Annotated in this window: 44 protein-coding genes and 3 tRNA genes (2 of these 47 only partly in view); 21 read left to right on the forward strand and 26 right to left on the reverse strand. The window is 39.5% G+C overall.

Annotated features, from left to right (window positions below):
* Nucleotides 1-596, reverse strand: the 5' portion of a protein-coding gene (locus tag AACZ87_RS05760; protein WP_339865715.1) for a PPK2 family polyphosphate kinase. 289 nt of this gene lie to the left of the window's left edge; 596 of the gene's 885 nt are visible here — the first part of the coding sequence; it begins with the start codon at nt 594-596; its stop codon lies beyond the left edge, outside the window.
* Between the two features lie 113 nt (nt 597-709).
* On the opposite strand from AACZ87_RS05760, the gene AACZ87_RS05765 reads away from it, so the two are divergent.
* The 5 genes from AACZ87_RS05765 to AACZ87_RS05785 all read left to right on the forward strand — a co-directional run bounded on the left by AACZ87_RS05765 (nt 710) and on the right by AACZ87_RS05785 (nt 6,276).
* The gene (locus tag AACZ87_RS05765; protein ID WP_339865717.1) at nt 710-1,831 is read left to right on the forward strand and encodes a DUF5009 domain-containing protein; all 1,122 of its coding nucleotides are present in this window, start codon (nt 710-712) and stop codon (nt 1,829-1,831) included.
* Nucleotides 1,832-1,909: 78 nt separating this feature from the next.
* Nucleotides 1,910-2,911: a hypothetical protein gene (locus AACZ87_RS05770; protein WP_339865719.1), complete on the forward strand. Its 1,002-nt coding sequence runs from the start codon at nt 1,910-1,912 to the stop codon at nt 2,909-2,911.
* A 6-nt stretch (nt 2,912-2,917) separates the two neighbouring features.
* Nucleotides 2,918-3,472, forward strand: coding sequence for a DUF5655 domain-containing protein (locus AACZ87_RS05775; protein ID WP_339865721.1), 555 nt, complete (start codon nt 2,918-2,920; stop codon nt 3,470-3,472).
* A gap of 2 nt (nt 3,473-3,474) precedes the next feature.
* Nucleotides 3,475-3,966 (forward strand): hypothetical protein, encoded by a 492-nt coding sequence (locus AACZ87_RS05780; protein ID WP_339865723.1) that lies wholly within the window; start codon nt 3,475-3,477, stop codon nt 3,964-3,966.
* A gap of 36 nt (nt 3,967-4,002) precedes the next feature.
* Nucleotides 4,003-6,276, forward strand: coding sequence for a prolyl oligopeptidase family serine peptidase (locus AACZ87_RS05785; RefSeq protein ID WP_339865724.1), 2,274 nt, complete (start codon nt 4,003-4,005; stop codon nt 6,274-6,276).
* A 142-nt stretch (nt 6,277-6,418) separates the two neighbouring features.
* Here the strand turns inward: AACZ87_RS05785 and AACZ87_RS05790 are convergent, their stop codons facing one another.
* From AACZ87_RS05790 to AACZ87_RS05800, 3 genes are all read right to left on the reverse strand, one after another.
* The gene (locus AACZ87_RS05790; RefSeq protein ID WP_339865726.1) at nt 6,419-8,527 is read right to left on the reverse strand and encodes a plastocyanin/azurin family copper-binding protein; all 2,109 of its coding nucleotides are present in this window, start codon (nt 8,525-8,527) and stop codon (nt 6,419-6,421) included.
* Nucleotides 8,528-8,542: 15 nt separating this feature from the next.
* Nucleotides 8,543-10,420 (reverse strand): family 16 glycoside hydrolase, encoded by a 1,878-nt coding sequence (locus AACZ87_RS05795; protein WP_339865727.1) that lies wholly within the window; start codon nt 10,418-10,420, stop codon nt 8,543-8,545.
* A 230-nt stretch (nt 10,421-10,650) separates the two neighbouring features.
* Nucleotides 10,651-11,550, reverse strand: a complete 900-nt coding sequence (locus AACZ87_RS05800; RefSeq protein ID WP_339865729.1) for a DUF3078 domain-containing protein — start codon at nt 11,548-11,550, stop codon at nt 10,651-10,653.
* 48 nt (nt 11,551-11,598) lie between these two features.
* Between AACZ87_RS05800 and AACZ87_RS05805 the strand changes: the two genes are divergently transcribed.
* Complete coding sequence (locus AACZ87_RS05805; protein WP_339865731.1) at nt 11,599-11,874, forward strand: DUF202 domain-containing protein; 276 nt, start codon at nt 11,599-11,601, stop codon at nt 11,872-11,874.
* 3 nt (nt 11,875-11,877) lie between these two features.
* The gene (locus AACZ87_RS05810; RefSeq protein WP_339865733.1) at nt 11,878-13,659 is read left to right on the forward strand and encodes an SLC13 family permease; all 1,782 of its coding nucleotides are present in this window, start codon (nt 11,878-11,880) and stop codon (nt 13,657-13,659) included.
* A 128-nt stretch (nt 13,660-13,787) separates the two neighbouring features.
* Here the strand turns inward: AACZ87_RS05810 and ppk1 are convergent, their stop codons facing one another.
* From ppk1 to AACZ87_RS05835, 5 genes are all read right to left on the reverse strand, one after another.
* Nucleotides 13,788-15,911 carry a polyphosphate kinase 1 gene (gene ppk1, locus AACZ87_RS05815; protein ID WP_339865735.1) on the reverse strand — a complete coding sequence of 708 codons (2,124 nt, stop codon included), beginning with the start codon at nt 15,909-15,911 and terminating at the stop codon, nt 13,788-13,790.
* Nucleotides 15,912-16,019: 108 nt separating this feature from the next.
* Complete coding sequence (gyrB, locus tag AACZ87_RS05820; protein WP_339865737.1) at nt 16,020-17,978, reverse strand: DNA topoisomerase (ATP-hydrolyzing) subunit B; 1,959 nt, start codon at nt 17,976-17,978, stop codon at nt 16,020-16,022.
* A gap of 168 nt (nt 17,979-18,146) precedes the next feature.
* The gene (locus AACZ87_RS05825) at nt 18,147-18,518 is read right to left on the reverse strand and encodes a CoA-binding protein (protein WP_339865845.1); all 372 of its coding nucleotides are present in this window, start codon (nt 18,516-18,518) and stop codon (nt 18,147-18,149) included.
* A 1-nt stretch (nt 18,519) separates the two neighbouring features.
* Nucleotides 18,520-19,479: a GNAT family N-acetyltransferase gene (locus AACZ87_RS05830; protein WP_339865739.1), complete on the reverse strand. Its 960-nt coding sequence runs from the start codon at nt 19,477-19,479 to the stop codon at nt 18,520-18,522.
* Nucleotides 19,472-20,293, reverse strand: a complete 822-nt coding sequence (locus AACZ87_RS05835; protein ID WP_339865741.1) for a 1-acyl-sn-glycerol-3-phosphate acyltransferase — start codon at nt 20,291-20,293, stop codon at nt 19,472-19,474. The genes AACZ87_RS05830 and AACZ87_RS05835 overlap by 8 nt, the downstream gene beginning before the upstream one ends.
* Before the next feature lie 331 nt (nt 20,294-20,624).
* Here AACZ87_RS05835 and AACZ87_RS05840 point away from each other — a divergent pair, with 331 nt between their 5' ends.
* The 3 genes from AACZ87_RS05840 (at nt 20,625) to msrB (ending at nt 23,214) form a co-directional block, all read left to right on the forward strand.
* Nucleotides 20,625-21,521, forward strand: a complete 897-nt coding sequence (locus AACZ87_RS05840; protein ID WP_339865743.1) for a class I SAM-dependent methyltransferase — start codon at nt 20,625-20,627, stop codon at nt 21,519-21,521.
* A 13-nt stretch (nt 21,522-21,534) separates the two neighbouring features.
* Nucleotides 21,535-22,725, forward strand: coding sequence for an aspartate aminotransferase family protein (locus tag AACZ87_RS05845; RefSeq protein WP_339865745.1), 1,191 nt, complete (start codon nt 21,535-21,537; stop codon nt 22,723-22,725).
* Between the two features lie 69 nt (nt 22,726-22,794).
* Complete coding sequence (msrB, locus tag AACZ87_RS05850; RefSeq protein WP_339865747.1) at nt 22,795-23,214, forward strand: peptide-methionine (R)-S-oxide reductase MsrB; 420 nt, start codon at nt 22,795-22,797, stop codon at nt 23,212-23,214.
* Between the two features lie 145 nt (nt 23,215-23,359).
* Here the strand turns inward: msrB and AACZ87_RS05855 are convergent, their stop codons facing one another.
* From AACZ87_RS05855 to AACZ87_RS05875, 5 genes are all read right to left on the reverse strand, one after another.
* Nucleotides 23,360-24,508 carry a DUF4221 family protein gene (locus AACZ87_RS05855; RefSeq protein ID WP_339865748.1) on the reverse strand — a complete coding sequence of 383 codons (1,149 nt, stop codon included), beginning with the start codon at nt 24,506-24,508 and terminating at the stop codon, nt 23,360-23,362.
* A 139-nt stretch (nt 24,509-24,647) separates the two neighbouring features.
* The gene (locus tag AACZ87_RS05860; protein ID WP_339865750.1) at nt 24,648-25,208 is read right to left on the reverse strand and encodes a 1-acyl-sn-glycerol-3-phosphate acyltransferase; all 561 of its coding nucleotides are present in this window, start codon (nt 25,206-25,208) and stop codon (nt 24,648-24,650) included.
* A complete protein-coding gene (locus AACZ87_RS05865; protein WP_339865752.1) occupies nt 25,205-26,008 on the reverse strand; it encodes a patatin-like phospholipase family protein in 804 nt (267 codons plus the stop codon). Before AACZ87_RS05865 ends, AACZ87_RS05860 begins: the two co-directional genes overlap by 4 nt.
* Complete coding sequence (locus AACZ87_RS05870; RefSeq protein WP_339865753.1) at nt 25,998-26,837, reverse strand: MBL fold metallo-hydrolase; 840 nt, start codon at nt 26,835-26,837, stop codon at nt 25,998-26,000. Before AACZ87_RS05870 ends, AACZ87_RS05865 begins: the two co-directional genes overlap by 11 nt.
* Before the next feature lie 51 nt (nt 26,838-26,888).
* Nucleotides 26,889-27,836 (reverse strand): acetyl-CoA carboxylase carboxyltransferase subunit alpha, encoded by a 948-nt coding sequence (locus AACZ87_RS05875; protein ID WP_339865755.1) that lies wholly within the window; start codon nt 27,834-27,836, stop codon nt 26,889-26,891.
* A gap of 330 nt (nt 27,837-28,166) precedes the next feature.
* On the opposite strand from AACZ87_RS05875, the gene AACZ87_RS05880 reads away from it, so the two are divergent.
* The 4 genes from AACZ87_RS05880 (at nt 28,167) to AACZ87_RS05895 (ending at nt 28,716) form a co-directional block, all read left to right on the forward strand.
* A tRNA-Asp gene (locus AACZ87_RS05880) sits at nt 28,167-28,240 on the forward strand.
* Between the two features lie 48 nt (nt 28,241-28,288).
* A tRNA-Asp gene (locus AACZ87_RS05885) sits at nt 28,289-28,362 on the forward strand.
* Between the two features lie 45 nt (nt 28,363-28,407).
* On the forward strand, nt 28,408-28,665 hold the full coding sequence (locus AACZ87_RS05890; protein ID WP_339865756.1) for a GIY-YIG nuclease family protein: 258 nt from the start codon (nt 28,408-28,410) through the stop codon (nt 28,663-28,665).
* Nucleotides 28,651-28,716: transfer RNA gene (locus tag AACZ87_RS05895), tRNA-OTHER, on the forward strand. The genes AACZ87_RS05890 and AACZ87_RS05895 overlap by 15 nt, the downstream gene beginning before the upstream one ends.
* A 297-nt stretch (nt 28,717-29,013) precedes the next feature.
* On the opposite strand, the gene AACZ87_RS05900 is transcribed toward AACZ87_RS05895, so the two are convergent.
* The 3 genes from AACZ87_RS05900 to AACZ87_RS05910 form a co-directional block, all read right to left on the reverse strand.
* Entirely contained in the window at nt 29,014-33,357 is a 4,344-nt protein-coding gene (locus AACZ87_RS05900) for a PAS domain S-box protein (protein WP_339865758.1), read from the reverse strand.
* A gap of 515 nt (nt 33,358-33,872) precedes the next feature.
* Nucleotides 33,873-34,880: a UDP-glucose 4-epimerase GalE gene (gene galE / locus AACZ87_RS05905; RefSeq protein ID WP_339865759.1), complete on the reverse strand. Its 1,008-nt coding sequence runs from the start codon at nt 34,878-34,880 to the stop codon at nt 33,873-33,875.
* A 139-nt stretch (nt 34,881-35,019) separates the two neighbouring features.
* A complete protein-coding gene (locus AACZ87_RS05910; RefSeq protein WP_339865761.1) occupies nt 35,020-38,019 on the reverse strand; it encodes a PKD domain-containing protein in 3,000 nt (999 codons plus the stop codon).
* A gap of 273 nt (nt 38,020-38,292) precedes the next feature.
* On the opposite strand from AACZ87_RS05910, the gene AACZ87_RS05915 reads away from it, so the two are divergent.
* From AACZ87_RS05915 to AACZ87_RS05930, 4 genes are read left to right on the forward strand one after another with little or no spacing between them, the layout of a single operon-like run.
* The gene (locus AACZ87_RS05915) at nt 38,293-39,912 is read left to right on the forward strand and encodes an ATP-binding cassette domain-containing protein (protein WP_339865763.1); all 1,620 of its coding nucleotides are present in this window, start codon (nt 38,293-38,295) and stop codon (nt 39,910-39,912) included.
* A 10-nt stretch (nt 39,913-39,922) separates the two neighbouring features.
* Entirely contained in the window at nt 39,923-41,320 is a 1,398-nt protein-coding gene (locus AACZ87_RS05920) for a sodium:solute symporter family protein (RefSeq protein WP_339865764.1), read from the forward strand.
* A complete protein-coding gene (locus AACZ87_RS05925) occupies nt 41,307-42,488 on the forward strand; it encodes a class I SAM-dependent rRNA methyltransferase (RefSeq protein WP_339865766.1) in 1,182 nt (393 codons plus the stop codon). Before AACZ87_RS05920 ends, AACZ87_RS05925 begins: the two co-directional genes overlap by 14 nt.
* A gap of 54 nt (nt 42,489-42,542) precedes the next feature.
* A complete protein-coding gene (locus AACZ87_RS05930) occupies nt 42,543-42,977 on the forward strand; it encodes a hypothetical protein (RefSeq protein WP_339865768.1) in 435 nt (144 codons plus the stop codon).
* 277 nt (nt 42,978-43,254) lie between these two features.
* On the opposite strand, the gene AACZ87_RS05935 is transcribed toward AACZ87_RS05930, so the two are convergent.
* From AACZ87_RS05935 to AACZ87_RS05955, 5 genes are all read right to left on the reverse strand, one after another.
* Nucleotides 43,255-44,832, reverse strand: a complete 1,578-nt coding sequence (locus AACZ87_RS05935; protein ID WP_339865770.1) for an FAD-dependent protein — start codon at nt 44,830-44,832, stop codon at nt 43,255-43,257.
* 348 nt (nt 44,833-45,180) lie between these two features.
* Nucleotides 45,181-47,091, reverse strand: a complete 1,911-nt coding sequence (locus tag AACZ87_RS05940) for a nucleoside-diphosphate sugar epimerase/dehydratase (protein WP_339865772.1) — start codon at nt 47,089-47,091, stop codon at nt 45,181-45,183.
* Between the two features lie 517 nt (nt 47,092-47,608).
* Nucleotides 47,609-48,235, reverse strand: a complete 627-nt coding sequence (locus AACZ87_RS05945; protein WP_339865774.1) for a sugar transferase — start codon at nt 48,233-48,235, stop codon at nt 47,609-47,611.
* Nucleotides 48,236-49,375 (reverse strand): aminotransferase class I/II-fold pyridoxal phosphate-dependent enzyme, encoded by a 1,140-nt coding sequence (locus AACZ87_RS05950; protein WP_339865776.1) that lies wholly within the window; start codon nt 49,373-49,375, stop codon nt 48,236-48,238.
* 617 nt (nt 49,376-49,992) lie between these two features.
* Complete coding sequence (locus tag AACZ87_RS05955) at nt 49,993-51,150, reverse strand: MraY family glycosyltransferase (RefSeq protein WP_339865778.1); 1,158 nt, start codon at nt 51,148-51,150, stop codon at nt 49,993-49,995.
* A gap of 274 nt (nt 51,151-51,424) precedes the next feature.
* Here AACZ87_RS05955 and AACZ87_RS05960 point away from each other — a divergent pair, with 274 nt between their 5' ends.
* Nucleotides 51,425-52,126, forward strand: coding sequence for a sugar transferase (locus tag AACZ87_RS05960; protein WP_339865780.1), 702 nt, complete (start codon nt 51,425-51,427; stop codon nt 52,124-52,126).
* A gap of 142 nt (nt 52,127-52,268) precedes the next feature.
* Nucleotides 52,269-52,472 carry a hypothetical protein gene (locus AACZ87_RS05965; protein ID WP_339865781.1) on the forward strand — a complete coding sequence of 68 codons (204 nt, stop codon included), beginning with the start codon at nt 52,269-52,271 and terminating at the stop codon, nt 52,470-52,472.
* Nucleotides 52,473-53,862: 1,390 nt separating this feature from the next.
* Here the strand turns inward: AACZ87_RS05965 and AACZ87_RS05970 are convergent.
* Nucleotides 53,863-54,630, reverse strand: a complete 768-nt coding sequence (locus AACZ87_RS05970; RefSeq protein ID WP_339865782.1) for an undecaprenyl-diphosphate phosphatase — start codon at nt 54,628-54,630, stop codon at nt 53,863-53,865.
* A gap of 553 nt (nt 54,631-55,183) precedes the next feature.
* Here AACZ87_RS05970 and AACZ87_RS05975 point away from each other — a divergent pair.
* The gene (locus tag AACZ87_RS05975) at nt 55,184-55,885 is read left to right on the forward strand and encodes a sugar transferase (RefSeq protein WP_339865783.1); all 702 of its coding nucleotides are present in this window, start codon (nt 55,184-55,186) and stop codon (nt 55,883-55,885) included.
* Nucleotides 55,886-56,146: 261 nt separating this feature from the next.
* Here the strand turns inward: AACZ87_RS05975 and AACZ87_RS05980 are convergent, their stop codons facing one another.
* From AACZ87_RS05980 to AACZ87_RS05990, 3 genes are all read right to left on the reverse strand, one after another.
* The gene (locus tag AACZ87_RS05980) at nt 56,147-56,602 is read right to left on the reverse strand and encodes a phosphoheptose isomerase (protein WP_339865784.1); all 456 of its coding nucleotides are present in this window, start codon (nt 56,600-56,602) and stop codon (nt 56,147-56,149) included.
* 599 nt (nt 56,603-57,201) lie between these two features.
* Nucleotides 57,202-57,438, reverse strand: a complete 237-nt coding sequence (locus AACZ87_RS05985) for a hypothetical protein (protein WP_339865785.1) — start codon at nt 57,436-57,438, stop codon at nt 57,202-57,204.
* A protein-coding gene (locus AACZ87_RS05990; protein ID WP_339865786.1) for a hypothetical protein crosses the window boundary here: on the reverse strand, nt 57,414-57,671 show its 3' portion. The gene runs 237 nt beyond the window's last position; the window shows 258 of its 495 coding nt (coding positions 238-495); its start codon lies off the right edge, out of view; its stop codon occupies nt 57,414-57,416. The genes AACZ87_RS05985 and AACZ87_RS05990 overlap by 25 nt, the downstream gene beginning before the upstream one ends.

The following is a 57,671-nucleotide window of genomic DNA, read 5'->3' on the forward strand; positions in this document are numbered from 1 at the left end:
AGGCGTCTTAGCAATCGCTGCCGCTGTTCCTCTTTCCCCAGATGCAGAAAAAACTTTAAGACAATCGTACCATTATCACTGATTTGCTTTTCGAAGTTATTGATCTGCTCAAATCTCTTTTCCCAAAACTCCTCAGTGATATCATCCACAGAATCGATCCCTGGAATATTTTCCCCCAAGATATAGACTGGATGAACTCGCGTCACCAGTACATTCTCGTAATGTGTCCTATTGAAAACCCCATATTTGCCACGTTTAGGGAGTGCTACGATATGTCTCCAGAGATAATCATGCTGAAGCTCTAGAGTCGATGGAGTCTTGAAGCTATGTACCACTACTCCGCGTGGATTAAATTCTTTGAAAACCTCCCGAATCAAACTGTCTTTCCCCGCTGTATCCATTCCTTGCAGGCAGATGAGGACAGCGTATTTATTATGGGCATACATCGTGTCTTGATGATTGCTTAATTTTTCCCTCAGCTTATTGAGTTCCTTCTCCTTCTTTTTTTCAGAAGCTTCCAAGTCTATGGATGTTGGAACATCTTTGAGGGAAATAGTTTTGGTCACTTTAAAGTCGTCAATGGAAATATCTTTCATCTGATTTATATTTTTGGATATATAAAAAGTCTGTTTTCAAGTAAAGAACAAGATAATATTTTATCTTAACCCTACAGAAAAACCCCATCTTTTATCCCTTATCCTACACTTAAATGACCCAAAATTCTATCTCTCATGGCGTGAACAATAGATACCTGGCCTTGGATGTCCTACGCGGGTTGACTATTGCATTCATGATTATTGCCAATACAGCTGGGGACTGGAGTAATTTATTTGCACCGCTTGCTCACGCCAAGTGGCACGGTTTCACTCCTACTGACCTGGTTTTCCCCACATTTCTATTTGTTGTGGGTAATGCGATGAGTTTCTCTATGAGAAAACTTCAGCAAATGTCAAGCACTGATTTCTTCAAAAAAGTAGGTAAAAGGACTGCATTGATTTTTATGATTGGGTGGCTCTTGAGCGCATTCCCATTTTATGATGTGACAAATATTCTTGAAGTGAGACTTTTCGGAGTTTTGCAGAGAATCGCTTTATGCTATTTCTTTGGTGCAGTTGTTTTGTATTATGGAGGAATCAGAGGAGCATGGATATTTAGCGCCATTGCGCTACTTAGCTATTGGGCAATCATGTATTTCTTTGGTGATCCAGGAGCCCCTTATTCCCTTACAGGTAATGCGGCCATCAAACTTGACCTAGCACTCATGGGACCAGAAAGAATGTATGGTGGCGAAGGAATTCCATTTGATCCAGAAGGGATCTTAAGTACGCTACCTGCAATTGTGAATGTTCTTGCCGGTTATTTGGCTGGAAAAATGATTCAAAAACTGGGCAATACAATGCCAGCCATCAAGAGATTGCTCGCTATAGGAGTAGTTCTGATTATCGTAAGCTACGTTTGGGATATCTTTTTTCCTATCAATAAAAAAATCTGGACGAGCTCTTACGTACTTCTGACTGTGGGAATTGACATGCTTTTATTGGCAATTCTAGTGGGAGTTATCGAAATTAAAAACTGGAAAGGTTGGACTTATTTCTTCGAAGTTTTTGGGAGAAATCCATTGATTCTTTATGTACTATCTGGTCTGTTAGTAACTATTTTGTCTCTCATTCCTATAGGCGACACTACGTTGAAAGGGTTTATTTATCAGAATTTTTATACGAGTTGGCTTTCACCCAAAATGGCTTCCTTCCTTTTCGCATTCAGCTACATGCTGGTCATTTGGCTGATTGGATTAGGGATGGACAAAAGAAAAATCTACATAAAAGTATAAATACAATAATTTTACTATCAGATAAATACCTATAAAAATGTAACTTAAGGGTGATTTTTCACCTTAAGTTGCATTTTTATGATACTGAGAATCGGAGTTTACAATGTGGAATGGATGCGGGATCTTTTTGACACCGACGGAAATCCAAAAATGACTGGGAAGGAACTGGCGAGAAGTCAACAATTGGCCGAAGTTATCCAAACAATGAATCCTGATTTTCTCGGAATTGTAGAAGGACCAAATACCTTAGTCGACGGTTCAAAAACAGCATCCTTGCAAATGGAAGTCTGGACCCAAACCTTTATTCCGGGATCTAATTACAAAGGAATTCATGGATTCCCTTCCGCAGGACAGCAGGAACTCTGCGCCATTTACAAACCTGACAAAATCAATGTTCTATTCACACCAGAGACAAAAGCTGGAAAGCGGTTTGATGAGCCATTTCTTCAAGACACTACTAACAGATTGATCAAAGAGCAATACAAACACTATCGTCCACCACTTGAACTCAGTATTTTAGGGTTGGATGATTCACTGATCACAAAAGTGGTTATTGCCCACACAAAGTCGAAAGGCATTTTCGATATGGTAGATTATGCGAGATTCGAACAGATTTCAGCACGTGATCGGCTGAAGCTCTTTGCAGAATGCATGTCGATCCGGGAGCGCTGTGATGAATATTTGGAAAAAGACCAACAAGTCATGGTGATGGGAGATATCAACGACGGATTTGAGTTGGATTTCTATGAAAATAAATTCTCCAAAAGTGCCGTAGAAATATTGCTCGGTGATCTTTGGAAGCCGGAATTTGTACTCAAATCTGTTCTGCCAAAACCTAAATTGAATAGCTATGGATATACCCCAAATTCCAGTCGTTATAGAGATCGGATCACGGGAGATGAGGTAAATGTATTGATTGATCATATCCTCGCAAGCCAAAAAATAAAAGTTATCAATGGAACTGTCTGGAATCCATACCTAGAAAAAGATAATCCATCAATACAGTCTATCAGTAATTCCCTGAAAAAAGCTTCAGATCACTTCCCAATACTTTGTGAAATCGAAACAATAAACCCCTAAAAAACTATGGATCAAGCTGCACAAACAATGATCGACAACTTAGCGAAAAACTCAGGCAAAAGCCTAGATCAATGGGTTGCAATCGTTCAAAAAGAAGATTTAAAAAAGCATGGAGAAATCGTCAAATTTCTAAAGACAGAACATGAATTTACTCATGGGTTTGCGAATTTAGTAGCACACAAAACCTTGAAATCAGATGCAGGATCAGCGTCAGACACGGATGAATTGATCACCAAGCAATACAAAGGCAAAGAACACTTTTTACCTATTTTTGAAAAGCTGAGTGCTGAAATTAAGGCTCTTGGCTCTGATGTGGAATTCGCTCCAAAAAACTCCTACGTGAGTATCAAGCGCAAAAAACAATTTGCTATGCTAATCCCTGCCACAAAAACCAGATACGAAATTGGTATTAATCTAAAAGGTCACCCGGCGGAAGGAATTTTGGAAATTGATACAAAAACCAATGGAATGTGTAGCCACAAAATTCACTTGGCTAATGAATCAGAAGTATCAAATGAAGTGATGAAATGGATAAAAAAGGCATATGAAAATGCCGGATAACAATGGGAGATTTCAATCTAATCCAAGCCTTAGCATTTTGTGTCGCCGCTTTTGCAGCTTGGCTGGGCTACAAAAAATATATCCTTGATAAGAAAAAGGACGAAAATGCTAACAAAATCGGCATACTCGTAAATCTGAAAATAAGAGATTATTACGATGACTTTGTTTTGGGAGATAAACCTCTTTTAGGCAAAAAATTACAGTTCTCTTTTGTAAATACCGAGACTAAAAGTATCTATTTTCATAAAGTAAAAGTCGATTTTTACAAAAATCTTAAATCCTTGAATGAAAGCTGGGAGCATGAATTCAAGTCTACTGTTCGATTGATTGAAATTAAAACGGGCAAGGAATTGCCGGAACAATGGGCTCTCACTTTCGAAAATAACCAACACTACATCGATCTTTTCTTGAGCAATTCCATAAAGATTTACGTGACCATTTCGACCGGTCAAGTAATACACTCAAAGATTTTTAAGCCTGAAATTATTCCTTAGACTTCATTTTTGCATTTTGTAGTTCTAAACTACCACATGATGAAACAAAGGATTTATAAAGCCTCAGTCTTACTGTTCACTGTCTTTGCACTTACTAATTCCAGTTATGCCCAAATCACAGAAGACACCTACCACAAAGCCGAATATTTCCTGAGTGGAAACATTCAAAAAAAAGTTTATCACTTAGATGTGATTCCAAATTGGCTGGATGATAAAAAGAGTTTTTGGCATCAAACCTATACGAAGGAGGGGAAACGTTTTTTTATAACGAACATAGAAAAAGGGGAAACCAAAGTAGCCTTTGACCATGCAGCGCTGGCTAAACTTCTCTCCGAGAGTAGTGGTGATTTTATCGATAGCAGCAACCTTCCTTTTAGTCGAATTCAGCTCAAAGAAGATAGGTCTATTTCTTTCGAATGGAAGAATAAAAACTGGACCTATATCGATGGGGATTTGGAGTCAAAGAAAGTTGCCCAGGATTCTAGGGACAGATCAGTGTCGATTTCTCCAGATGGGAATTGGAAGGCATATGTGAAAAACTTCAATCTTTTCGTAGAAAATCTAGAAACTGGAGAGGAATCCCAATTGAGCTATGATGGAAAAAAAGACTATGAATACGCTTCATTCTGGGGCTGGTCAGATATGGTTTTGGGCGAAAACGGAACACGGCCAGAGCACTTAAGTATCAATTGGTCTCCTGATTCGAAGAAGATCCAAACCCAGATAGTAGATTTGAGATTGGCAGAAAAGATGCTGCTTCTAGACAATAGTCAGGATGATAAATTTCGTCCTCAGCTCATGGGATATTACAGAGCGTCGCCAGGGGACACTACTGTAGTGATGTATACGCCGGTTTTAATTGATATTGAAAGCCAAGAAGCCACAAAATTCCCAGGGCTTTCACTCCCTCATTTTATGGGGATGTATTTCAATTGGGATGCCGATAGTAAGCACATGTTCGGAACTTACTTGGAAAGAGGTTTCAAAAGCTTTGACCTACTTGAGATCAATACGGACTCCAAAGAAATCCGGAAAGTCTATTCCGAATCTTCGCCCACTCACATCAATAACAATAATATTTTCAGAAGACTGGATAATGGGCAATTTATCCTTGGAACAGAGAAATCAGGCTGGAATCAGCTGTATCTGATGGATTGGGCATCTGGAAAATTGGTTAATCGAATTACTAATGGAGATTATGTAGTCAAGAATCTACTCAAAGTCGATGAGGAAAATAGCATTATTTATTTTGAAGCAGCGGGGAAGGAAAAGGATGTAAATCCGTATTATTCCTTTGTTTACAAAGTGAATTTTGATGGAACTGGACTGGAATTATTGACTCCGGAAAAAGCTTTTCACGACATCAGTTATGGTCGAGGGGAAGATTATTTTGTGGACAATTATTCAACTGTTGATCAACCAACAACTTCAGTAGTAAGAGAATTAAAGACAGGTAGAATCGTCCATGAAATTTCTAAAGCTGATATTTCCAATCTGTTGAAGAAAGGCTACCAAAGCCCTAAAAAGTTCACTGCAACAGCTAAGGATGGCAAAACCACGATCTATGGCATTTATTATCTACCCACAGATTTTAATTCCAAAAAGAAACACCCAATCATTGACTATACTTATTCTGGTCCTCACATAGATATTACTCCAAAGACATTTCGGGCTGGCCTCGTTGGTTTACAACAGCCAATGTCCGAATTGGGATTTGTAGTTGTGACGGTTGACGGCCTAGGCACAAGCGGAAGAGGCAAAGCATTCAATGACGTATCTTACAATAACCTAGGCGATGGAACTACAGATCATGTACTTGCCATCAAAGAATTGGCATCTAAAAACAAGTTCATGGATGTGGAAAAAGTAGGGATATTTGGACATTCTGCAGGTGGATATGATGCCGGCAGAGCAATGCTTTTACATCCGGATTTCTATAAAGTTGGAGTAGCTTCCGCTGGGGATCATGATCATCGTATGGAAAAAGCCTGGTGGCCTGAGATGTATATGGGCTATCCTATTGGCGATTTCTATCATGAGCAATCCAACATCACCAATGCATCCAAACTCAAAGGTCATCTTCTTTTAGCCCATGGAGGGATAGATGAAAACGTAAACCCTTCGGCAACTTTCAAATTCGCTGAAGCGCTAATCAAAGCAGGTAAAGACTTTGACTTATTTATCTGGCCAAGCAGAAACCACAGCTTTGGAAGAACCGACGGCGATTATTTTACCAAAAAGCGCTGGGATTATTTCATTGAGCATCTATTGGGCGAAGAACCGATTAGGCATTATCAGATTCAGAAGTGAGAGGAATTTGAGGTTTGAAATTTGAAATCAAAAAAAGCGCAGACCTCACAATCTGCGCTTTTTTTATTGAAAGGCTGAAGCAACCTAGGATTAGTTTATCTACAAAAATCAGGATACTTCGATCTTCTGTCTTCCAGCCAAATCACTTCACCACCTTGAGCGTTCCTTGCATGGTATAGAAATGTCCAGGAACAGTACACACATAAGTATATTCGCCAGGCTCGGTTGGAGCGATGAAATATATCGTAGCCGATTCACTTGGCTGAAGCAATTTTGTATTAACCAGTACCTTACTTGTATTCGGGATGTAGTCTTTTTGCTGACCTTCCAGTCCAAGCTTCATCGCTGCTTCACCTACTTCTATGGCAGTTCCAGGCATCACGATCACAAAATTGTGTAGCATATCATCCACATTTTGGAAAACTAGCTTCACCTTGCTTCCAGCTTTCACTTGAACTTGGGCTGGGTCAAACTTCAGACCTGGCTTAGTTCCCATATTTATCGTAACATCAGCTTTTCCATCCCATGCTGCTGGCATAGTTGTGGTATTTTTTGCCAATTTTGGAGCGGTTGGAGTAGTTGCAGCCGCCTGCTTTTTCGCTTCGGCAGCTTTGGCTTTTGCTTCTGCATCTGCCTGAGCTTTTGCTGCACTATCTGCCACAGCTTTCATCAACATCTCATGCTCATGACGCGCTGCCAAAAAGGGAGATTGATCTATTTTTTCCCCTGCACCAAAATTGTTCAGCGTGTAATATCCTACATTATGCAAAAGAGGTTTTCCTTCAGTAGACTTCACTCCTTCAGCTTTGATCTCATGGATGTAGCCTAAGCGTAGATTATCGACCAGCAATCTAGCCTTCATTCCATCCTCAGAAACTACCACACCAATAATATCACAAGGCTCATTATTGATCACTGGACTACCGTATTGCGCTTGATATTTATAGGTGAAACCAGTTACTTGATAGTTTGCCGGGTCTTTTGCCAGCTCCTTATCTACCGGCTCCGTGAACTCAATCTCAAAACCATCAGGTTTTGATTTGATCGTCTTCATTTCGAAAGGCATTCTACCAGTCCACACCAATCGCTGTAAACTAAATAACTCTTTGCCAGTGGAAGACCAACCACGGCTTGTCATACCTACAAACATGGAAGCATCATTTCCCCAGACCATTCTCAGAATTCCTGAGGAAAAACCTTCCCTAAATGGAAATACTACCCCTTGGTAAACACCATTAATTTTCTCAAAATCAACACGAGCTATATTACTCTGCCCTTGATCTCCAACAAATACCTGATTGGCAAATGGCCCGAATTTTCCTTCTGTATTATCATTTAAGAATCCTGAAGTAGAAATCCCCAAAATCCCATGAGGCAACCAAATCGCCGGCGCTTTCAGTCCTGATACTCGCTGTGCTACGTCATACATTGGTTCACCTGTATTTGGAATATCCTCCTTCTTCAGTGTCACCGGAGAACCTGACAAGTCAGACCATTCTAAACTTTCCGCATTTCCCAAGAAATCTCCTTTTTCGACATGAGAAATTCTGCCTGAACCAACCCAGTCACCTTGGTTTTCGGTATAGAAGAAATCACCCTCAGCATTCATTCCGTATCCAGCTGGAGACCGCATTCCCGCAGCAAAAGGGATCATTTCACCATCAGGTGTGATTTCCAACGCCCAACCTCTCCAAGGAACCAAACTAACTCCATGTCCAAGGCTATTACTCCAGCCTACATTGAGCGTCACCAGCATATTGCCATTAGGAAGAAAAGTAGGTCCATAAGAGTACTCGTGGTAATTCCCAGAAAGAGGCCAGGAGTATATTTTGTCATACACATCTGCCTGACCATCTCCATCGGTGTCACTCAGCCTAGTCAATTCACTTCTCTGCGTCACATAGATATCGCCATCCTTATATGCTAATCCCAAGGGTTCGTGTAATCCAGAAGCAAATTTCTTATATACGGGCTTTTCACTTCCGGAAATACTCGGACTGGAAACTATCCACACTTCACCTCTTCGCGTACAAATAGCCAAGCTCCCATCCGGTAACGTAGCCATTCCGCCCACTTCCAAAATCACATCTTCAGGAACTGGAAGCGAGATCATTTTATAAAAATCATCCTCAGTTTCTGGCACCATCATCAAGGCTTTATCCTGCGCTTTTAATTCAACTTGTCCGATAACTAGGCAAGCTAAGGCAAAAGCAAATCCTTTAGTATTTTTAAAATTCATTAGATTTTTCATGCTGCTTCCTATTTATTACCAAACAATTGAATAAGTAACCACTCCAGATTTGCCTATCAATTTGATAGGTAAAATCAATTCTTGTAAACCATCAGCAGAATCTCTGATAATCGGTGATTGCTTACCCGTTAATTCTATATAATAGGATTTATCGTCAATAGCATAAAGTCCATTTGGCAACTTCTCAATAGTAGTCCCTTGAGCGATCAAGCTATAAATTTCCAGATCTTCATTCTCGACAACTACTTTTAGGGTATGTGCTAATTTCTTACCAGACTCCTTGGTATCAAAAGTCTCTTGTATACTTACGCCTGGAATCCGGTAGCTAATTATAGGAGCACCATTGGTCTTCAGTTTATAACCTTCGTAGCTAAATCCATCGATTCCACTAGGCCAAGCTTCATCCTTTGAATCCAGCACTGCTAAGCTTGGCTTTCCTGCCAACTCAATCACATTTCCCATTGGCAACATCAGTTGAGTTTCTCCACGGCCATACCACATCGGAGTAGTTTCTACAAAATCCCCTCTCCACACACTCAATAATTCACCTTTACTTAAATCAATGGCATAATTTGCACCACCAGGTTCACCGACTGCTACTGTGTGGGTGCGCTTTTCCCCATCGTACATGATAAATCCGCGTTGCATTTCAGCCCTGTCATTTACTTTCACTGCTATCTGTCCCACAGGATCATCAGCTCTTAAGGGAACATTTAATGCTGTTTTTGCTACTCCATTTCCTTCGACAGTCAGTGTGATGTCATTACTTGGGGCATACCAGTGACCGTATTTTTTGAAGTAGTTCAGTTTGATTTTATGAGTTCCAGCTGTCAATTCTGTGGATCCGTTCGCTTTTCCTGTTACACCATCCACATAGACCACTTCCTTATCATCTATAAAAAGCTTACCTGCACCATTAATGTTGCCTGGCGGGGTATCATCAGGAACCCATGCTAAATTTAGGTGGAAGAAATATTCCCCATCACTTGGAATCTCTAAGGACCCTTCGACAGTTCCTGAAAACTCATTCCTTGTAGCTGGTGCCAAATGAGCCAATACATCGATAGGCATTTCTCCCTTTGGCTTTGCTTTCGCAAAATCGTTGATGGATCTGATGCTATCATAATAAGTGAGCTTCATATCCTTCAAAGTCACCTTTCCTGATCCATAAGTTTTGTACTTGATGTTTCGAATAGCTACTCCACCATGATCTCCTTGAATCACTAGAGGGCCTAAGGCTTGCTCATCTTCAAAAAAAGCGGCCTGGGTTGGACCTGTTACTTCAATATTCTTTTGAACCAAAACATCGTTTTGGTAAACGGAAACAAATTTGGCGTTAGCCACCTTTTTCCCATTAGAATCAAAGCGGGGAGCTTGAAAGACAATTCGAAGAGATTGCCAAAGGCCCGGTGCTCTGCTGACATTTACAAGAGGTGGATGCCCTTCAAAACCTTCTCTACCTGCTCCCCTACCAGCATCCCATCGTTGATAGATTGCTCCGGCGTCGGAGTATTTAGGATCTTTCTCTGCCCAAGAATCAAATAATTGGACTTCATACCTACCTTGAAGATAAACACCTGAATTACTTCCCTTTGGCATCATAAAATCAAGTGAGAGTTCAATATCCCCATGCTCAAAGGAAGTTTTTAACGCTTCGTTATCACCTTTTTGCAAAGTATTCAATAGTACGCCTACACCACTTGTGGTTTTAGATTTACCTCCATCTAGGTCATAATAGATATCTCCGACGATCTGCCAGTTGTTACCTGTTGTTTGAAATTCACTTAAACTTTGAAGAGGTAGCACCTCAAATGGAATTGGGCTGTCCTGTGCTACAGATGTTATCGCCTTGATAAACAGGCAACAACAAATCAGAATTAATTTTTTATTCATTTTAGGTTAAATAGGTATTGAATACCAAAGGTAACCTCCTGAGCATTTTAAAAAAATAGGATTATTTCAAGTAAAAATTTATTGGTATAGTATATATACAATAAAAAAGCAGGAGAAAATCTCCTGCCCTTTATTTGAAAACTAAACCAACTATTATTTAACTACCACAATGAATTCAAAAATAATACATTTATAATAGAATCAAAATTCCAAATAAAAATTTGTTAAGATTATTTCTTCTCTGGGAAGTTACCTCGTTTAAATGCAATTCCTAATGCTAAACCTTGGGAAAATTGAATTTTACTATCTTGGTCCAAATCATAGATCATTAAACTTGTTAAACTAACGTTTACTAGATTGGAAACTTTGGCAGTAAGGCCGAAGTCCAAGCGGTGATCAATCGCATCAAAGGCGAAAGTTTCATAGTTCGCATACATTTGATATCTAACCATTAAGGATAGATTCTCAGAAAGCTTCTTATTGTAATCCGCCAACACACTAAAAGCCAGCCACTCTGTACGTACTGTTTCGCCTATTTCCACCCCATAGTTGTTGGGTACATTTAGATAAAGATCTGTGTCAGTCACAAAAGTCCATCTTGGTGAAAAGGGTGAAATACGTAAGCTAAACTCGTCATTCGGCTTGTATTCCACGCCCAATGAGGTGGTGAGGTATGCAGGGTTTGCAAACTTGGAAATCAATATTTTCTCAGAATCTTCTGGAAACTCATACCCAGGAGCAAACTGAGAAAGAAAATTAACAGCGAAGAAATAATTCCATTTGTCGCTAATCTTATAACCTACTTTTGAATCAAGGAAAATACGGTCATTTGATTTACGCCCTTCTTCATCCTTATTTTTCACCACACCATAGATGAAATCCATTGTATTGTCCCACGACCATTTGTCTCTGGCATAATTTGCGCGACCATTAAGGTAGACACCCAGAGCAACCGAATTGACTCCACCGCCTTGCCAGTTACCACTAAATGCTGCTTGATTTAGATTTAATCCGCCTTGAAGTTCTTTAAGCCAGTAGCTCGTATCTTTAGGTGTCAATGTCAGATCTTCCTGAGCAAATAATTGCCCAGAAAATAAAATAAAGAGGAAAAGTGTAGAGATTCTTTTCATAATTAATAGATGTTGAATTATTTCAATATAAATAAATACAATGCAAATATGGAAAATGACTTGGAAAGAGAATTAATAATTCGTGATTATTTGGCCAGACAACGTACAACACTCGCAAATAACAGGACTTTGCTCTCTTTTATTCGCACATCACTATACTTTTTGGTTTCAGGTACAGCGCTGTTTGAAGTGAAGGAATTAGACCATGTACGGGACTTGGGCTACTTGGCATTTGGATTGAGTTTCGTTTTTATTATCGTCGGGTTTATGAGCTACTTTCGTATCCGTCAAAAACTCAAAAAAGGAAACTATCTAAAAATGTAATTCATGACTTTCGAAATCGGTCTCGTTTTTGCAATAATTGGGTTTGCCATTATATTATTTTTTACTGAAAAATTCACCATTGACACCGTTTCTATTGGCGTAATGGTCGCCTTTCTTTTGACTGGAATTCTGAACGTAGAAGAAGGTCTTTCTGGGTTTTCAAATCCAGCAACTATCACCGTCGCTGCAATGTTCGTGGTTTCAGCAGCGATTTTCAATACCGGCCTACTTGATAGTTTTACTCAAAAGCTAAGTTCCCAAGCTGGCAAAAGTCAAACTCACCTCCTATTCACTTTAATGCTATCTGCCGGTTTTCTTTCGGCATTTATCAGTGACACCGCAGTGGTTGCTCTGCTTATGCCAGCTGTGATCAAACTTCACAAGACAGACAATATCCCTCCATCTAAGCTTTTAATGCCGCTTTCATTTGGCGCATTGATGGGCGGCATCTGTACATTGTTAGGTACAAGCACCAATATTTTAGTAAGCGGGATAGCCGAGAAAGCAGGACTTCCTTCCTTTGGTGTTTTCGAAATGAGTCTGATGGGCCTGGTGTTTTTTGCCACAGGATTAATTTATATGCTGACTATAGGGAGATGGCTTACACCTAATCGTAAACCAAAATCAGAACTGGGCGACAGTATTCAGCTTGGCAATTATCTTTCTGAATTAATTATACTACCTGATTTTGAGCAATTAAATGAGCCCCTATTAAAACAGACCCTTTTTGAAAAGCTTCCTATCAAACCCTTGCAAATTATCCGTTCCGATGGAAGAAAAGTTAGGGTTTATCCAAACACATCAATTCAAGAAGGTGATATTATACGCATCAATTGCGATAAAGAGACCCTAGAAAAAATAAAAAACAGGAAGGGAATTGAGATAAAAGCTGACTTGAAATGGAATGAGGAAAACATTCTCGATGAGGAAGAAAGACTTTATGAAGCTATGGTCACCCCTAATTCATTTCTGATAGGAAAAAGCATTAAAGGACTGAATTTCAAAAGACTATACAACCAAGTACTGGTCATTGGGATAAGACATAGGTCTGATATGCTCAACGCACTCCTTTCCAAAACAGCCTTACGCGCTGGTGATATCTTGCTACTAAGAGCAACAGAGGAATCAATTCAAAGCATAGAAACAAGTGATGATCTGCTTTTACTTTCAGAATCAAAAAGCCACCCATTCAATACGCTAAAAACTGTGTTGACGTTAGTGATACTTGCTCTGATCATAGGTTTGGCTTCTTTTGAGGTATTTCCAATCGTTGTCACGGCAGTCGCAGGGGCGATTGCTTTAATCATGGTAGGATCACTTAGCACAGAGCAAGCTTACAAAGCCATAGATTGGAAGGTAATTCTTATGCTAGCTGGGGTTTTGTCCATGGGACTAGCTCTCGAAAAAACTGGCGGATCTCAACTTATCGGCACCTCAATAGTGGAAAGCGTAGGCCAATTTGGCCCAAGAGCAGTTATGAGTGCTTTATTTGCCTTGACTTTTATCATGACTAATGTGATGTCAAATAATGCGACCGCGGCTTTGCTTGCGCCAATTGCGATCAGTATAGCTGCAGCCTTGAATGTAGATGCTAGGCCTATGCTCATGGCCGTGACATTCGCTGCCAGCCTAAGTTTCATGACACCTATGGGTTACCAAACAAATACCATGATCTATACGCCTGGGAATTATAGATTCAGTGATTACATCAAAGTGGGCACTCCACTCAATCTACTACTTTGGGTAGTAGCCACATTTGGAATCCCTTATTTCTTCCCTTTTTGAAAGATAGTACTACTAATGATACGAGTACCCAAGAAAGAATTGTAATTTCTCCCATTGAGTTTAAAGCAAAAAAGCATCGAGTCTTAACTCAATGCTTTTTCCTTTTTATCAAAACAGAAACTTAAAACTTAATCAACAAGCTTCACTTGAACCACATTTTCCGCATCCAAATTAAAAAATTCACGGTGCACATTAAATTCAGGTTCGTCCCCTACTGGATGCTTTGCCAAATAAGTACCATCCTCTTGCATCACATAAGCGTTGACATTATCCTTGAGGTTATAAGCAAGAATATTCATCAACTGCTTTTCGAGCAAAGGTGACTCCACTTTGAATAGCGCTTCCAATCTTTTATCAAAACTACGAACCATCATATCCGCACTTCCAGCGTAAGTCTTGGTATCTCCATTATTGTGGAAATAATAAATTCTGGAGTGCTCCAAGAAATCCCCAACTATAGAAAGTACCTCGATATTTTCGCTCAAGCCAATTCTCCCTGGCCTGATACAACAAATACCCCGAACAATCAGTTTGATGGTAACACCAGATTGCGATGCACGATACAAAGCATATATCATCTCCGAATCCTCCAGAGAGTTCACTTTGATAAATACACCACTTGGTAGACCGTTCCTCGCATTCTCGGCCTCTTTCTCAATATACTCTATCAATTGATTCCTCATATCACGAGGAGCTGTAATTAGATTTTGATATTGGGAAGGCATGGAATGCCCGGTGATTACATTGAAAAACTCTGAAACATCATTCGCCAGCGTCTCATTAGTAGTCATCAATCCAATATCTGTGTAAAGCCTCGCAGTATCCTCGTTATAATTCCCAGAACCTAAATGAACATAACGAGTGATTTCACCTCCATCTCGCTTTACGATAAGTAGTAATTTGGTGTGTGTTTTCAAATGAGAAATCCCATATATCACAAAGCAACCTGCCTTTTGAAGTTTCTTAGCCTCACGGATATTATTCTCCTCATCAAATCTAGCTTTGACCTCAAAAAGCACCGAAACGTGCTTCCCATTTTCAGCAGCTTTTAGCAATGCTTTGGTTATTCTACTTTCTTTGGCAAGACGATAAATGGTCATCTTGATCGCCATCACATCCGGATCTTCAGATGCTTTTTCTATCAAATCTAAAATAGAATCGATGTTGTTATAGGGATGATGAAGAAGAATATCTTTCTCTTTCAGTACATCGAAGATGTCTGCAACTCCTTCATCCTGATAAGAGAGTGGCTTTACCGGATCAGGAATTTGCGGTAAACGCTCACGGAATTTTTTGTTTCCTACAATCTGCCAAAGCCCAGTAAAATCTATGAGGCTCTCTCTTTTTATCAGAAATACAGAATCCATTTTCAAATTCCATCTCTCCAAAAGTGAATTCATCATCCACTTACTGTAGCCTTCCTCGATTTCTATCTTTACTACCCTTCCGCTCTTTCTTTCCATCAATTTCCGCTTTACCTCCTCCAGGAAGTTAGCGTCCATGTCTTCACTTTCTTCCAAAGTAAAATCTCCATTTCGAGTGATTCGGAAAAGACTGATTCCTTCGATTTCCACATTTCTGAAAAGGGAAATGATATTCTCCCGGATCACTTCCTCTATTGGGATCAGCAGTAAAGAATCCTCTCGCTCGATTTCGAAGAACCTTGGAATATTTGCTGGGATCTGCACAAAACTCATTTTGCGCATATCCTGTCTGTCGCCAGGACTGGTAGTCACTACACCAAAAACCAACAGTTTATTCATCAAAATCGGAAAAGTACGATAGCCATCATACACCATTGGCGTAAGCATTGGGTAGATCGCCTTTACAAAGTAATCGTGAACTTTCTCCTGTTCTCTTTCGGTAAGCTTCGAAATATTGCATAGAACCACTCCTTGCTCTTGCAACTCCGGCATAATCACCTGAGTAAAATGCTCATGCTGGTCTGTGTGAAAGGAATGACTTTCTTTCATCAACTTGGCCTTAAATGGCTCTTCGCGTAAGCCAGAATAATCAACTCGTTCTTTATCGTAATCAAGATAATTGTAAAGCGAACCTACGCGAATCATAAAAAATTCATCCAAATTAGACGCAGTGATTGCAAGAAATTTAAGTTTCTCAAACACACTACGATGCGTCTTTCTAGACTGGTCCAGAACACGCTCATTGAATTTTAACCAACTCAAATCCCGGCTTACCAGGTCACTTTGTTGTATTATCGAATCGTATTTTTCTACAACTTCCAATTTCATCGCATTCAAAGTTAATATTAAGAAAGCAAGTTAAGTTATGCTCGCTAATTTTGGGTTTATCAATTTGTTAATAATTAAAAAAAGGGGCTGAAAAGCCCCTTTGAATGATCAGGTATCGATTTTCGCATATTTAGCGTTTTTCTCGATAAACTCTCTTCGAGGAGCGACTTCATCTCCCATGAGCACACTGAAGAGGTGATCTGCTTCAGCGGCTGATTCAATATTAACCTGCTTAATAGTTCGGACATTTGGATCCATGGTAGTAGTCCAAAGCTGCTCAGGGTTCATTTCCCCAAGACCTTTGTATCGCTGAATAGCAACACTGTCTTCCTTACCATCTTTGGCCATTTCAGCGGTAAGAACCTTGCGCTCTTCCTCCGTCCAGCAGTATCTTTCATCTTTTCCTCTCTTCAATAAATATAAAGGAGGTAAGGCAATATATACATATCCGTATTCAATCAGTGTTCTCATATACCTGAAGAACAATGTCAAAATCAAGGTACGAATGTGAGATCCATCAATGTCAGCATCCGTCATAATGATGATTTTGTGATATCTCAAACTAGACAAGTCTAACTCCTTGTCATCGTTGACAGTTCCTATCTTAACACCAAGAGCTGTTAGGATGTTTTTGATTTCTTCATTATCGTAGATTTTATGCTCGTGGGCCTTTTCTACGTTTAGAATCTTTCCCTTTAAAGGTAAAATCGCCTGAAAATCTCGATCTCTACCCTGTTTAGCAGATCCACCTGCTGAGTCCCCTTCCACTAGATACAACTCACATACGGTTGGGTCGCTATTCGCGCAATCTGCAAGTTTGCCCGGTAATCCACCCCCACCAAGCACGTTTTTTCTCTGCACCATCTCACGCGCTTTTCTAGCTGCGTGTCTAGCTTGTGCAGCGAGAATCACCTTACCAACAATTATTTTAGCTTCCTTAGGATGCTCTTCTAGCCAAATCTGCAATGCTTCAGACACCGCACTGTCTACTGCACCAACGACATCAGAGTTACCTAATTTAGTTTTTGTCTGCCCTTCAAATTGGGGTTCAGCTACTTTTACAGAAATAACAGCAGTAAGTCCTTCACGGAAATCATCACCTGAAACTTCCATTTTAAGCTTGTCTAACATGCCGGATTTATCAGCATAAGATTTCAACGTTCTGGTCAAAGCTCTTCTGAAACCAGAAACGTGGCTACCACCTTCGTAGGTGTTAATTGTATTTACATAGGAAACCACATTCTCAGTGTAAGAACTATTGTAATTCATAGCCACCTGAACAGGAACCCCATTCTTTTCAGTATCTATAGAAATCGGAGTGTCAATGATTTTCTCACGACTTACATCGAGGTATTGCACGAACTCTACTAGTCCGCCTTCAGAGTAAAACTCATCAGATTTCACAGAACCGTCATCTTCAGTCTCTCGCAAGTCAGTTAAGAAAATCCTGATTCCTGCATTCAAAAAGGACATTTCACGAAGTCTGTTCGCAATCGTCTCGTACTTATATTCTGTGATAGCAAAAATACTTGCATCGGGCTTGAAGTGGATGGTAGTCCCTCTTCGATCAGTAGTTCCAACTTGCTTTGCTGGATACTGAGGTACACCAATTTTAAATTCCTGCTCCGTAATTACTCCGTTGCGGTACACCGTAGCCTTCAAATCTTCCGAAAGTGCATTCACACAGGATACACCTACACCGTGCAAACCACCGGAAACTTTGTACGTATCCTTATCGAATTTACCTCCAGCGTGGAGCACAGTCAACACAACCTCCAAAGCAGATTTTTTCTCCTTGGCATGCATATCTGTCGGTATCCCACGACCATTATCTTCGACTGTAACTGAGTTATCTTCATTGATAGTAACCTTGATGGTATCGCAATGTCCCGCAAGTGCCTCATCGATAGAGTTATCTACAACTTCCCAAATTAGGTGATGGAGTCCTTTGACGCCAATATCACCGATGTACATAGCAGGTCTCTTACGAACCGCTTCAAGACCTTCTAATACCTGTATATTGCCGGCACCGTATTCGCCTAGATTATTCGCTTTTTCTTCACTCATATGTTTTGGAGAAAACCCTCAAAATGGGGCTAAAAAGGTGATTTTAAGTTCTTTTTAAGATTCGGCAAGTTAGGCAAAAAATGTGACTTTACACAGCTTTTCGCCGTACTCGTTAGCACAAAATACTAGGCTAAACTTATCACTTTAACAGACTGATTAGCAGGGATGTTAATACTGATTTGTACTCAACATCACCAAAGTACAGGCTTCTAAAACTTCAATCCCCTGAGCTTTTGCCTTTTGAAAAAATACAGGATTCTCAGTTCCTGGGTTAAAGATGATTCTTTTTGGATTTAAGCTGATCAAATAATCAATCCATTCCGATTGATTTGCTGTACCTACATATAGCGTAATGGTGTGAATATTGTCAAGATGCGGTTTTGCTCTCAAGTCAATGATTTGCTTTCCCAAAACTTCTCCGGATTTTATTCCTATAGGAACAAAAGGCACACCAGCTCCAACCAATCTACTCGCTGCAAAATAGGCATACCTCGAGCGATTAGTGGTCGCCCCTACTATCAGTGTCAGCTTTTCATTCATCTTATCTACTTCCAAAAGTTTTATCCCGTTCAAAGGTGTCCATGTGACGGTGTTTTTTAGTTTCGTAGATATCTGCTAGAGTAATCAAAATCCCAGTCTCCTCTACTTCACCAAATTCATCATTCATGGCAGTACCAAAAGTCATCATCGTTGGAGATAGATTCATATAGGTATTGATTAACGGAGGAATATTCTCTCCATAAGCCCTAATCCTGCCATTCAGCAACTTGTAGCCTTCTTTGTATTCGAGCCCTTCAAATGGATTTCCAGCTTTGGGAAGATCAGTTTCGTAACCCAACTTCAATTCATCTTTAGGCTTTACCAGTCCTTCTTTATCAGGAAAATAGTAATTCATGAACATCAGCAATAAGTCACGCGCTTCACGACTGAAATGAGGATACATGGTCACTTTCCCAAAGAGATACTTGACGTCCGGATTCATCAAAACCACAGCTCCAAGCCCATCCCACAGGTTGTCTAGGCTAAAAATCCCCTTTCTATTATCTAAGGCTGGCTGATATTTTGGCTGCACAAATGACCTGCCCAATTCAATAGTATAAGGAATATAATCACGTATAAATTGGTCGGTAAAATCAAATAAATGAGTTGTTGAGAGGTTCAGACTCCCATCTTCTTTAATGGAATTCTTACAGTTAATCAGACGATAACCTGCTACTATTTCTTCAAATTCAGGATTCCAGGTGATCAACTGCTCATAGCAATTCTGGCAGATGTCATTTTCATCCAAATCAAGTTCAAGACCTGTACCTCCGCCTGCTGCTCTAAAGGTCAATTCTCTCAACCTTCCAATCTCTCGAACCACGTTAGGGGAATTGTGGAAATTAACCAGGTATACTAAGTTATCCCCATTATTTGTATAGCGTAAAAATCGATCCGGAGTCAATTCTGCCTTCAAGAGTGCTTTATCAATCGCCGGAATTATTTCTTCTTCTTTATTCATTCTTGTTAGCTAGTTCGTAAACTTTATCCTTCAAATCCTCAGCCCATTGACTATCAGTTTTGGAAGAGTTCAAGCTCGTATATGAAATCTGCTCACCTATAGTGATCACCACTTTTTTTCCCTGTTGCTTATACAATTCATCCGCCAGATAGAACATTTCAATATTAGCTTTGATGCCTATCTTCTTCCTCCAATAAGCCAAATTGTAGAAAAATTTGGAATTTTCACCTCCTATAAAACAAGGTAATATATCTTTTTTGTATTTCTTCGCTTTAGTCACAAAGCTCTTTTTCCATTGCAAATCCCTAATTCCTGATTCATTCTTACGGGAAACTAGCCCGGCAGGAAAAATTAAAACAGCATAAGATTCTGAATACGCGCCTTCAATTGCGGCCAACGTGTCCACAGAATTTTTTCCATGTTTATTGATTGGAACGAACAGGGGATGAAAATTTTTAAGAGCCATCAAAAGATCATTGACAAGGAATCTCATGTCTGTTCTAACCTCACTAATACCCTTCATCAAAGCTATACCGTCAATTCCTCCCAAAGGATGATTGGCCGCAATAATAATCCCTCCTGTCTTCGGAATGTTCTCTACTCCTTTAATTTCTACATCAATATTTAGCTCACGGATCAATCCTTTCGCAAAATCTATCCCATGTAAATGATCAATTTTTTCCAGCACTTCATTCATCCATTGCTCGTGTGTAGCTCTCTTTATATACCTGAGCAAAAAGCCCGGCATCCACTTCAAAAGCGCAGGGTTTTTGGATTCAATAGATTTTTCTATGTCAATAAATTTCTTAGACATCTTAGAGCTCAGGTTGCTAATGGGGCGATGAAGTAATTGAGAACTTGTTCTCTCTAATTTTCGAAATAAAGCTAAAAGTACAAAAAATCAGGTTTAACCTTACGATAGGGAAAGCCTACTGCAATTAGAGTCCTGAAAACCAATCCACTTAATTTGAATCATGACCAATTAGGGCCATGGTTGAACAAACAATTAATCCAATTTAGCCTTGTTGAAAACTCAGCCCCTAGGAAACTTTCCCCCCGAACATCTTGAGATTTTGGCTAAAAGACTCAGTCTGGTCCAGCCTCCGATTAATTTCTTATTTTTGCTACCCTAATAAAGACACCCTATGAGCGAATCAATATTATCACTTTGTCCTGGCCCTTGGAAAGATTACGAACTAATTGACACTGGAGGATTTGAGAAATTAGAGCGATTTGGAGAATTTATCCTCAGCAGACCGGAGCCACAGGCAATCTGGGATAAAACCCTTCCTAAAAGTGAATGGAGAAATCTAGCTCATGCGCATTTTGCAAAAGAAAAAAGTAATCCTGAAAAAGGGAATTGGGAGCAATTGAAAAAAATGCCTCATAACTGGGCAATTGAATATGACAACCCTGAAGGCTTGAGCCTAAAGCTTAATCTAGCCCAAACTTCATTCAAGCATATCGGTCTCTTTCCTGAGCAAGCTGTAAACTGGGACTACCTCTACAAAACGATACAGCGTTCTCCAGTTTCGAAACCAAAAGTATTAAATCTTTTTGCCTATACAGGAGCTGCAAGTGTAGCTGCAAAAGCCGCAGGTGCTGATGTCACTCACTTGGATTCTGTAAAACAAGTAGTGACTTGGTCGAGACACAACATGGAATCTTCCGGCCAATCCGACATCCGCTGGATGGTAGATGATGCGATGAAATTCATCAAGCGTGAAGCTCGCCGAGGCAATAAATACAATGGAATTATCCTGGATCCTCCCGCTTACGGCCGAGGTCCGGACGGAGAAAAATGGGTTCTGGAAGAGCAAATCAATGAAATGCTCAAAGTATGTGCAGAGATCTTGGATCCAAAAGATCACTTCCTCTTGCTCAACATGTATTCCTTGAGTTTTTCATCCCTGATCGCTGCGAATCTGATCAATACTACGTTCAAGAATGTGCAGAATCCCGAACACGGGGAACTCTATCTTCAGGATAATCAAAACAAAAAACTACCGCTGGGAATCTTCTTTAGATTCTCAAGCTTTTAACTACACATTAGTAATGAATAACCGCCAACTTTTCCTCCAGCATCTAGCACAAACAACTGATTTCCCTTTGATGATCGAAGTGGAAAAGGCGGAAGGAATCTATCTTTTTGGACCCAAGGGAGAGAAATACATAGATCTCATTTCTGGGATCGGAGTGAGCAACGTCGGACACAGGCATCCAAAAGTACTGGAAGCAATTCAAAACCAGCTGGATAAATACCTGCACCTCATGGTGTACGGTGAGTATGTACAAAGTCCTCAGTCTTTATTGGCAAAAGCACTTTGTGATACGCTACCTGAGAAATTGGATAATGTTTATCTGGTGAATAGCGGAAGCGAAGCAATCGAAGGCGCATTGAAACTTGCAAAGCGATATACCGGAAAGCCAAAGTTGATTTCCTTTGTAAATGCCTACCACGGAAGTTCACATGGCTCCCTAAGTGTCGGAGGAAACGAGATTTTTAAGCAAGCCTACAGACCGTTACTTCCAGGGATTAGTCATATCAATTATGGGGATATTTCTGATTTGCAAAGTATTGATATAGAGACAGCAGCTGTTTTGATAGAAACCGTGCAGGGTGAAGCAGGAATCCGAGTTGCCGAGAAAAAATATTTTCAGGCTCTACGTAAGCGATGTGATGAAACAGGAACTTTATTGATACTCGATGAAGTACAGTGTGGTTTTGGAAGAACCGGTAAATTCTGGGCTTTCGAGCATGTTGGAATTATCCCAGATATCGTCGTTTGTGCCAAAGGAATGGGCGGAGGCATGCCAATCGGTGCCTTTATCGCTAATAAGGAAGTGATGGGAGTTTTCAAAAACAACCCTATCCTTGGACATATTACTACATTTGGAGGACATCCAGTGAGTTCTGCTGCTTCTCTAGCGACTATCGAGATTCTTTTGGAAGAAAAGCTCATAGAGCTTGTAGAAGAGAAAGCCAATTTGATCAAGTCCCTCCTGATACATCCAAAAATCAAAAGCATCAGAAATAAGGGATTGTTGATGGCGGTTGAGTTTGAGTCCTTTGATGTGTTGAAACCAATTATCGATACCGCCATTGAAATGGGGGTGATCACTGATTGGTTTTTATTTTGCGATGATGCTATGCGAATAGCACCACCTCTTACCATCACCGTGGAGCAGATTCATGAAGCATGTGAGGTGATTTTGAAGGCAATTGAAAAGGTTTTTCCTGATTAGAATTTCTACATTTTCATTATTCGAAACTTCTTATCAAATCAGAGAGTTTAACACACAAAGGAAAAGACCATGAAAAATCAAGACAAGAAAGTATATCCAGTACAGAAAACTGAAGAGCAATACCGTCAAGAACTTGATCCAGACTCCTACAGAGTTCTACGGGAAAAAGGAACTGAACGAGCATTCACGGGAGAATACTACCTAAATAAAGAAACAGGCGTTTACGAATGCAAGGCCTGTGGGAACGAGATTTTTCACTCCTCCAATAAATACGACAGCGGTTGCGGCTGGCCAAGTTTCACCAAACCGGTAAAACCGGAAGCTATCGACGTACACATGGACTATACCCATGGAATGATCCGTGAGGAGATCCTTTGCGCCAATTGCGGTTCGCACCTAGGACATAGATTTCCAGACGGCCCTTCAGACCAGGGAGGAATTAGATATTGTATTAATTCGGTGAGCTTGGATTTTGAGAAAGAGAAGTAATCAGCTGATTTAATTTTATGTGATTTTGCGCAATGATGCCAGTTGCCTTAGATTCTTTGCTTATCTGGTCGGAAGACCGATGACCGAAGACTCCCGTACTAACGGGACAGGCTGAAGTGACCTCAATTATAATTTTGAACAAATTCTACATCATCTCAATTTCCACTATAACAAAAGCCATTTCATCATCGATATTTTCAAAAATCCAGATGTTTCCATCTTTGGCAAAATGAACATTTGGAGTTTGGGTCAATTCTGGGATCTGAGCTTCTGCTGTTAAATTGAAGTCTTTGTCAAAGATGCTGAGATAAACCTCTGCTCCAGTGCTGACATAGCTATCATATTCATTGAGTTCTTCACTATAATTCTTCTTATCTGAAAACCTGAAATAGCGCTGGTTTTTTTCATCCCAGAATAACTTTCCATAAGAAATTTCCTCCCCTATTTTCCGTTCGACATCTTTTATACCTCCTGAGGTATATTCTACAGTCTTGGGCGGCACGTATTCCTTTTCATATCCCAACAGTGGAGTATCCCATTTTTTCACCTGAACACTATCACCTTTGAAATCAAACACGTGTACTTCGTTGAATGCGTTTGAACTTACCAAAAAGTTTCCATTCGCTAGTAATGGGTAAGCTCCTGTTCCATAACCACCCGCATCATTCCCATTATATAAAATTTTTATATACCGCTCAGTATTCTTAGCCCAATCAGGGAGTTCAATCTTTTGGTAGGTTCGATTTTTCACGTCAAGATCAAGTATGAATTCAGTGTTACTCTGCCAATGTGTGACTAAGGCTATATACCGTTCAGGATTGCTTTCATCCTGTTGCAGGGAACGAGCAAAATACTCGTTAACCCCGAGGTATTCTTCAGCTATTTTTTCCAACTCCAGATCTCTGACTAACTCACCATTCTGATCAAAAATTTTATAGAATTGATAGTTCCAAAAAAGTATCTGTTGATTTGGTAAAATTGAAAATTGAGGATAATTGCCAATTCCGTTTGGGCCTTCTTTTTCAAATTGGATCTTACTTTCCAATTGCAGATTATTTAAATCAACTTTCTCCGCTGAATTATTATTTCTATTGAAGTTAATCAGGTAGCTCTTGTCAACTGACAAATTTGAGGAATACAGCTGATCCTGTAAATAAAGAAACTCCTGCCCTGCATCTATCATCACAGTATCTAGTGATACTTTAATCTGATCTGAAACAGTCAATTTTTTATCTTCGGATGAAGAACAGGAACTCGCAAGTAATAAAAGTAAAATCCCAGTAAACAATCTCATAGCAATACATTTTGAAGTTCAATTAAAAATTTATTGTACTAAAAGGTAATTGATAACTTCCAAATATGTGGAACCAGAGATGTTACAAAAAGTTAAAAGGGATTTCTGCCAGCGAAATTCACATGTCAAATCTCAAATCCTACAAAATCCCTTTCTCAGGATGCCTGCCAGTAACAGTTCTTCCGAAGATTTTTAGCTCTTCGATCTGTGCATCCATATTTCCATCTGGGTAAATCACAGGACCGATCCCTGCCTCTTTTTTCTTATAGTCAAGATAGCCCACAACTACTGGAACGTTTGCTCCGAGTGCAATATGGTAAAAACCTGACTTCCATTTTTTCACCTGACTTCTAGTTCCTTCTGGAGTCACCATAATCACAAGCTCATCCCGTTCATTTAGCATTGAAATCATAGACTCTGAATATGTTTGCTTTCGTCCTCCAGGAACTCGTTTTCTGTCAATTGCTATTGCTCCCAACCCTTTAAGCAACCAACCCAGCGGCCCAACCATAGCTTCTTTTTTAATCGTAAAGCGAACAGGTATATCCATTAAGAAAAAAGCAGATCTTGCGTAAAGGATATCCCAATTTGACGTGTGAGGAATAGCTATAAGCACCGCTTTTTTAAGTCCTTTTGGCCATTGGTCATTTAGGGACCAACCCGAAACCCAAAACACAATACGGGATAGAAACTTCATCATGCTTTCACAGATTTATTGCTTTGTTCAGCTAATTCTAAAATGGAAGGATTTTCCTCAATATAATTCATGGTGTGATCGTATCCCACTCCAAATAATTCTGAAGCCTTTTTGATATCAAATACGCCATATTTACCCAAGCCAGGAGGCTCGATGAAATAATCGCATTTAGATTTTCGGCTGTAGACATTGTAATTCATCGCCATAATTACAGAGCGCTCGATCAGTTTTTTCATGTTACTGATATTCGCCTCTTCAGGAAGTTGATTACAATTCACTCCTATCACAAAATCGCAAATCCCTTCCAGTGGCTCCACCGGAAGATTATTCAGCACTCCGCCATCTACCAAATATCTTTTGCCAATTACAATAGGATCAAACATACCTGGAATACAGGATGATGCCATGATTGGCCTAATCAGCTCCCCTTCTGAGTAATAGCGAACTTTCCCCTTTTTGATATCTGTCGCAGCTACAGTAAGTGGTATTTTTAGTTTTGCAAAATCATCATGATCCAGATAGAGCTTAAAAAGGCTTCCTACAGAGTCCATTTTGAGAAATCCTGTCAAGGAAATAGCAGGTCTCAGAAACTTGAAGTAATTCGTTTCAACAATTATTTTAAGAATCTCATCGGGTGTATAGCCCTGGCAAAACATGGCTCCAGCAATAGCCCCCGCCGACGTTCCAGATACTTTGGTAGGAAATATACCAGAGTCAGTAAGTGCTTTCAACACGCCCAAATGGGCAATTCCTCTTACTCCTCCACCTGAGAGCGCAATTCCAATCTTAAGGTTAGATTTCATCAAGTCTGAATGTTTGATCCAAACGAACTCCTTTTTCTGTCATTTTCACTGTGCAACATTCATTGACAGCATCATGCTCAAGGAATAGAATGTATTCTTCCCTTGCTGCTTCCTCCAAAAACTTAGCTTTTTCATCCATTGTAAGAAGTGGGCGCGTGTCGTAGCCCATCACATAAGGCAAAGGAATATGTCCAACAGAAGGAAGCAAATCCGCCACAAAAACAATCGTCCTTCCTTTATACTGGATTTTCGGAAGCATCTGCTTATCCGTATGCCCATCCGCCGTGATAAAATCAAAGCCAGGAAGAAATGATTTACTTTCCAAATTGACATAATCCAATTGACCCAGCTCCTGCATTGGAAGTATATTCTCTTCTAGAAAAGAGGCTTTTTCGCGGGGATTGGGAACTGTGGCCCATTGCCAATGGTCTTTGTTTGACCAATAAGTAGCCCTAGGAAAAGCCATCTCATACTGTCCATGTGAGCCATACTTCACTCCGCCTCCACAATGGTCAAAATGCAAATGGGTAAGAAAATTATCGGTGATTTGATGGGCACTCACCCCAAGTTTCTTCAGGTTTTTATCTAGTGAATCATCTCCATGTAAATAGTAATGGGAGAAAAACTTGGCGTCCTGCTTATTTCCTATTCCATTATCAATTAACACGATCCTATTTCCTTCTATTGCGAGAAGAGATCTCATAGCCCAAGTGCAAAGGTTATTTTCGTCAGCTTGATTGGTACGCGACCAAAGTGTCTTAGGCACCACACCAAACATGGCTCCTCCGTCCAATTTGAAAAATCCTGTATTGACTGCGTGTAATTCCATGATATGAAAGAAAAATCCCGGACTTTGTAAGAAATCCGGGCTTTAAATATTTTACTCAACAACTACACCCATCGAGCAAAACTTGTCGATGCGCTGTTCTATTCTTTTCTCAGGTTTGATCTTATCCAGCTCCTTCAAGGCTTGGAGGATAGCTTCCTTCAGCGTAATAGCCATTTTTTTCATATCCTTGTGGGCTCCTCCAAGAGGTTCAGGAATAATCCCATCTACTAAGCCATTGCCTTTCATGTCTGTAGCAGTCAATTTAAGAGACTCTGCAGCTTGTTCCTTATAATCCCAGCTTCTCCAAAGAATAGTGGAACAGTTTTCAGGAGAAATAACAGAATACCAAGAGTTCTCAAGCATCATCACCCGGTCACCAATAGCTATACCCAAAGCGCCTCCTGATGCACCTTCGCCAATAATGACGCAGATCACAGGGACTTTAAGCATAAACATCTCCTTGATATTTCGGGCGATTGCTTCACCTTGACCTCTTTCTTCAGCTTCCAAACCTGGAAATGCACCAGGAGTATCGATCAAAGTGACAATAGGCTTACCAAACTTCTCTGCCATTTTCATCAGACGAAGTGCTTTTCTGTACCCTTCAGGATTTGCCATCCCGAAGTTCCTCATCTGGCGTTGCTTGGTATTTCTACCTTTTTGCTGACCGACGAACATTACGGATCGACCGTCCAAGTCTCCTAAGCCACCAACCATTGCTTTGTCATCGGCTACATTTCTATCTCCATGAAGCTCGACAAAATCATTTGTCATCTCATAGATATAATCTAGTGCATAGGGTCTTTCAGCATGTCTGGAGAGCTGAACTCGCTGCCAGCGAGTCAGATTTTGAAACGTTTCTTTTTTCAAAGCAAGAATTTTATCTTCAAGGGATTCAATATCTGAGCTTAAATCGATATTTCTGCCGGTAGCCAACTCCTTCATTTCCTGAAGTTTCTGCTCTAAATCAGCTATAGGTTTTTCGAATTCTAATACCATTCTGGTGATTTTTGGGAAAAACAAAGATAAGCATATACCCTTGGGAATTAAAATTTTTAAGTGAAGGTAAATTACCAGATTCAGTTTTATGCTTTGCGAATCAGTATTGCATTGTAAAACGCACTATTAAAATCACCTTAATTCCCCCTCGATAGGGTCAGGTTAAGTATTATCATGAAAATTATCTCACTGAGAAAGAAGTTTATACAAAAACTAAAGTCAAATAATCAATTCAACTTTTGCAATAACAAATCTAAAACCTACCTTTGCATCACTCAAAAACGGAGTAGTTGAAGAGAAATCAACAACAGCTCAATTTTTGTTGTAAACGGAGTGGTAGTTCAGCTGGTTAGAATGCCTGCCTGTCACGCAGGAGGTCGCGGGTTCGAGTCCCGTCCATTCCGCTTAAAAATGATGAAAACGTTCATCATCTAGTGACAATTAAAAATATTGGAGTGGTAGTTCAGCTGGTTAGAATGCCTGCCTGTCACGCAGGAGGTCGCGGGTTCGAGTCCCGTCCATTCCGCTTAAAGTCCCGAAGAAATTCGGGACTTTTTTGTTTTATTAGTAAATGGAATTTTTCGCTTATATCCTTCAATCACAAAAGGATGGGTCATATTATATAGGTTCCAGCCAGGATCCATCGGAAAGGCTGAAAAAGCACAATCGAATGCATAGTGGTTACACAGCAAGAAAGCAACCATGGAAGATTGTTTGGTTAAAATCTTTTTCCACAAAAAATGAAGCTCTACAAATGGAGAGATTTATTAAAATGAAAAAATCCAGAACATATATTGATGGTTTAATTACTGAGAGTTCAGCTGGTTAGAATGTTTGTCCCGATTCATCGGGAAGGTCGCGGGTTCGAGTCCCGTCCATTCCGCTTAAAGTCCCGAAGAAATTCGGGACTTTTTTGTTTTATTAGTAAATGGAATTTTTCGCTTATATCCTTGGATCAGTCTTAAAAGTTGGGGGAATTGATGGCTATTACTTTTTTTGACCACTTCAAAAAAGCAATAGGTCTTCCTATTTAAAAGAAGACCTATTAGTATCAAATGCTACAAGAATAAAGGCCCGAAGCTTTTCTTTATTTTGGGTATCCGCTTTTCTACAAGTAAGGCGGCAAAAGCAGGCTGACTGGCATCCTTGCGGATCTCATATTATTTATTTTGCCAGACTATATCTCCATCATCTCCAGCACTAAATCAATTTCTTCCTTTAGTTCCTTGGACAATTTGCTTAAACGATCTGAGTCAAACTCAACCATATGCTCTAGTTCATTTGCAATTTCTGATAGATTTCCCATACCTGCCGAAATTGCTGTACCATAGAGTTTGTGACCAGCCTCATTAATCAAAGTGATCTCCTTGGACTCGATCATCTCCTGAATAGTACTCAGAGAACCTTTTAGCTCAGTCTTTACTAATAGTTTTATGCTTTCTAAAAACTCTTGATCATTCGAAGTATAATTACGAAGTTTCTCAGGATTATAACGCTTATCTACTTGAGTTAAGCTTTTTCCTTCAGTCAAATTTGAACTTGCATCACCTTCATCTAACCATTTATTGAGAACCATTTTTACAGTTTCTTCGACGACTGGCTTCACTACAAAATCGTCCATTCCTGCCAGAAGGCATTTCTCCCTTTCCCCCTTCACATTACCTGCGGTAAAAGCAACAATAGGAACTCTCGAATCCTTTTCGAGCAACCTTATATTCTTCGTGGCTTCGTAGCCGTTCATTTCCGGCATCTGTACATCCATCAGGATAATATCCGGAAATTGCTTTTGACAATATTCCAAAGCTTCCAACCCGTTATTCACTCCTATTATGGTGGCGTTAGGCGCAATCTTTTTTATGATTGTTTTCGCCAAAAGCATATTTACCATATTATCTTCAGCTAGAAGTACAGTAAAATCTTTCACCGTATTATCTACTTCCTCCGATGCTTCCACTTCCATGTTAGCATCGAATTTATGAAGCTTGGATAATGCTTGATAGAATTCCTGAATTTTGATTGGCTTGATCAATCGATGATGTACACGCAGTTCCTTGCAGTTTTCTATGATTTTATGGTCATCAGATGAACTATGAAGCAGCATGATTGGCTCATCTGATCCCCATGAATCAAAAGTCTCTCTTATCTTACGGATAGTCTCCAGTCCATCCATAAATGGCATATGGTAATCCATTAAAATCACATCAAATTTTTGCCCAGTTGCTAAAGCTTGCAAGGCTTCAAATCCATTGGAGGCTTCAACTGATTGAATGTTTTTCAGCAATAACATTTGCCTAACAATCAATCGATTATTCTCATTATCATCAACTATAAGCACATTATTTATCTTCTCTACGTCAAACCAATCGATGGCATCACCTTCTTCTGTTTTCAAAGTAACATCGAAAAAGAATGTGCTTCCTTTTCCTGGCTCACTCACAAGTTGTAATTGACTATCCATCAGCCTGAGAAGACTGTTTGAAATAGTCAATCCAAGGCCTGTACCTCCATATTTCTTGGTCGTAGAACTATCTTCCTGAGAGAATGCTTCAAAAATCTTCGCCTGCTTCTCAGGTTTAATTCCTATACCAGTGTCTCGTACAGCGAATCGCATTTTATAAAATTCACCTTCAGATTCCAGAATTTCAATCTTCAATTCTATCTCCCCTTTTTCGGTAAACTTGGATGCATTGCCCAATAGATTTACCAAAATTTGTTTTAACCTCACAGAATCCGTGTGGACAAATCTTGGCAAGTCGGTTGCCACATTCAATAGCATCTCCAGACCTTTATTCTGAATCTGATAAGTAATAATATCCGTCGCCTGAGCACTGATTTCGTACAGATCACACTTCTCTATATCGAGCTCCAGTCGGCCAGCTTCAATTTTAGAAAAATCAAGAATATCATTGATAATGCTCAAAAGCGCATTTCCTGATTGATTTACAATGGATAAATATTGATGCTGGGTTTCGTTGAGATTTGTTTTTAAAACCAAGTCAGTAAAACCTATTACGCCATTTAAAGGTGTTCGAATCTCATGACTCATATTCGCCAGAAATTCTGACTTGGCAACACTCGCTTCCTCAGCTTGAATTTTTGCCTTTTTCAATTCTTCCCGCTGCTTAACAAGGCTGGTAATGTCTTGGGTGAAAAGCATCATGCCGCCAACTTCTCCATCGTGAAGGTACCAAGGCCTCATTTCCCAAGTCACATAGCGATTCTCTGTATCACCTGGCATTCTGATTACATCTTCTTCCTTTCGCTCGACTGCACCGTTTAAAACACGCTGATCGCGCGCTCTTCCCGCGCTATCTATTTGCGGAAATAAATCATAATGGTATTTACCTACGATATCCTTTCCTTTCAGAAAGTAATCCTTCTTCCATTGATTACTTGCAGCAATGTAAATCAAGTCCTTATCCAACATAGCAACAGCAGCTGGAGTGTGTTTTACAAATGCATTAAGCCTGCTTTTTTCTGTAATTAAGTCATTTTCTATTTTGCTTTTCTCGGTAATATCTATAGCTATACCTAGATAGCCGATTGATTCCCCCGCCAAATTCTTCATAGGAGAAACAACCAATGATACAACTTTTTCCTCGCCGGTTTTTGTTACAAATGTCCAATCACGTTGCTCCACCCCATCACGGTCAGCCCTTGCAGTAAAAATTTCAGCTGGACTAATCTCCCTTCCAAAATCAAGTTCCAACTCTGCTTTAAAGGCTTTGACTTCTTCCGGCTTGTGAAGCACACTAGGCTTTTGCTTCCCCACCATTTCCTTGGCAGAATAACCTAGCATTTTTTCAGCTCCTACATTAAAAACAGTTATAAACCCTTCCTTGTCCGTAGAAATCACACAGACTTCCGAGGAAGCATTGATCACATCATCCAGCACTTTTCGGGTCTGCTCCAAATCTATCTGAGCACGCTTACTCTCATCAATATCCTGGAAAGTTCCAAATACGCGTATACATTCTCCCTTTTCAAATTCCGCTTGACCTATGGCCCGAACCCAAAGTTCATTTCCTTTACTAGTAACTAACTGCAACTCCAAATCCCAAGGCTTTCCTGTGGCCATTGCCTCTTGCAAAGCTACAGTGATAGCATCTCGGCTATCTCCTTCTTTATAGAAATTTATACCAGTTTTCACATCAGGCTCAAAGTCCTCGGACACTTCATGAATTAACTTCGTGGTGGGTGTCCAGCTTAAAAGCTGCTCTTTCATGTCTAGATTCCAGCCACCTACCCTTGCCACTTTCCCTGTTTCTTCGAGTAGCTTTCGGGCATGTGATAATTCTTCCTCCAGTTTCACACGCTTGGTGATGTCTATTGCATTTCCAATCACATAATCCCCTACTCCAAAGTGATCAGTCTCCAGCACGTTGTTGAACATCCAAATAAGCTCTGAACCATCCTTATGCTGAGTGATCATTTGTCCACTGGCTTTCCCTTCTTTTTGAACCACAAAAAGATATTGGTCTATTAGTTGATGACGATAGCTTGGCACTATATCATACAGACTTTTTCCGATCAACTCATCAGCTGAATACCCTATTTTTTTAGCACCTGCTTCATTCACAGAAATAAATATCCCTTTCAAATCATGTGTACACATCAGACCTTGGGAGTTTTCGAAAAACGCCCGTAATCTACCTTCACTCTTTGCCAATTGCTGTTCCTTGGCCTGAGAGTCAGTAGTATCTCTCGCTATACTGAAGATATTGCCTGTGTTAGGGTCTGGGGTGGACACCCAGGAAAGAACCTTATAGGTACCATCTTTACATAGAAACCTATGGGAAAACTCAATTGAAGATTCACCTGAAGCTAGTTTTTCTATTTCCTTCTTAGACTTGGCAATATCTTCCGGATGAATTAATTCAAAAAATGATCGAGTAAGAAGCGTCTCATTGTCCCAGCCGAGCAAATTTGTGAATGAGGGATTGATTTTTTTGAAAAAACCATCTGTACCAGCTATACAAACCAAATCATTGGAAAGGTTAAATAACTTCTCCACATTACTAAACTCTGCTATCAACTGCCTTTCCTGAATTATAATGACAGCTTCACTAGCAAGGAGTTCGAGCGCGGTTATAGTCTTTGCATCCAAGTGTATAGGTTCCTTATCAAAAATAAATAAACAACCAACCCATTCCCTGTTCTCGGAAACCAAAGGTACACCTACATAGGAATTAATTCCCTGGGCCTCAAAAGCCCTCTGAATATCATCTGGAAGAGAACTACTCTGCACTTCAGTACAGCTAACAAGTGATTGACTTTCTAGGGTTAGACTTTTAAAAAAAGTGGTAAGCTCTCTATTTTCTATGCTTATACCAGTTGCTACTTTGAACCCAGCTAACTCTGTCCCTTCAATCAGGATAAGAGCTTGGGAAGCACCTGAAACAATTGTACTCAATTGGCAAATCCTATACAATGACACATCCTGAACAGGGTCAAGATTTTGATAGCTATGAACTGACAATTGTTGTGACTTACTCTTTCCTTTCCCGGAATTATTACTCATAACTAAATTAAAATTTTTAGACTAATCCACTTTGGAATAATCAGACATAGACAAGGCTGATATTTTCTTCGCACTGATGTGCTACACGTAAAAGTCGCGATAGCTATTCTATAGTGATATCATGACAGTAAAGTAGTTACTCTTCCATAGTGTAGCTTTCCCCGATTTATTTTGAGTTTTTTGCGATACGAAACAAGAAATATACATCAGGACTTTCTCCGATTTTTAAGCTGATTCGTACTCTTTTGATTTAAATTTCCTGTCAAATTATGACAGTTTCAGAACAATAAAAATAAAAGGATATTGAATCAAAAATTTGAATTCTGGCTCAGAAGACAAAGACATTCATCTATCTCACCTCATTACCCTTTGTAAATGTTTATCAAATAAAGATTAAAGCTTTTCGTCCTGAACCAGACCATACAAACGAAAAAACTCTCCTTAAAATATAATTTACTTTAAGGAGAGTTTCATTTTTTAGTTGTAGTATTTATACGCTTTTAACGCCGCATAAATTACAATGCCTTCTGCCAGTTCCAGCTATCTCTTAGAGAATCTTCAAGGGAATAACTTGGGTGCCAATTCAGCACATTATTAATTTTGGCTGTATCAGCCCAGATTTTCACTATATCACCCGCTCTTCTTGCCCCGATCACATAGTTCACTTTGACTTCATTTACTTTTTCAAATGTTCTAATGACTTCCAAAACAGTATTTCCGTTTCCAGTTCCCACGTTAAATACATCGTAGAAATCATCTTTTTGCTCACCCAAATAAGCAAATGCTTTTACATGGGCATCTGCCAAATCCATCACATGAATAAAATCTCGAACACAAGATCCATCCGCTGTATCATAATTATCTCCAAAAACGGTAAGCTTTTCTCTAATGCCAGCGGCTGTCTGAGTCACAAAAGGAACCAAATTGGCAGGTGTTCCGATGGGAAGTTCTCCTATTTTACCACTTGGATGTGCGCCTACGGGATTGAAATAACGTAAGGAAATCACTCGAATTCCAGCTTGGCTTTTGACAAAATCGACCAAAATATCCTCACAAATCTTTTTTGTATTTCCATATGGGCTTTCGGCATCCTGGCGTGGTGTTTCTTCGGTAACCGGCAATATATCTGGCTGACCATACACCGTGCATGAGGAAGAAAAAACCAAATCCTTGATTTGCTTTGACTTCATAAAATCAAGGATTGTCAGCAAGGAACCTAAGTTATTCTGGTAATATTTCAATGGCTGCAAGGTACTCTCTCCCACCGCTTTGAAGGCTGCAAAATGAATAACTCCAACTAGTTGGTGTTCTGAGGAAATCTTATCCAAAAGGGCACGGTCACTACAGTCACCCTTATAAAATGTAAGCTTTCTGCCAGTGATTTCTTCTAATCTATCGAGTACCTTTTCATCAGAATTTGAAAGATTATCGATGATAATCGGGTTGTAACCAGCTTCAATTAATTGAACCGCTGTGTGTGAACCTATGTAACCAGCCCCACCTGTTATTAAAATATTTTTCATTCTAGTTTAAAAGTTTGCAGGTACAAAACTATCCAAAAGGATGGATTATAGAATTCTTTTCGGATTAGTTTTGGGTAAAGAATCCAGTAAGGTTTCTGCTCAAAAAGTTGATAAATGATCCTACGCTATTAAATGTCAATCATCTAATAAGAACGAATGCTCCTCGTTTTTCAACTGTTTGCATTTCGCCTTCTAGTGGAAAACTATACTGCATCAAGAAAGTATAACTACCCGGGATAGCATTTTCTCCATTCGCCAATCCGTTCCAGCCTTCTGTTCCGGCATAAATTAGTTGGCCCCAGCGATTATAGATCCAGAGGTTAAAATTAATCTCACAATTGGATACCCCTTTAAATATCCCTTCATCTTTTTGGGGATTGAATCCTGTGGGCATTCTTACATCGGGAGCTTTCTCAGTAACTACCCCCATCCCCAAACTCACACATCCGGAAGCATCCAAAACAGACACTGAATAGGTCCCCTTAGCTAAACCAGTCAGCATATTAATTGTAGTATTTTCCTCCTCCCAAAAGTAAACATAAGGAGCTTTGCCTCCTGAAGGAAAGGAAAACAATTCCCCATTGCTTCCTCCTGGACAGGCAGGCTTTGTCAATCGAACATCTACTTCCAAAGCTGGAGGAGAAGTGATTTCGAAGGAAACAGGAATAAAGCAACCGTTTTGATCGGTAACAGTAGTCTCATAAACTCCCTGAGGAACATCTGATAAGTTTAATTGTCCAGAAAAATCAATTTCCCCGTCCAATTCTATAGTATATGGTGCGGTGCCTCCAATTACAACCAAATCCAAAACTCCATCCTCTTTACCATAACAACTCGCTCCTAATACGGAAAGTGAGGTTAGCTCGAGCAGTTCAGGCTCAGTAATCACTAAGTTTTCCAATATCCGCTCACACCCTATACGATCTGTGATGGTGACAGAATATAGCCCAGCAGGTAATCCCTCGGCACTAGACTCATTCATTGTAGAATCATGTGACCATAAAAATTCAAACGGTGCGACACCACCTTGAATTTCTAATTCGATTTTGCCACTCGATTCACCGAAACACTGAACCGGCAAAATACTTCCAACGGAAACTACAAATTCCTCTGCAATGGTAATCTCCAACTCCTCTGAGGTTCCCTCACAGGATTGATCGACCAAGCTATACGTGGTATAACTTAAAGTTCCAACAGTGCCCGGCACATTCCAACTTACCTCTACGTTGGCTTGATTTTGGCCGTAAATAATTTCTCCTCCTGTGACTGTCCAATCGTATCCTCTACCTGTAGTTGAATTCGGAGCTTCATAGAAATGTGTGGTCTGAGGATCAAAACAAACTTCTTGGTTTCCGGCAGGTAAAGCGGCATCCAATTTTAAATTAATGACCACCTCAAGTGAAATCGGGTCTATCAAACAGCCACTTGTACCGATTATGTTGGCTGTAATTTTAGCAGCAGGATTTGCAGGGCCCCAATTAACCAAAATTGAGTCGCCATAATTCTCTACGATAGTCCCACCTTCAATATCGAAAGTCACTGACTTTATATGCTCCTTATCTACTAGCTTATACATCAATTCTTCTATATCCGGACAGACAGACTGCTCACCTATGAGTTCTGCTTTTGACTCTAGCACTTCTACCTCAAAGGTCTCATCCTCCTGCTGATCGCAGGTATTAGGACTAAGGGAAGAGGTGACTGTGACTTCGTAGATCCCTGGCTCTGTATAGGTATGCTTGACCTCCTGACCTTCTTGGAGAGCTGATCCATCGCCAAAATCCCAGGTAAAATAAGTAAAAGCGTCACTTTCCGGAGTGATAGTCCAGACTCCTTCCTGTTCTAGGCAAGCAATCCGGTCTCCTTCCACTTCAAATTCATACTCAGACTTCACTTCGAAATTCAGGTTATCCAAAGCAGCGCCAACAGCATATCCATAGGATTCCAAAAACCCAAAACCATAAACATATGCTATAAAACCATCCGGATTGATCAATTCATGCACTCCCTGAAAAACACTCACTCGCGCAAAATAGAAAGATGAATTGCCAGGGACTGGGGAAAATGAATTACCGATATTTCTACCGTCCAAAACCGTTTTGGACTGGGCTCCAGCCGGAACTATAATATTGACAAAATGTGCTTCAATTGACTGAAGTGAAAGGGCAGAAAACTTTACCTCTTTGAGCAATTGCTCATTTGGGCTATAGGAAATCATAAAAGGATCCCCGCGATCAAAATTGGGATCGCCCACTTCGTTACACCCTTGGCTTTTGGAGAATACAGTAACTGATGCAGGTTTGGAAGTAGTGATTGATGCCGTTTGATTTTTTGCAAAATCTAGGGTCACAAACTCAGCTGCGTTAATAGATCCCCTTGGTATACCGTTTACGAATACTTGGGTATTGTCCTCAGAGGCCAGCACTTTTACCAGTTCCCCGGAAGTTCTTCCTTCCAAGGCAACATGTATAAATGATTGCCCCCAGGTGTTTATAGGGTATGCCTGCTGAAAAAGATTGTCATTTGCACTTCCGCAATTCCCAACAGAAGTCCACTTATTTCCTCCAAAAACAGCTATTTTCTTACAGGAGTTTGCATCATCTCCTACCACCCTAACTCTGGAACCTGTCAGATCATAGCGTTCTTTCACTTGATAACTTTCACCTCTATTAAGTGTGATCGTGATGGGAGCTGCACTGAATAAACTTTTGGTGATCTCCACCTGCGTATCATCCTCTGTTGCAATGACAAGTAAAAGACTTTCATTATCCACATTGCCATCATACTCCACCGGGTAAGTGAGTCTTTCGAAGTGAGAAGTCACCAGGTAGTCTTTGCCTAAAGCCCCCACTGGCAGCACCACGGTCCCATCTGCACTTCTAACTCGCTCATTAAAGGCATAAACTGATAAATCTCCAGTAGAATTGATATATATCCCTTTTTTTTCTACCCGCTGAGCAGATCGATGAAGCAGATCAAGTGTCTCTGAATCGACTATGAAATTATATCTACCTCCTTTGGCAAGGGTAGCATTACGTGTTTGTCCCAAATATTCAATTGTAACAGTAGCATCTTCTATAGCAGTGATTTCTAAAACAGCTCGATCTGAAGCGCCAGGAAGGATTCTGTTATTTTCCATAAATCCCACCCAAAATTCTTTACCGATCGTGGAGATTTGGCCATGGGATTCCAACACAAAAAAGTGTAAGAATAGAACTAAATAAAGAAGCCGGTAAAATCCCCTCATTCAAAGTTTAAAAACGATTTAATTACCCAATATAGCTAACTGAAAAAAATATTACACGCCATCTGACACAAAGCACCTACTTGAACCCCAAAACCTTGCAAATCCCTGAGTCTTCAATTATTTAATTCCTATCTTTGCGCCTCCAAAAAAGAAGAAAACCCTATTATGATATCAGTAGATAATTTATCACTCAAATTTGGCAAACGAACACTTTTCGACGAGGTCTCGCTGAAATTCAACCCTGGCAATTGCTATGGTGTAATCGGTGCAAACGGAGCTGGAAAGTCAACTTTTTTGAAAATCCTTTCAGGAGAAATGGAAAGTACCAGCGGTGGTATCAGCATCACTCCGGGTCAGCGTATGGCTGTATTGAGTCAAAACCACTTCGGCTTTGATGAGGTAGAAGTCCTGAAAACGGTCCTTATGGGTCACAAGACCCTGTATGCCATCATGGAGGAAAAAGACGCCATCTATATGAAGGAGGATTTCTCTGAAGAGGATGGTTTGCGTGCATCCCAGTTGGAAGCAGACTTCGCTGAGATGGATGGATGGAATGCTGAGTCTGATGCAGCAGCATTACTTTCAGGCTTGGGGATTACCGAAGACTTGCATTACATGCAAATGAAGGATCTTGCCGGTAACCAAAAGGTAAGAGTTCTCTTAGCGCAGGCACTTTTTGGTAATCCTGATATTTTGATTCTCGATGAGCCTACCAATGATTTGGATGCATCTACCATAGAATGGCTGGAGAATTTCCTGCTTGATTTCAAAAACTTGGTGATCGTCGTTTCCCACGATAGACACTTCCTTGATTCAGTTTCTACACACATTGTGGATATTGACTTTGGGAAAATCAAAATCTACTCAGGTAACTATACCTTCTGGTACGAATCTTCCCAACTTGCATTGAAGCAGCGTTCGGATTCTAATAAGAAGGCTGAGGATAAAAAAAAGGAATTGCAGGCATTTATCGATCGATTCTCTGCTAATGTGGCTAAGTCAAAGCAGGCGACAGCGCGTAAGAAGATGATCGAAAAGCTGAACATCGATGAGATCGAACCATCGATGAGAAAATATCCTGGTATCATTTTCAAACCTGAAAGAGAAGCCGGCGATCAGATTTTCATGACAGAGAACCTTGAGTTGAAAGCTGACGGAGTGACATACTTTACAGACGTAAACTTGATGGTGGACAAAGGCGACAAAATCGCTTTTATCTCTAAAACCAAGCAGGCTGTAAACAAATTCTTCCAGGTAATCATGGAGGAAATCCCTGCATCCAAAGGAAGCTTCAAATGGGGTGTTACGATCAACAAAGCTTATTTGCCAAACGATAACTCTGAATATTTCAAGTCCGATCTTTCATTAATCGAATGGCTAAGACAATTTTCAGGTAATCAGGAAGAAGCTTATGTGAGAACATTCTTAGGAAGAATGCTTTTCACAGGTGAGGAATCTTTGAAAAAGTGTTCGGTACTTTCGGGAGGGGAAAAAGTTCGTTGTATGATCTCTAAGATGATGCTACAGAATCCAAACCTTCTGGTAATGGATGAGCCTACCAACCACTTGGATCTAGAATCGATTACAGCATTTAACAATGCAATCATAGAATACACAGGCACGGTATTGATGTCATCTTATGACCATGCTTTCGTTCAGTCTTCTGCCAATAGAATTGTGGAATTCACGCCAAATGGAACAATAGATCGAAGAATGCCTTATGATGATTACCTGGAAAGTGAAGAAATCAAGGCTTTGAGGGAGAAAATGTATGCATCCAAGTAACCGAAGGTAGTTGCTACTCACTGCAATCATAATTTATCTGGCGATCACAATCGCCATCGGAGCTTGGGCTTCAAAATTCGTAAAGGGATCGAATGACTTTGTTTTGGCAGGTCGTTCGCTCCCTTTATTTCTTTCTGCTTCTGCCCTCTTTGCCACCTGGTTTGGATCGGAGACCATCTTTGGAGCTTCATCTGTTTACTTGGATGAAGGTCTTCAAGGGGTGATGGAAGATCCTTTCGGAGGAGCACTATGCTTAGTACTTTTTGGCATGTTTTACCTACGTCCCATGTATCGTATGGGAGTGCTTACCATTGGAGATGTATTCAAAAGGATCTATGGGAAACAAGTGGAATTCCTCTCCACCGTATTTATGGTTCCTGTTTTCTTTGGATATGTAGCAGCCCAATTGGTGGCATTAAGTCTAATCTTGAGCACTGTCACGGGATTGACCTTGACCGAAGGTATCTTAATCGCAGCAAGTATTGTCTTAATCTATACTTTCCTAGGAGGTATGTGGGCTATTTCTATAACTGACTTTATTCAGACTTTGATGATAGTGTTGGGACTGATAGTTGTTTCAGTATTAGTAACCCGTGAAGCTGGAGGAGTTAGTGTTATCTTAGATTCTGCTCCTGCAGAAAGTTTCCAATTCTTTCCAGACGCAGGATTTAATTCATGGATCAATTACTTCGGAGCCTGGATTATTCTCGGATTGGGAAGTATTCCAAGTCAGGACATTTACCAGCGGGTGATGTCGTCCAAATCTGAAAAGGTTGCCGTTCAATCAACTTATTTGGCTGGTGGTTTTTACCTCACCTTCGGGCTTTTGCCTTTATTCATTGCGCTAGGCGCAAAGGCTCTTTACCCAGAACTTTATTTAGAAAATCAGCAAATGCTGCTGCCTTCCATGGTTTTGGCTCATGGAGGATTACCTGTGCAGATTATCTTTTTTGGAGCATTAATCTCTGCGATTATGAGTACAGCAAGTTCAGGAGTCTTAGCGCCTGCAGCCTTGATTTCAGAAAACCTAATCAAGCCACTTTTCAAGGGCAAACTTACAGATAAACATCTACTCTGGATTTTAAGATGCAGTGTACTAGCGGTGACTGTTGTCTCCGTGGTAATGGCTTTGCAAGATTCAAATATTTATGAGCTCGTAGCAGGAGCATCTATTCTCTTATTGGTTTCTCTTTTCATCCCTTTGACGACGGGATTATATTGGAAAAAGTCTTCCAAAGTCGGAGCCATCTTATCCATGATCATTGGTATGCTTACCTATTTGATTATAGACAATTTTGAGCCGGAAATTTCTTCTCACATTTACGGATTGCTTGCCAATGCCATCGCTATGATGGCTGGAAGCTTGCTTTTCCCCAACAAAACTGAAGTATCGTATGAACTATCCTAAAATCATCCTCAAACACGGAAAAGAGATTTCTCTGAAAAGACGCCATCATTGGGTGTTTTCAGGTGCTATTTTCCAGAAAGACGCAAACCTAGAAAATGGACAATTAGTAGCAGTATACTCTTCCAAAGATGAGTTTTTAGGAATAGGACATTTTGCTGAAGGTTCTATCATGGTTCGAATTATTTCCTTTGAGGAAAGAGAAATCGATCAGGAGTTTTGGAATGAGAAAATTGCTTCAGCTCTTTCTTTACGAAAAAGCCTAGGACTTACTGAGAATGAAGAAACTAACGTGTATAGATTAGTACATGGTGAAGGAGATTTGCTACCAGGTTTGATTGTAGATTTCTACAATGGAACTGCAGTTATTCAAGCACATCAAATCGGAATGCATGCGCATTTGAAGGAAATCGCCCAAGCGATAAAGAATGCTTACGGAGATGAAATCTCGGGTGTTTATGATAAAAGTGCAGAAACACTTCCTAAGAATCTCGGCATCACTTCCAATGAATGGGTGTTGGGCGAACCAAAAACTGACTTGGTTCAGGAGTATGGAGCGACTTATAAGATTGATTGGGAAAAAGGGCAGAAAACAGGTTTTTTCATAGATCAACGGGAAAACAGAAAGTTGCTTGCCTCCTATTCCACAGGAAAAAAAGTTCTGAATACCTTCTGCTATTCGGGAGGATTTTCAGTCTTGGCTCTACAGGAAGGTGCTGCAGAAGTACACTCAGTAGATATTTCACCAAAAGCAATAGAACTCACTGAAGAGAACATTCAACTCAATCCGGAAATCAAAGGAAAGCATGAATCTAAAGTTGCTGATGTGGTCAAATACATCCGTGAAATCGGCGATGACTACGATGTGATCGTTCTGGATCCACCAGCCTTTGCCAAAAATCTGAAAGCCCGGCACAATGCTGTGCAGGCTTATAAGCGTCTAAATGCTGAGGCTTTGAAGAAGATCAAATCAGGTGGAATCCTCTTTACTTTCTCTTGTAGTCAGGTGGTGGACAAAGCACTTTTCCGTAACACCATCACAGCCGCGGCATTGGAATGTGGCAGACAAGTTAAAATCCTGCATCAAGTAACTCAGCCGGCAGATCATCCAATTAATATTTTCCACCCAGAAACGGAATACCTAAAAGGCTTGGTGCTTTTTGTGGAGTAATTCGGGGATTCTATCGGCTTTTACCCTATTTTCGTTCAGTCAATTTAACTTACTATGTACACAGGAATACAACATCTTCATTCAGGAATCGCCTACCTCGCTTTGCTTGCTTTGGTAGTAGTCATTATTTACATGCTTATTGGGTCTCTTTCCAATCGGGAATTCACGGAGAAAGACAGAAAAATCGGTTTGATAGCTTTTATACTTTCCCATATCCAGTTATTGGTAGGGTTGATTTTATATTTCTTAAGCCCATTAGGATTGGAAATGCTTAAATCAGGTTCGGCGATGTCTGATCCAGCAGCGAGATTAGTTGCTTTGGAGCATCCCTTGATCAATATCATTGCAATCGTGGTTATCTCAATTGGCTATATCCGCGCTAAAAAACCTGGAGCATCACGAGGTAGGTTTAGAAGTATCTACATGATGTATGCTATTGGATTGGTGTTGATTCTCAGCAGAATTCCTTGGTCAGCTTGGCTAGGGTAAAGTGAATTTGAGAGTTGAGATCTGAAATCAAAAATTTGAAATTTGAAATTTACTCCCCAACGTAGTCTCCAAATTCAAGTACTTACCAAGATTTTAATTCACGCCGCCGTTCGTGTCATCACGAATGGCATAAATATGTTTTGCTTTCTAAATGTGTGGTTTATTACGACGGTATTCGTGGCACAAACTAGGGGATGCAGATTTCTAGGTAAGGGCGAATAATGATTCGCCCCTACAAACTGCATATGGGCGAATAATTATTCGCCCATACATTGGGTCACTTTACGTAAGTTTCAATTAATCTCTCTGCGCATCTTTCCCCATCCATGGCAGCAGATACAATACCACCTGCATAACCAGCTCCTTCACCACATGGGTACAATCGCTTGATCTGTACATGCTCAAATGATTCCCGATCTCTGGGAATTCTCACTGGCGAAGAGGTCCTACTTTCCAAGCCGATCAACTGGGATTCATTTGTATAATAACCTTTCATTTTTTGACCAAAGGCTTTAAAAGCCATTGCCAACCGTTCTGAAATAAAGTCAGGCAAAACATCTCTCATTTCTACAGAATTCAAACCCGGTTGATATGAAGTATCAAGCAAACTTGAGCTCACCTTTTTGTTGACAAAATCAATCATTCGCTGGGCTGGTGCCACCTGAGTTCTACCACCAGCTTCCCATGCTTTTTTCTCTACATCCGCCTGGAATTCCATTGCAGCCAGGGGCCCAAACTTTTGATATTCTGGCAGGTCTTCCAATTCAACGGAAGCTACTATTCCAGAATTAGCAAACTTCCCATCTCTACGACTTGGGCTCATACCATTTACAACCAATTCACCAGGCCCAGTCGCAGCAGGTACAATAAATCCACCCGGACACATACAAAAGCTAAAAACTCCCCGCTGCTTTTTCTTAAACTCTGTCTGATAAACCAGAGAATAGGCAGAAGCTGGAAGGTATGGCCCACGGTCCAAACCACAATTGTATTGAATGCTATCAATCAAATTTTGGCTATGCTCGATTCGAACGCCCAGCGCAAAGGGCTTTGCTTCTACCGTGATTTTCTTGTTGTGAAGCAGATGAAAAATATCTCTTGCCGAGTGGCCTGTGGCAAGTATCACACCTCTACCTGTGAGTTTTTCTCCAGTTTGAGTGACTACTCCTTTCATCTCATTTCCATCCAAAATAAAATCTTCAACCCGCGTTTCGAACAAAACCTCTCCACCGAATTGGAGAATACTTTCACGAAGATCTTCTACGAGTTTTGGAAGCTTATTAGTACCAATATGAGGGTGTGCGTCGACCAGAATTTCTTCTGTTGCCCCATGTGCCACCAGAATCTCCATGATTCTGCGGATATCTCCACGCTTTTTGGAACGTGTATAAAGCTTCCCGTCAGAATAGGTTCCCGCTCCACCTTCACCAAAACAATAATTAGAATCAGGATTTACGATATGTTCTTTGTTGATAGCTGCAAGATCCCTTCTCCTTGCCCTCACATCCTTGCCTCTCTCGATTAGTATAGGTTTTACTCCAAGTTCAATCGCTCGCAATGCAGCAAAAAGACCTGCAGGCCCAGCTCCCACAATAATTATTGGATCCGCGCTACTTACATTTTTATATTCTGGCTGATGGTCTAGCAGTGCAGGAGGCGTTTCTTTAATAAAAAGTTCAGCCTGAATATTTACTTTGACATTTCTTCCCCTAGCATCAATCGAGCGCTTTACTTGGCGTGCGATTGCTTCACTTGAGTTTGAGGGCAGCCCAGCCTTTTTTCTAACTACTTCCTGAAAAACTTCCGGATCATAAGCCTCTTGAGGACTCAATTGTAATGTAAATTCTTGCTTCATAAAGTAAGGTATTTATCCTTAAATGGGTCTGCAAATGTAGTGTTTTCTTAAGTGAGAAGGAAGTTTTCAGTGGCCAGTCGCAGTCTCAGTGGAAATTGGCAGGAGTAGTAGCTTTCGTAATTAAAATTTTGAATAGTGAAATGTTCGTAATGAAACGAACATAGGCGGGGGGAATCACAGGAGCATAGGCAGAGAGGATTACACAAGCATTGGATAGTCTACTGTAAAAGCGTAAATAAAGGTAACCCAAAGTATCATGCCTTTATCATGCCTTTATCATGCGGGTATGTACGGGGTATCTAGGGAGTATCTAGCGGGGAAACAGTAAGGATGTAAGGGGTTGACCACCTAATTCAATCTATCCAGCACCTCAAATCTCGATGAGTTGGAGATAAATTCAGGAACAATCACTTTCAAGTGCGACACCAATTCATTCTCTGATTTTTTGGAAACCAATTCCATGAATAGCTCTATTTGACCGTCAATTTTGTGATAAGAGGATGGGAGTACCTGAGCAATTTTGATTTTAGGGTGGTGCGTAATTTTGACGGTTTCAAAATCATTGAGCAATTCCTCATACAGCTTCTCTCCTTCTCTCAATCCGGAGAAAAACACCTTAATATCTTCATCTATTTTTTTTCCAGACAGCTGAATCATCTTTTTTGCTAGATCAAGAATTTTGATGGGTTCCCCCATATCAAAAACATAAATCTCTCCACCCTCACCCATAATCCCTGCTTCCAGCACCAACTGACAGGCCTCTGGAATAGTCATGAAATAGCGGGTAATATCCGGGTGAGTCACCGTAATGGGACCTCCTTTCATTATTTGCTTTTTAAACAAAGGAATTACAGATCCACTGGATCCCAATACATTTCCAAAACGGGTAGTTATGAATTTAGTATAGCTCCTTTTATGATTCCTAACTAAGAATTCATTTAAAGCTTGCACGTACATTTCTGCGGCCCTTTTACTCGCTCCCATTACATTAGTAGGGTTTACGGCTTTGTCTGTAGATACAAAAACAAACTTGTCCACCTTCGCCAACACAGAAATATCAGCAAGAATTTTCGTCCCTAAAACATTCGAATTTATAGCCTCATCTGGATAATTTTCCATCATTGGCACATGCTTGTAAGCAGCCGCGTGAAATACTACCTGAGGCTTAAAAAGCTTAAAAATTTCATTTAGTTTTTTCTTATTCCGAATATCCCCCAGAACAATCTTAATTGAGCAATGAGAGTAGTTTTCTTTAAACTCTTGTTCTACATCGTATAAGGCGGATTCAGCAATATCAAATAAAATAAGCAGTTTAGGCTCGTAATGACATATTTGCCGACAAAGCTCTGATCCGATTGAGCCAGCTGCCCCAGTAACCATAATAACTTTTCCTTGTAAATCTTGTTGTATCCTAGGGTTGTCAAGGACAATTTGCTCCCGGCTCAACAAGTCCTCAATTTTCACTTCTCGAATTGCTCCTGCCGTCAGTCCCCCATTTATCCATTGGTCTACTGGAGGCACTATTGATACAGAGATTTTCAAGCGAAGGCACTCATCAATTATCTCGTTTTTTCGAGCAACGGATAGGTCTCTAATTGCAATAATCAATTCAGTGATCCCAAACTGCAATGCCAAATTCTCCAGATTATCCAGGCCCTTATAAATCCTCTTTCCAAGAATATGCTTTCCTTCCTTCTTGGGATCATCATCCAAAAAAGCAATCGTATTAAAAAGACTCTTACTATCTCGCATTATAGCTTCTTTGGCAATGATTCCGGCTTCTCCTGCTCCAAAGATCACCCCGTTTTTCGACGGCTTGAGTGAACCTTCATTTTTGAAATAAACAAATAGTTCTTTCACCATTAATCGATAAAAAATCAAAAGAACTAATGAGAAAACACTTGCAATTATAAGTACTGAAGAAGGAAGTAAATAACCCTGGCTAATGAAGGAATCAGAAAAAATAATAGGAATAAAAAGGAGACTGAAATTTATAAATAAGGACTTGAATAAGTTAACACCATCTTTAAATCCTGTGTGTCTTACTATTCCTTCTTGGCTATTTGTCAATCGAAGAACCAAAACTGAAACAATCATAAACACTGCACAGCCAGTCAAAAAATGGTTTTCGACTATCTCTTGCCAATTAAAGTTAAATCGAACTAAAAAAGCACAAAAGGCTGATGAGAATAAAATTAATGCGTCAATTACAGCAATTACCCATCTAGGAAGGATCGTAAGTCTGGCGATTAAACTCATGGTAGAAATATATCCAAATTGAGATAGAATTTATTAAACTAGCGGGATTGTTTTAACAAATCCTTATTTCTGATAGCAAGTCAGAAACAAGCGAGAGGGTGATTAAACGCTAATTTACGTAATTCAAATACCAATATATGTATTTTATTTATAAAAATACAATTTTGTAGGCCAGCTTAGAGAGTAGTAAATTTAATCCAGAAAAAATTTATAAATATGGATAGCCGCTTTTCTACCAGTATGGAGGCAAAAGCAATGTAAGATTTGTTAAACTTAAGAATTGAGCCCCCTTCAGCCTGTCCCGCCAGTGCGGTATTCCTCGGTCATCCAACCTGACAAGTAAAGAATCTAAGGTGACTAGCATCATTGCGGATAATCATATCTATTTATCATTTCGCCAACAATAGGTGGTACACCAGTTAGAAATATAGATTTACAGTGCTGACCATCAACCAGATTGAACCCATACATTTACAGGTAATTAGCTAAATGAATCTACAATAAGCTTAAAAGCTGCTTATTTCCTCAAACCAGCACTTGGACTTCCATTGAACCTTTCCATGCTGACATGCCCCTTTTGAGTAACTCCTTTTCCCAGTATCACATTAAAAAGCGTTTGAAACAGTATTCTTAGGTCGAGCAAAAAGCTCAAATTATCAACATACCAGACATCATACTTGAACTTTGCATCCCAAGAGATAGCATTTCTCCCGTTTACCTGTGCCCAACCAGTCACTCCTGGCTTTACTTCATGACGTCTAGCTTGTTCATTTGAATACAAATGAATATACTCATCTAATAAGGGGCGCGGTCCAACTAAACTCATCTCCCCTCTAAGCACATTAATTAACTGGGGAATCTCGTCAAGGGAACTATTCCTGACGAATTTTCCGAATTTGGTAATTCGATCAGCATCGGACAACAGGTTGCCCCTATCGTCAACCAGCTCTTTCATGGTTTTAAATTTCAATATTTGAAAAGTTTTATTCCCTAGACCCGGACGTGCTTGGGAAAAGAATGGTGAACTTCCATGGTGAATACTCAGGGCGACAAAAAGAACCAGGAATATTGGAAACAGGAAAATGAACATCAAAAATGCCAGAATGAAGTCAATTACCCTTTTAAACAAATTTCGATATAGCACCTACTTATGAGTTTTACTTAGTTCTTCTTGTAACACTTTCACTACCTTTTCTTGATCTTCCAGAGTCAAATCTGCAGAACTGGGAAGGCAAAGGCCAGTTTCAAATAACCCTTCGGAAATATTGCCTCCATAGAAAGGTGTTAAATTGAAAACAGGCTGGGTATGGAGAGGTTTCCAGAGATATCTACTTTCAATTCCCTGCTTTGATAGTGCAAGTTTTAAATGATCGTTCGAAAACCCAGTTATTTCCTGATCAATCAAAATACTGGTGAGCCAATAGTTTGAGTAGGATTGTTTCCTCTCTGATTGAAACTCTATTCCTGGAAAATCCTCCAGCAATTCCCTATACCTCTGATTTACAGCTCTTCTATTATTAATAAACATATCCAACTGTTCCAACTGGGCTAAACCAATTGCAGCAGAAATATTATTCATCTTGTAATTATAGCCAATTTCCAAGTGATGGTAAAAAGGAAAATCTTCCCTAGCTTGAGTTGAAAGTAATTTGGCTCGCTGAATTTTGGCAGAATCAGTACTAATCAAAGCACCTCCTCCTCCAGAAGTCATTATTTTATTCCCATTGAAAGAAAATACCGCAATCTGCCCTAAGGTGCCACAGGGCCTGCCTTCAAATTCACTTCCAATAGCTTCAGCTGCATCCTCCAAAACAGGGATCCCATACTTCTCCGCAACCTCTAAAATCTCATTCATCTTGGCTGGCATGCCGAACAAATGAACCACCACAATTGCCTTAGGTTTTTTGCCTTTTGCCAACCTACTTAGAATCGCATCCTCAAGTAATTCAGGACAAATATTCCAGGTATCCTTTTCACTGTCTACAAAAATAGGCGTAGCGCCTAAATAGACGATTGGGTTAGCCGAAGCACAAAAAGTAAAGGATTGACAAATCACTTCATCACCCGATGAGATACCTAGAAGAACCAGTGAAAGATGGAGAGCTGAAGTGCCTGAATTCAAGGCGACACATTCATGTGTCTTCAATCTAGTAGACAATTTCTCCTCAAATCTGCTTATAAAACTACCATTCGTAGCAATATGCCCAGAGCTTATTGCCTGTTGGGTATACTGATTTTCATTACCATTAAAAACCGGAAAGGATAAAGGAATTTGAGAATTCATTCAAAATTTTATCTAAGAAGCTCAAAATATACTAACAATATTTAACCCAGCACAACTCCAATAGAAGCACAGATGACTACCTAAGCAAGGCATTAAATTGTTAATTGAAAGTGAGTTTTAAGAGAATTCAGGTAAATTTTTAAGTAAATCAACTGGAATAGCGCACGTGAATCTTCACATAAAGTACTATATACTAGACAGATAAGATTCTTAAACTATATAGCCTTACAATACATAACGCAAAATAATAGCTTAGTCAGCAGTTTTAAACTAGGCTAAATCTTAATTGTCAGTCTAAAATCAAACCACCAAAAAATGTTACGAAAGACTAAAAAAAGATTTCAAACAACATAAAATAAGAATTGTAATACATATTTACTGATAACCACTCCCACTAAACTAACCTTTAATGAATAGATATCCCAAACCCAAACTAAATATTTGGCTATTACCAGAGCCAACACAAAGCTGTCACCATAAATCAGTAGCGTATTAGATTGGAAGCTGCGTGAACTTAACTCTCTATTACAATTCCATAGAGAATCCTTTACAAATAAAAGCGTGGATACTCGATTTGAAAAAGGGACCGAGCCCTAGAACTTCAGTATTACTTCAGTCTAATTTAAGTTTACGTTTGAATCTTCAAATTCATTTTTATCTAATTGAATCCTAGTCCTCTGGCCAATTTTGATTCTTTTGATCTCCAAAACTTTAGGCTGCAGAGCCACTCTTTTTTTCAAATATTTAAGAGTCAGGCTATCCAATCTATATCCTAAAATCATAGCGATTGCAACAATAATAGGAAGCACCAAATTATCTGAGAAATCCTTCATCAGAATCACCAAGACTATAAGGGCAAGTTGCAGAGACCCTACAATCAAGGAAACCTGATTATGCCTGAATCCCATTCTCATTAAAAAATGATGCACATGGGATTTATCCGGAGACATGGGTCCCTTTCCTTGAGAAATCCTTCGCACAAATACCCTTCCCATGTCATAGAGAGGATATATCATTAAAGCAACCCCAGCAGCGAAGGCAGGTTCGATTTTCCAGCTATTGCCTACAGGAAGTCCTACATTATGCTCCATGAAGACAATTATCAAAGTCCCCATAGTAAACCCAAGTGTCAGAGAGCCAGTATCCCCCATAAAAATCTTTGCAGGATGCCAGTTGAAAATCATAAAAGACAAAACCCCGCCTAGAAAGCTAAAACTCAAAATAGAATAAGTGTTTAGGCCTTGATAATAAAACCAAACCCCTAAAAGACTAAAGACCATACTGGCAATGGTACCAGCCAGACCATCTAACCCATCGATCAAATTGAATGCATTTGTAAGTGCAAGTAGTGTAAAGGAGGAGAAGGCATAGCTAACAAAAAGGTTTAACTCCCCTATTCCTAGAAAACTATGGAAGCTTTTTATCCGGATATCAGCCACCACAACAACCAAAATAACTGCAATCAATTGTCCTAAGATCTTTCTGATTGCACTTAGTTCTACGATATCGTCTCGGAGTCCCACAAAAAACATGATGGATATACCTCCTAATAGGTAGGGAGTTTCTACAGCAGGAAATTCCCAAGCCCAGATTGCCATAGAAATTCCCGTGGCCACAAAAAAACCTATACCACCCATAGAAGGGACGCTGGTGTGATGAATTTTTCTACCTCCAGGGATATCAGAAATTTGATACCTCTGAAAAACGCTTATAAGCACTGGAAAAAAAAGAATTCCAATGACCAAAGACGATAAAAAAGCAAAAACAAAATACATAGTGGACTGTTAAAATAAAATCATAGGAAGTACGAAGTAAACTTGACTATCGATACAACTAACTGATTATTTTTAAAAATGGCAAGATAACTGCCTCAAAGAAATGAGTCCCGTGCGAGAAAATCAATTTTGAAACATTAATTAAACACAAAGTACAATTTTATGTATTTACAAAAATTAGAGCAAGTGTTTTGCAAAATCAGTAATAAACAAGACCTTTGTTTGTCCCAAAATAGTCTATTATCATTTTTTCAAGCCAACAAACTATCCAACAATGACTAATTATTTACGAAACAAAATTGGGAATTTTGAGTTGTACGTCAATTCAAATGAAAAGCTTACAGAAGGAAATGAGTCTATCTTTTCTGATCACATGAATTGGTTTAATCTAACTATCAAACGCTTTATTGATCTTTTTTGTGCAATTGGCTTTATGTTGGTAATAGGCTGGTGGCTATTCCCAATCGTAGCTATTTTGATAAAACTTGATTCAAAAGGTCCTGTATTTTTCAAGCAGGAAAGAGAAGGCATTTACAATTCCAAATTTAGGTGTTATAAATTCAGATCAATGGTCGTCAATAAGGAGGCTGATTTGAAAATGGCTACTAGAAATGACCCAAGAATTACTAAAGTTGGCAGAATACTAAGAAAAACTAGCATAGATGAACTTCCTCAAATCCTAAATGTAGTCTATGGAAATATGTCCTTAGTTGGCCCAAGACCCCACATATTGGTGCAAAATAACGCACATGAGTTAGAAATTGAAGGTTACAAAAATAGACATTTAGTAAAACCTGGAATAACTGGTCTGGCTCAAGCTAGAGGCTATAGAGGAGAGACTCATGAATCAAATTCTATCTACTTCAGGTACAAACTGGATATGTACTACATCAAAACCTGGAGTCCGGCACTTGATCTTAAAATAATTTGGATGACAGCAATATCTATTTTCACAGGGCATGAAAATGCACATTGATAGTCGAATTTTATTTTAAATGAAAAGGCTACCTTACAAAGTGACCTAACCCCAAAAGTTGGACGGTTAAAGAAAGTTTTAAATTTAGTAAAGAAGCTCGGTATTGCACCGGGCTTTTTCCGTTTAGGCTTGATTTTATTCTATGGTGGTTATAATAGTGGATGTATTGTTTGATCTCTTTTTTGAGCTCTTGCATGGATTGGAGTTTTTTTTTGAAGTGGAACAATTCGGACTTAAGAGTTCCAAAGAAGTTTTCGATAACCGCATTGTCCAGACCATCTCCTTTTCTGGACATACTGATGAGCATCCCCTTTTCTCCCAGCAGATGTTGGCATTGCGGATTTAGATATTACCATCTTTGATCGGAGTGAATCAGCAATCCTGGGAATTTTAGCCTGTTCCCAGTTGCTTTTTTGACCATGTCCACTACTGATTGGAGGGCGGGTCTATCGGCTAGCGTAAAAGAAACAATATAAAGGTTGAACAGGTCCATTATCGGAGCGAGATATAGGATCCTGTCCTTGACCTTGAACTCGGTGATATCGGTTACCCATTTTTTTTCAGGTATAGAAGCTTTGAAATCTCTTTTGAGGTGATTTTCTGCTATACTGCCCTGTTCCCCGCTGTATGCAATGTATTTTTAACCCTAATAATACTTTTTATAGCCAGTTCCCGCATCAGTATATAATCGGTCTTATAATTAATAGTATAGCCTTCTGAAGTTTTTCTTATGTATGGCAGTAACCGTATCGTCCTTTGTTTTATTTATAAATCTGGCGGATCTCCAATTTGGTTTTCTCATACTTGTCCTTTTTCTGGAGTTGTTTGAGATGGTAATAAAATATGCTCCGCGCAATCCCGACATGTTTTCGGAGTTCATCCTGTGCATATCCTCGCCTTAATTCTTGAATTATTTGCGTTTTTCTTCTTTCTGGTTTTCAGATTGAATCAAGGCTTGAAGCTATTTTAAATAAGCATTTTCGGATTTCAGGCTAGCCAGCTCTACCAGAAGCTGTTCTTCTCTGGTTAATGGACGTTTAGGCTTTCTAGGCATAGTGGTGGGTCTACCTTTACGTAGCGCCCTCAACCCTACTGGCTCTTGGATATCGTGGCCCTGATCTCAATTCAGCACGGTCGCTTTGTTAGGCACATTAAGGTGGAGGCAGGCGAGAAATAAAGATAAAAATTCAGCCTTAAGTGTTCTAACAACGTGCAACCGAAATTGGTCAGTATAAGTGTTTGAAGAAGGCGGGAGACCACTTGCTCCAAACTTCCTATAAAAGGCAACCCAACGTTTAACTAAGGAACTAATGATGTTTTCCTTTTTGCCGATGCTTTCCGAAGAGAGCCGATCCATCATGAATTCTTGCACTATCCTAAGTCGGAATTCGAAATTGTTTTTTCTGCTTTTTCACTTAAAAATGCCCCCAATAAGTGTCTAACTTTTTGGGGGCACATCAAAGTAGCCTTTTCATTTAAACAATGTTTCAAGACTAACAAGCTTACTACATCATAAATCCTGCTTTATCTGGATATGGAATTAAGTATTGCATCATATGAATAAAATTGTTTTTCAATGGTAATATTCACACTTAATTGTCTGAGAGATAATCTTAAATGCGTGTTTACAACTCCTTGATTAAAATTTCCGGAATCCATCATTTAGTTCTTGCTCTCAGCAAACAAGGGAACCACACTCTTATCTATTGGAAATCAGAAGAGCATTTTTTTCAGATCTAGGCCATTATGTAGAGGAATAATAAGCCGATGATTATCCTATAATAACCAAAATGCTTAAATCCATAATTTTCTACAATCCTTAAAAAAATCTTAACTGCAAACCATGCACTCACAAAAGCAGTAGCTAACCCAAGGGTAAGCATAACAATCTCCTGGTTATTAAAATTTATGGAGGTTTTAAACAGGTCATAGCCTGTTGCTGCAATCATTGTAGGTATTGCTAATAGAAATGAAAACTCTGTCGCTTGTTTTTTGTCCAATTTATTAAACACGCCACCGATTATAGTTGCAGCTGCTCTTGATGTACCTGGAATCATAGAAAGACATTGCATCAAACCTATGTAAAATGCATTTCTAAAGGGAATATCTACCAATGATTCGACTTCCGATTCTTTGGAAATCACCTTTTTATCGATCCAGATTAGTATAATACCTCCAATAATCAATGATAATGAAACCACTATGGGATTAAATAGGTATGATTTTATAAAATCGTACGCAAAAAAACCAACAATAGCAGTAGGAATGAATGCCACAAAAAGTTTAGCATAAATCTTCATGCCTTGAAAGAACCTCTTGATATACATTAAAGCTATTGCCAGAATTGCTCCCAACTGAATAAAAATCTCGAAAGTTTTAACAAATTCATCCTCATGGATTTTCATAGCTGAGGAGGCTAAAATCAAATGTCCTGTAGAGGAAACTGGAAGAAATTCTGTTAGTCCCTCAATAAGAGCCAATATAATGGTCTGGGTGATATTCATACTATTGGTTTTACCAGTTTATCTTATTTAATCTATAGTTAATAATAGAACCTTAATTGAAATTTTATTTCCAAATGCATTCCCAAAGTGAAAAATGTGTTTTCCAATTTAACTTACATTCACAAAACAGAGAAAATACGCCTATTAATCCTAAAATTAAACTCATCTACAATTTATCAATGGGAAATTTTGGGAACAGATAATCAAATCTGATTAAAGTAAATTTTAGACTTTTCAAAAATCAAATCTTCTTTGTTATCCTATTTCCATAAGGTCTTACCAGACCTAAATAATTCATCAAAGTTAATAAGACTAGTAAAATACAATTCTGAATGATTGACTGTTTATTTACAAATAAGGCTTGTTTATGATAAAACAGCTCCTTTACCTTTCACATATGTACATTAGATACTACATTAGTGTAAGAAAAAGGAGTAAAGAACTCATAATGAAAGGGTTGATATTTTACCTGTCCGTTAATTAATAATTTATCCTTTTTTGTGCCCAAAGTAATCGGAATACGATAAATTTTTTACTAACCGAAATCAAGAATATGAGAACAAATTATCTAATCCAAAATTTTGGGAATGCTGAGCTGTACCTTAATACCAATGCCCTATTCAATGAAAACAATGAAAGTATTGTTTCAGAAGATATGAATTGGATTAACTTAACTATGAAACGTACATTTGATCTGATATGCTCAATCAGTTTTATGCTGGTAATTGGTTGGTGGTTGTTTCCAATTATAGGGATTCTAATTAAACTGGATTCGCCGGGACCAGTATTTTTCAAACAAGAACGGGAGGGGATTTATAATTCCCGGTTTAATTGTTACAAGTTTAGATCTATGGTAGTTAACGATGAAGCCAATCTGAAGATGGCGACTCGAAATGATCCACGAGTAACACGAATTGGAAGGATTCTTAGAAAAACAAGTTTGGATGAATTACCTCAGATTCTCAACGTGATTTATGGTAATATGTCCGTTGTAGGACCTAGACCCCATATTTTGGTCCAAAACGACGCCCATTCACTAGAAATAGAAGGATTTAAAAACAGACATCTGGTAAAGCCTGGAATCACAGGACTAGCTCAGGCAAGAGGATATAGAGGAGAGACTAATGCTAGCAATTCCATATATTTTCGCTATAAGCTGGATATGTATTACATCAAAACATGGAGTCCATTTTTGGATATTAAGATTATTTGGATGACAGCCAAATCATTGCTAAACCATGATAACGCATTTTGAATAAATAAACCTAAAATAAATAATCTGGGGAAGCTTAGGCTTCCCCTTTTTTATGAGTATTGAATATTGACTCATCCGTAGAGATTCATGTCTAAAATATTCTGGATTAAGGCTACAAAAACTCCCTAAGCCCTTTTAAATTGGAAGATTTTATAGGTCATATTTTGAATTCATGCTTTCAATAAGCATACACATGAATAGGTGATTAGCCCTATTAAAGGTGCGTGGCAATACAAAGCTCATTAAAAGCCTTATCCTTAATTATTTCCTGGCATAATCATCCTCTACCCTAACTATATCTTCTTCATCTGAAGGTAATTCTGGGTTGACATGCATCCAAATCTCCGCAACTATTCCCCAATTATCCATACCTACCAAACGATGCCTTTCACCCTGCGTCAAAGATACAGTTTCACCAAACTCCATAGGTTGCAATATTCCTAGTTCATCCGTTTCACTTTTCACAATACCTGCCTCTCCGTGGATAAGTTTCCAAAGTTCAGCTCTCCGGAAATGGTATTGCCAGGACAAGCGTGAACCTGGGGCAACCAATAAAAACTTAGGACTTAATTTCTGTTGCAATTGCTTTTCTGAAAGTTCTATCTCCATGAAAAACATTTCTGCAAATTCTGAAATTTGATTTTCATCAATAACAAAAAATCCTCCCCATGGCCTTCCCTTATCAACGTGGTTAATTTGAAATCCTTTATTTTCCAAAAAGTCGTTTACTTTGAGAAAAACCTCATCCTTACTCAAATCTGAAGTAATATTTTCTAAAATCATTCTATTAATCTAAAAATGGTGAATTTAAAAATACATTTATCGTTTTATCAATTAACCATACGACAAATGAACACATCTAAAATGTAAATAATCATACATTTTATATTTCAAAAGGAATGTTCTGATCCATTAAGAAACTGGAGTTGCCTCCCGGTTTAAGTTAAATTTCAAATGAATATTGATTAATATGATTGACAGGAATGAAGCCAGTAGTTGCAGAATATATCTAGAAAGTAGCATGTAATTGTCCACCAATGACATTCTACAGCACGGTGAAAGATACTATAACCCCTTATATCTTTGGCTACTGGTTAGAAATCGGTTACAATTATCCACTGATATCCTTCAATATACAATTACAAAATACAATCATTTTTTCAGCCGAATCGTGATTCACACCTAAATCACATTGGCAAAAAACCGGAGAGGAATCCCCTCCGGCTTTATAGATTTTAATTCATCAGCCCCGTTATCCTCGAGTCGGGTCCTCAATAGAGAACTTGTGTCCAAAGTCCTATGTCGGAATTCGGATTTCATTTTCCTGTGGTTCGTGATGACCTTCTGCTAGTCGGACTTCGAGTCCTTTGCATTACAGTCTTGATCAAGGCCTGTTCCGCCTCCAAGCGGTAAAAGAGCTCCTTCAGCTTAGCTAACTCGTCCCGCAGCTGTCGGGTATCCTCAATCAGCAACTTCAGAAAGTACGCAATTACTGAAAGTAGCATCATGGTGACCACTCCCGCCAGACTTAACAGTAGCTCTGTTCCAGACATGATTCCAGAAGATAAGGAACTCGCTCTGACACTATCTGCAACTCTACTACTTCCCCCCGAGTCCATTCAGACCCCAGCCACTCAATCAATTTGAGAAACGCGAGTTTGGTGAATAGCGAAGTACCATCGGCTCTATAGCTGGTAACTGGATAGATGGACCTGGACTCAAGCTTATCCTCTCCTAGGTAACTGGAGATCTTTCCTTTTTTTCCAACTCCTATCTCCCAGCCTTT

It is taken from the genome of uncultured Algoriphagus sp. (assembly GCF_963974365.1).
Lineage (GTDB): Bacteria > Bacteroidota > Bacteroidia > Cytophagales > Cyclobacteriaceae > Algoriphagus.

Excerpts from the sequence above, each read along its gene's own strand:
- AACZ87_RS05765 (WP_339865717.1), top strand. The coding sequence starts at position 710 with ATGACCCAAAATTCTATCTCTCATGGCGTGAACAATAGATACCTGGCC.
- AACZ87_RS05770 (WP_339865719.1), top strand. The coding sequence starts at position 1,910 with ATGATACTGAGAATCGGAGTTTACAATGTGGAATGGATGCGGGATCTT.
- AACZ87_RS05775 (WP_339865721.1), top strand. The coding sequence starts at position 2,918 with ATGGATCAAGCTGCACAAACAATGATCGACAACTTAGCGAAAAACTCA.
- AACZ87_RS05780 (WP_339865723.1), top strand. The coding sequence starts at position 3,475 with ATGGGAGATTTCAATCTAATCCAAGCCTTAGCATTTTGTGTCGCCGCT.
- AACZ87_RS05785 (WP_339865724.1), top strand. The coding sequence starts at position 4,003 with ATGATGAAACAAAGGATTTATAAAGCCTCAGTCTTACTGTTCACTGTC.
- AACZ87_RS05790 (WP_339865726.1), bottom strand. The coding sequence starts at position 8,527 with ATGAAAAATCTAATGAATTTTAAAAATACTAAAGGATTTGCTTTTGCC.
- AACZ87_RS05795 (WP_339865727.1), bottom strand. The coding sequence starts at position 10,420 with ATGAATAAAAAATTAATTCTGATTTGTTGTTGCCTGTTTATCAAGGCG.
- AACZ87_RS05800 (WP_339865729.1), bottom strand. The coding sequence starts at position 11,550 with ATGAAAAGAATCTCTACACTTTTCCTCTTTATTTTATTTTCTGGGCAA.
- AACZ87_RS05805 (WP_339865731.1), top strand. The coding sequence starts at position 11,599 with ATGGAAAATGACTTGGAAAGAGAATTAATAATTCGTGATTATTTGGCC.
- AACZ87_RS05810 (WP_339865733.1), top strand. The coding sequence starts at position 11,878 with ATGACTTTCGAAATCGGTCTCGTTTTTGCAATAATTGGGTTTGCCATT.
- ppk1 (WP_339865735.1), bottom strand. The coding sequence starts at position 15,911 with ATGAAATTGGAAGTTGTAGAAAAATACGATTCGATAATACAACAAAGT.
- gyrB (WP_339865737.1), bottom strand. The coding sequence starts at position 17,978 with ATGAGTGAAGAAAAAGCGAATAATCTAGGCGAATACGGTGCCGGCAAT.
- AACZ87_RS05825 (WP_339865845.1), bottom strand. The coding sequence starts at position 18,518 with ATGAATGAAAAGCTGACACTGATAGTAGGGGCGACCACTAATCGCTCG.
- AACZ87_RS05830 (WP_339865739.1), bottom strand. The coding sequence starts at position 19,479 with ATGAATAAAGAAGAAGAAATAATTCCGGCGATTGATAAAGCACTCTTG.
- AACZ87_RS05835 (WP_339865741.1), bottom strand. The coding sequence starts at position 20,293 with ATGTCTAAGAAATTTATTGACATAGAAAAATCTATTGAATCCAAAAAC.
- AACZ87_RS05840 (WP_339865743.1), top strand. The coding sequence starts at position 20,625 with ATGAGCGAATCAATATTATCACTTTGTCCTGGCCCTTGGAAAGATTAC.
- AACZ87_RS05845 (WP_339865745.1), top strand. The coding sequence starts at position 21,535 with ATGAATAACCGCCAACTTTTCCTCCAGCATCTAGCACAAACAACTGAT.
- msrB (WP_339865747.1), top strand. The coding sequence starts at position 22,795 with ATGAAAAATCAAGACAAGAAAGTATATCCAGTACAGAAAACTGAAGAG.
- AACZ87_RS05855 (WP_339865748.1), bottom strand. The coding sequence starts at position 24,508 with ATGAGATTGTTTACTGGGATTTTACTTTTATTACTTGCGAGTTCCTGT.
- AACZ87_RS05860 (WP_339865750.1), bottom strand. The coding sequence starts at position 25,208 with ATGATGAAGTTTCTATCCCGTATTGTGTTTTGGGTTTCGGGTTGGTCC.
- AACZ87_RS05865 (WP_339865752.1), bottom strand. The coding sequence starts at position 26,008 with ATGAAATCTAACCTTAAGATTGGAATTGCGCTCTCAGGTGGAGGAGTA.
- AACZ87_RS05870 (WP_339865753.1), bottom strand. The coding sequence starts at position 26,837 with ATGGAATTACACGCAGTCAATACAGGATTTTTCAAATTGGACGGAGGA.
- AACZ87_RS05875 (WP_339865755.1), bottom strand. The coding sequence starts at position 27,836 with ATGGTATTAGAATTCGAAAAACCTATAGCTGATTTAGAGCAGAAACTT.
- AACZ87_RS05890 (WP_339865756.1), top strand. The coding sequence starts at position 28,408 with ATGGAATTTTTCGCTTATATCCTTCAATCACAAAAGGATGGGTCATAT.
- AACZ87_RS05900 (WP_339865758.1), bottom strand. The coding sequence starts at position 33,357 with ATGAGTAATAATTCCGGGAAAGGAAAGAGTAAGTCACAACAATTGTCA.
- galE (WP_339865759.1), bottom strand. The coding sequence starts at position 34,880 with ATGAAAAATATTTTAATAACAGGTGGGGCTGGTTACATAGGTTCACAC.
- AACZ87_RS05910 (WP_339865761.1), bottom strand. The coding sequence starts at position 38,019 with ATGGAAAATAACAGAATCCTTCCTGGCGCTTCAGATCGAGCTGTTTTA.
- AACZ87_RS05915 (WP_339865763.1), top strand. The coding sequence starts at position 38,293 with ATGATATCAGTAGATAATTTATCACTCAAATTTGGCAAACGAACACTT.
- AACZ87_RS05925 (WP_339865766.1), top strand. The coding sequence starts at position 41,307 with ATGAACTATCCTAAAATCATCCTCAAACACGGAAAAGAGATTTCTCTG.
- AACZ87_RS05930 (WP_339865768.1), top strand. The coding sequence starts at position 42,543 with ATGTACACAGGAATACAACATCTTCATTCAGGAATCGCCTACCTCGCT.
- AACZ87_RS05935 (WP_339865770.1), bottom strand. The coding sequence starts at position 44,832 with ATGAAGCAAGAATTTACATTACAATTGAGTCCTCAAGAGGCTTATGAT.
- AACZ87_RS05940 (WP_339865772.1), bottom strand. The coding sequence starts at position 47,091 with ATGAGTTTAATCGCCAGACTTACGATCCTTCCTAGATGGGTAATTGCT.
- AACZ87_RS05950 (WP_339865776.1), bottom strand. The coding sequence starts at position 49,375 with ATGAATTCTCAAATTCCTTTATCCTTTCCGGTTTTTAATGGTAATGAA.
- AACZ87_RS05955 (WP_339865778.1), bottom strand. The coding sequence starts at position 51,150 with ATGTATTTTGTTTTTGCTTTTTTATCGTCTTTGGTCATTGGAATTCTT.
- AACZ87_RS05960 (WP_339865780.1), top strand. The coding sequence starts at position 51,425 with ATGACTAATTATTTACGAAACAAAATTGGGAATTTTGAGTTGTACGTC.
- AACZ87_RS05965 (WP_339865781.1), top strand. The coding sequence starts at position 52,269 with ATGGTGGTTATAATAGTGGATGTATTGTTTGATCTCTTTTTTGAGCTC.
- AACZ87_RS05970 (WP_339865782.1), bottom strand. The coding sequence starts at position 54,630 with ATGAATATCACCCAGACCATTATATTGGCTCTTATTGAGGGACTAACA.
- AACZ87_RS05975 (WP_339865783.1), top strand. The coding sequence starts at position 55,184 with ATGAGAACAAATTATCTAATCCAAAATTTTGGGAATGCTGAGCTGTAC.
- AACZ87_RS05985 (WP_339865785.1), bottom strand. The coding sequence starts at position 57,438 with ATGTCTGGAACAGAGCTACTGTTAAGTCTGGCGGGAGTGGTCACCATG.